Consider the following 57,671-nt stretch of genomic DNA (forward strand, 5'->3'; position numbering starts at 1 on the left):
AAAGGTGCAAGTTCGAGGATAAAAGGTGCAAGTTCGAGGATAAAAGGTGCAAGTTCAAGGATAAAAGGTGCAAGTTCGAGGATAAAAGGTGCAAGTTCAAGGATAAAAGGTGCAAGTTCGAGGATAAAAGGTGCAAGTTCGAGGATAAAAGGTGCAAGTTCGAGGATAAAAGGTGCAAGTTCAAGGATAAAAGGTGCAAGTTCGAGGATAAAAGGTGCAAGCTTCGAGTTCAAAGGTGGAACGATGTCTACAACAAGGTACGCCTACGCCCTTTTTGCTCGACAGTTGCTGTTCAAAGGTGGAATGGTGAGGTTTTGAGGTCGAGTCTAGAGGCGTAGGAACCTGCGATGTTTACGACGAGCTACGCTAACGCATATTGCTACAATGCAATCCTTCATACAGGCTACATTATTAATTAGCTCAATTTCTCTGCTGTGTGTCCAAGCAGCAACTCCTCGTCAGACATCACCTCTATAAAACCCAAAATGACTAACGAAGAACTGCTGCAAATTATTGAACAAGCTGCCAGAGACAAGGTGACAAAATTAGACCTTTCTGGCAAAGGCTTAACAACCCTGCCACTGGAAATTGTCAAACTCACCAACCTGCAAACCCTCAACCTCTACAACAATCAACTGAGCAGTCTGCCAGCGGAAATTGGCCAACTCACTAACCTGCAAACCCTCAACCTCGTCGGTAATCAACTGAGCAGTCTGCCACCGGAATTTGGCCAACTCACCAACCTGCAAACCCTCTACCTCAACAGTAATCAGCTGAGCAGTCTGCCACCGGAATTTGGCCAACTCACCAACCTGCAATTCCTCTACTTGGGCAGTAATCAACTGAGCAGTCTGCCACTGGAATTTGGCCAACTCACCAAGCTGCAAACCCTCTACCTCTACAACAATCAACTGAGCAGTCTGCCACCGGAATTTGGCCAACTCATCAAGCTGCAAATCCTCAATCTCAGCAGTAATCCTTTAGAATCGCCTCCACCAGAAATTATCACGAAAGGGTTTAAAGCAATTCTTGACTTTTGCAGGCAACAACTAGAACAAGAAACTGATCGCCTTTATGAAGCTAAATTAATCATTGTGGGAGAAGGAGGTGCAGGTAAAACTACGCTAGCTAAAAAAATTCAAGACAATCAATATACGTTACAACAAGATGAAAATACCACCGAAGGCATTGATGTTATTCAATGGAAGTTCTTGCTTGACAATAACAGAGAATTTCAGGTCAATATTTGGGACTTTGGTGGTCAAGAAATTTACCATGCTACCCACCAATTTTTCCTTACAAAACGCTCTCTTTATGCCTTGGTTGCTGATACTCGCAAAGAAGACACAGATTTCTACTACTGGTTAAATGTGGTTGAATTATTGAGTGGAAATAGTCCTTTATTAATTGTCAAAAATGAAAAACAGGAGCGCAAACGAGAAATAAACGAGCCGGAGTTACGGCGTGAATTCATTAATTTTAAGGAAACACTTACTACAAACCTGGCGACTGATCGCGGTTTGCCAGAAATCTTAAATAAAATTAAGCATTATATTACTAACCTACCTCATGTAGGAATAGAACTTCCTAAAACCTGGGTCAAAGTGCGAGAAGCTTTAGAAGGTAACTCTCGTGAATATATTAGCTTGGAAGAATATCTAAACATCTGTGAGCAACATGGTTTTATTAAACAGGAGGACAAACTCCAATTCAGTGGCTATCTGCATGATTTAGGTGTATGCCTTCACTTCCAAGATGATGACTTTTTAATAAAAACCGTGATTCTCAAGCCCACTTGGGGTACAGATGCCGTTTACAAAGTGTTAGATAATCCCCAAGTAATTCAAAACTTGGGTAAATTTGATCGCAATGATTTAAAAAATATTTGGCACGAAAACAAATATGCCAATATGCGACCAGAACTGTTGCGGCTAATGATGAAATTTAAACTGTGTTACGAAATACCTAGTTGTCCTGGCACTTATATTGCACCTCAATTACTCTCTGTCAACCAACCTGATTTCAATTGGGATGAATCCAATAACCTAATCCTACGTTATAAATATGACTTCATGCCGAAAGGTATTCTCACCCGCTTTATAGTCGAAATGCACTCCGATATTGAACAACAAACCCTAGTTTGGAAAACAGGCGTTGTTCTTGCTAAAGACCAAACCCGTGCTGAAGTGATTGAACACTACAATCAACGAGAAATAAAAGTCCGTGTCGCAGGAAAAAACAAGAAAGAACGGCTAGCAGTTATCATCCATGAACTAGAAAAAATTCATAACTCTTACGAACGTCTGCAATATCAAACACTTGTTCCCTGCAACTGTGAAAGCTGTAAGGATAGTCAAACGCCTCATTTTTACCGCCGCGACGTGTTGTACAAATTCCGAGAAAATAATTGCAACCAAATCCAGTGCCAAGATAGCGGTGATATGGTAGATGTCCGTAGACTAATTGACGATGTTTTATCACCGTCACCAAATCTGCAAATACCTATGTCTGAACCCATAATCAGAAATCAAGTTTTCATTAGCTACAGTCATCAAGATCAGGAGTGGCTTACCAAACTCCAGAAACACCTCAAGCCAATGATTCGTAACCAAAATATGGTAGTGTGGGACGATACCAAAATTCAACCCGGTGCTGAGTGGCGCAAAGAAATTGAAAATGCTTTAGCAGCAGCAAAAATGGCAGTATTGTTGGTTAGCCCCGATTTTTTAGCATCAGACTTTATTGCCGAGAATGAGTTACCGCCATTGTTGGATGCGGCTGAAGCCGAAGGACTTACGATTATTTGGATACCGTTGAGTTTTAGCAGCTACGAGGAAACAGAAATTGAAAAGTATCAGTCAGCGCACCCTCCGAATCAACCTTTAGACAGCCTGAACTCAGCACAAGAGAATAAAGCTTGGGTGGATATTTGTAAGAAGATTAAAATAGCATTTCTTCGGTAAAAGAACCTCTCCCTGCCTTGAACTAAAGTTTAAGTTTCTCTAGGAGTCAGAGAGGGACGGTTTTGCGTAGTAAAAGCAGGGAGAGGTTTCTTTTGTAAAAGCGATCGCTGCGCCAACGTCTTCTCTACGAGACGATGCGCGAACGATGATCGCAGGTAAACTCTTAGCTATCAGTTAAAACTTCATCCAAGTCGAAGATAACCTGACTAATTTCCGAGCGTGTATTCTGCCAAGGTGGGAATTTTGACTTCTTTTTCGGCTTGTAAATCGAAGTCATACCACTCGTTACGCCATTGCAGACGAAATTTCAAACGCGTCCAGTTAGGTGGTAGATTGGGACAGGCAATGGGGCCAAATTGAGTCATGCGAATGCCGGCAAACCCGAAAACTACTGCTTGCCATACTCCTCCAGCACTGGCAGCGTGAATTCCTTCGGCTGCGTTCAGTCTGACATCATCTAAGTCTACCAAGGCCGATCGCAGAAAGTGTGTATATGCTTCGGTTGGTTGATTGAGGTCGCAAGCTAAAATGGCATGAATGGCTGGGCCTAGTGAAGAACCATAACTGTGGTCGGTGCGTTGGTTGTAATAGTTCCAGTTGCTGACGAGGGTGTTATAGTCGTAGCGATCGCGCAATAAATACAAGAGCATCAATACATCTGGCTGCTTGAGAATCTGCTTTTGGCTGGTAGCTTCAATTCCCAACAAACCTTGCAGAGATTTGCTACGCGGTTCGTAATCAGCGAGGTTAACGTCTTCTAGCTGGAAAAAGCCTTCAAATTGCTCAATTAAACCCGTTTGAGCATCTTCATTGACAAATAGACGCTCTTGGATTTTTGCCCAATGGTGCAGACGCTCTGTGGTTAAGTTGAGTTTTTGCTCTAGTTGAGCTGAAGTTTCAGGATAAGCTCGTTTGAGCCAATCCCACAGTCGCAAAGCTGACTGTAAATGCCACTGTACCATGAGATTGGTGAAGGCATTATTATCGACGCGATCGTGATTTTCATCCGGGCCAATTACATCTAGGATGTCATAGCTGTGGCGCTCTTGGTTCCACTGCACCCGACTTTCCCAGAAAACAGCCGTATCAAGGATAATTTCTGCGCCATAATCACGCATCCAGTCATCATCATTAGTAGTCTGCCAGTAGTGCAAAATTGCATAAGCGATATCTGCGGTGATATGCACTTCAATGTCACCGCACCAGATACGGATTAATTCACCATTGGGAGCCGGAACCCAGCGCGGAGTGACTTCATCGCCAGTAGTGGCACTTTCCCAAGCAAACATCGCTCCTTGATAACCTGCTTCTTGAGCTTTGCGTCTCGCTCCTGGTAGGGTGTGGTAGCGGTAAGTGAGCAAGTTACGCGCTAGGGCTGGTTGAGTTAAGGTGAGGAAGGGCAGGATGAATATTTCTGTATCCCAAAAGATATGTCCACTATAGGCAAAACCAGAGAGGGTTTTGGGAGGAATGCTCACCCGACTATCGTGACGCGGTGTCACCGCTAGTAATTGGAAGAGATTGTAACGGACGCTCAATTGAGCCAAGCGATCGCCTTCTATAATAATGTCACTGTCTTGCCACACTTGCTCCCATGCAGTAATGTGAGCTGCCAACAGAGTAGTATATCTGGGTTCATCAGCGAGTCTTTGTAAGGCGGCAGCAATGGGGATTTCTGTCTCTCGTGAAGTAAACAGGGTGACAATCTTTTCTACAGTTACTGTTTTTCCAGGATATAACTCTAAGGTGGTTGTTAAAGTGGGAGAACTAGAAGTATTTTTGACGCTCACAAGTGTAGTCTCGTCACCATCTACCACTAACTTAGCTGCCATCCCAAGTTGAATATCTGAGTGGAGAGTTTGACTGTTTAACCAGATAATTTGCTCTATGCCACCTTGGTTTAAGGTTCGCCAATGTTTAATGCCTCGAGTATCTGGTTCGCTGTCAAATCCAGCTTCAACGGTAATTTCACCCTCAAAGTCTACCGATGTGATTTGAGCGCGAATTGCCAAAACGTGTTGGTCTGCTAAACTGGTGAAACGCTCAAAGTGAAAATCTAGGGTATAACCATTAGGACTACGCCACCGCACATCACGGCTAACTAAGCCTAAACGTAAATCGAGCCGACGTTCGTAGTTGAGAATTTCACCACTGTCCATAGTAAAGCGAACGCCTGCAACTTTTACCACCAATGGCAGCCAGTTGGGACAGTTTACCAATTCGGTATGAGCAATTGTCACATCATCATAAACACCGTGGATGAGTGTGGCTGGACAATCTTGGGAATATCCTTCCTCAAACGTACCCCGCACTCCTAACAACCCATTACCAAGAGTGAAGACAGTTTCTTTGTGATGTAACTGCGTCGGATTAAACTCCGTTTCAATAACGTTCCAGTCAGTATTGTCAATTAATTGCTGATTTTGTTGAGAAGTGTGAGTGGATACGTTGAGCATGAGTGATAAAACCTCTTGGGGATGGCTGTGAGTAGGATGCAGTAAAATTAGGAGCAATCTTTAAGCGATTAACTCCTTTTCTTTAGCGCCTAGATTAAAAGATAGTCTGAACGCTAACAAATACGCTTCTGATAAGAGTAGCGTTTCAAATTTCATCTGTCTATAGTTAGATTTATTGAAAAATGCCAGTTATAATTCATAAATCTCGACTAACTACGAATTGATTCAGCTTTTCATCAATTTGTTTCGTATTTATAATTAAGGCAAGAGGCGATGAATCGCCGTCTCTACAATAATCCGCCCTTTGTAGAGACGGCGATTTATTGCGTCTTTGTCTTTGTGATGGACGATTTTTGACTGGTAAAATTTACAGGTGCAGTTAAGTAACGTTTTGTTCTTTTACCAGAAGTGGTATATTGGCACTTGACCCGACCGAGTATAAACTATGCATAAGCCCACAGGACAGCAAACTCGAGGTGTTGTACTCAATACTACAGAATAGGAAGGGAAAGTGGGCAGATGAATAAAAATACCAGGCAAGGTAGTGTTTTTTCCCTGTTTAAAGGCGTACCTTTAAGTTGCATCTTGGTAGCGTTGTTTCTGCTGCAAATCTTGCTAGCTGTGGGAGTGACTGCATACTTATCAATTGGAAACGGGCAAAAAGCAGTTAATCAGGTAGCTAACGAATTACGTCATGAAGTTGCCAATCGAGTCGAGCAGAATTTACAAACTTATTTGGCAACTCCACGTCAGGTACTAGGCAGTAATCAAAATCTGATTAACATGGGGTTGCTGAAGATAGAGAATCTGGCAACCTGGGAGTCATACTTAATAGAGCAGTTAAAGATTTTTCCAGATGCGTTGGCAATAACTGCAAGCAATGAGCAAGAATATTTAGCGGTGGAGAAGTTCAACGATCGCCAATTTCTACTCAGAAAAGCCGATAAGTCAACTGGGTACAATCTCTACAACTACATCATTGACTCTCAAGGTCAACGTACTCAACTACCAGAAGTAATCAAAAATTATGATGCGCGATCGCATCCTGATTATCAAACAGCAGTTACCGTCAAAAAATTCAGCTTTAGTCAGATTTTTACACCCCGCACTGAACCAACGCTCCTAATTAGTGCATCTCAACCCATTTATAACTCCCAAGGCAAATTCCTCGGAGTCAACAGCACTCTCACTCATCTATCACAAATTGGGGATTTGCTGCAAAATATCAAAGTGGGCAAGTCTGGGCAAATTTTTATTATCGAGCGATCGGGGCTATTAGTGGCAAGTTCCACTGCCGAAGAACCATTCCGTTTTCAAAATGGTAAACCTATTAGGTTAGCAGCTTCCCAAAGTGGGAATTCTTTAACTCAAGCAACTGCTAAATATTTAACAACTAAGTTTAGTAACTTTGACCAAATTCAACGCTTACAGCAACTAGATTTTTCCTTAGACGGCAAACGGCAATTTTTAGAAGTTAGACCCTTCGAGGGCGAAGCAAATGTCAATTGGTTGATTATCATGGCTGTCCCAGAAGCAGACTTTATGGGACAAATCAATCGCAACATTCAAACTACAATTTTTCTCTGTTTAGGAGCGTTGGCACTAGCTATTATATTGGGTATTGTCACCGCCTGGTGGGTTACTGTGCCAATTTTGCACTTTTGCAGGGCGACAAAAGATTTAACTGATTTTACCAACAGCGATGATTCAGTAGTGAAAGTACAAGGCATTCAAGAACTAGAGGTGCTGGGTGAATCTTTTAATGAGATGGCGCAAGATTTACGCAAAACTTTTACTGCACTGATTAACAAAAATGAGGATTTAGAACTGCAAATTAAGCAGCAAACTCAAGAATTACAGCAAGAAATTCAAGAACGCATTAACAGCGAGCGAAAACTGGAAAAGCATTATCAGGTACTAGCAGAATTGGCAAATCACAAAGCAGTTTTTGAAGGAAATTTAGAAACAGCATTCAAAGCGATCGCAAAAAAAGCAGCCAATGCCTTAGAAGTAGAGCGAGTGAGTGTGTGGTTATTCAATAGCGAGCGCACCAAACTACAATGTATAAGTCTTTACGAACGCAGCAATCAGAGACATTCAGCAGGTTTAGAACGCAACCTTGCAGATTATTTAATCTACTTTAAAGCTCTGGTGGTTTCTCGTACCATTGCCGTTTCTGACACTCGCACCGATCCACGAGTACAAGAATTATGGGATATGCTCGAACCAAATAATATTGTATCTCTATTTGATACCAGCCTTTGGGTTGGAGGGCAAATGGTGGGAACAGTATTATTTGAACAGGTTGATATTCCTCGCAAATGGGAACTGAGCGAGCAAAACTTCATTAGCTCAATCGCAGAAATTATCGCCCTAACTTTAGAAGTATGCGATCGCAAACGTGCAGAATCCTCTCTGCATGAGGCTAAAGAAGCTGCCAAAGTGGCAAATCGTGCCAAAAGCACCTTTTTAGGAAACATCAATCACGATCTGAGGACTCCTTTAAATTCAATTCTGGGAATCACAGAGGCACTCAAAGAGCAAGTGTACGGCCCTATGAGTGAAGAACAGCGCCAGTCTCTAAATATACTCGAATCCAGTGGTAAAAACTTACTAGAATTAATTAACCAAATACTTGACTTTACCGACACCGAATCCAGCAAGATAGAGCTGCAACTAACTGCTACTTCGGTTCAGGGATTATGTGATTCTAGCCTAAGCTTTGTCAAACATCTGGCGTTCCAGAAAAATATTCGGCTGAGGGCACAAATACCTGAAGAACTCGAACCCATCCAAGTTGATGAACCCCGCATCCGCCAAGTATTTATCAACTTATTGACTAACGCAATCAAGTTTACTAGAGAAGGAGGCGAAGTTTGGATTGAAGCCCAGCCAAGTTCTACCAATGAATATATCTTTATCAGCGTGGTAGATACAGGCATTGGGATGCTTTCCGATGACCTTTTTAAATTATTTCAACCTTTTGTGCAAGTTGAAAATGCCTCTACTCCTCGTTCTCCAGGCACGGGTTTAGGACTAGTAATAGTGCAAAAAATTGTCGAGTTGCACGGTGGGACTGTCCACGCTGAAAGTCAGTTAGGCAAAGGTAGTCGATTTACAGTCAAGCTTCCTTGGAAAAAGGCGGGAGAATGGAGAGTTAGGGACTTCTAAATCAAAAATAATTAATCGCAAAGTGAGCTGTTGTTAAGCTGTTCTTGAGCATGGTAAGAAAATATCTGAATAGTCGTCTTGGATAGAGGAATTGAGTAATTTAATTTTTGAAGTTACCTTAGAGGTTGTTTTAAAAGTAGTTGGCTGTAATTTTAATCACATTATTACTCCCCTTAATCCCCTCGATGTATTGGAATGAAACAAGAAAAATCCGGTTCCCTCACGCCACTTGCTTCAAGTCGGGCATTGCCCGCCCAATGCAGTGGCTCCCCTTTATAAGGGGAGGGTTAGGGTGGGGTAAAAAATATTTGATACATCAATCATGACTTTTCAAACAACCTTTTATAATTCATATTAATTTAAATGTACTTAGAATCCAATACAGTTCAGTTAAGGCTAAAACTCTTTGTCAAAGTCAATTTTTTTAACGTAGACGCTGCATCGGCTTGCCGTAGGCTACCGCAGAGAGAAGTTTGAGCGGCGGCTTCCGCCGATCAAAACTTCGGTGGCCGCAGAGGAAACATAGAGAAGAAAAAAATGCTTAACCTAAGCGTATTGACTTTGAATCGACTTTTCGAGTAACACCAATTTGAAAAAAGAATGCGACAGATATATACTCCCAAACCTTTGTTTTGTTTCACTTTTTGAATTTTGAATTTTGAATTTTGAATTTTGAATTGGTATTACTGTAGGTAGATTTCAAGTAAATCAAAGAACATTCAAAATAGTATTACAAATACTAATAATTTCCGATTGTAAATGAATATCTTGTGTCGCTGTTCCTGGAGATGGAAAAATGGTTTTTATGGAAAGTAAGCGCTTACTCCTCGTTGCTGACTTTCCATCTGTACAACTTGATAAAAACTCTTCTCAAACTTTAGTCCAAGTACCGCCTTCACCGCATTGTGAAGTTTGTGTAATTGTTCCAGTTTGCAATGAAGCTCAGACATTGGTAGCAACCCTTACTGCCTTAATACATCAAGTTGATCTAGAAGGACAGCTTTTAGATCCCAAACGCTACGAAATAATTTTGTTGGCAAATAATTGTAGCGATGATTCAGCAGCTATAGCCCGGAGTTTCGCGGGACAACATCCAGATATAGCACTGCATGTAGTTGAAAAAACTCTGCCACCTGCACAAGCCTATATTGGTCGAGTAAGGCAGATTTTGATGGATGAAGCATATCGCCGTTTGTCTAGTTTAGGACGTACAAGGGGGGTAATTGCTTCAACTGATGGAGACTCGCAAGTAAGCCCAACTTGGATTGCTGCCAACCTGTACGAAATTAACTGTGGTGCTGATGCTGTCGGTGGGCGAATTATCACTGAGGGTGCTGGTCGTGCGGCTTTAGACCCTTACGCTAGAGCTTGCTTTCTGCGTGAAGTCGGCTACCGCTATTTAATTACCGAATTAGAAAATTATCTCGATCCTGATCCCTATGACAGCTTTCCCCGCCACTATCAACATTATGGAGCGAGTTTAGTAGTAACAGCAGAAATGTATGCACTGGCAGGAGGCTTACCGCCAGTGCGGACTCCTGAAGATGTGGCTTTTTACCGTGCTTTGCTACGGGTAAATGCCCGTTTCCGCCACAGTTTGCTAGTGCGGGTAGTAACTTCGGCAAGACAAATCGGACGTACTGATGTTGGTTTAGCAAATCAACTGAGTAAATGGATAGAAATGGGACGGCAACAGCAAGCATTTGTAGTCGAACCAGCAGCGGCTATCGAAACTCGTTTTGTTGCACGTCGCCAATTACGACTGATGTGGTGGTGCGCTCTCAATGGCTATCAGCCATGTTATCCCAGTGTCATGTCCTTAGCAGAGATGCTGGGAGTTTCAGCCCAATGGCTTGTCCAGAAATTAACGCAACCTTATTCCTTTGGTGAGTTGTTTGAACAAGTTGAAGAACGCCAGCAGTCAGAAGAAATTTGGGCTTCGCGCTGGAAATGCGTGGATATTAAACAAGCAATTGGGGATTTGCGCTTGCGTCTTGAGAGTTTGCGTCAGTAATTGCTAAGAGGAAGCGTTGCCCTAAAGTAAGGCAACGCTTCCAAATAAAAAATATCCCATTGCTTTTTAGGCAGCAGAGAGCAGAGAGAGGAAAAGTCCTTTTGATATCATGTCCGGCTAATTATAGCAAAGTGCTGTTAGCGTCAGCGGGGCGTTTAGCCCGTGCTGAGTATAAACCCACTGAAATCAAGGCTTTGAGCAATCAACATTGTCTTAACCTATGTGGCTACGGCTATAGTTATAATTTCCTTTATCTATGCAGAAAGCCCAAAAACCCGTCCCCTCTGAACCTGGAGCTGTCTTAATGGTAAGTCTTTAACCGGACATGATACGATTCGATAAATTGGATAATTTATTTTTTGGAGTTCGCCTACAGTAATACTTAGGGAGATCCGAAGCCGTTTCTTCCAAAAGGTAAAACTAAACACCAAAAAATAAGACTCATTTTATTTCTCAGACTCGCTCGAATAAATCAAGTCGATATTCTTCCTCACGTTGACCTTTTAAATGCCGCAATTTATTCGGGGTCAACTCAAAAAACGAGTCATGAACTTCATCTCCACTCAACGGATAATCACGAGCATAGAGTGTCCAATGAACTAAAAGTAGATGTCCTCCAGGTTCTAGGTGTTTTAAAATGTACTGTTGGGATTTTTTCAGGTCTTCCCAGCTCCAGTAATAGCCAACTTCCGAGACTAGAGTTAAATCAAACATTTCATCAGGATATTGCTCTGGGACACGCATAATTTGGAACTTGACATTGGAGAGATGTTGACAGCGCTCTTTTGCTCTATTCTGAGCTATTTTTGATACATCAATCGAGAGGAGTGAGTCACAATGCTCTTGGAGTTTCTCAGTTAAAACGCCAATGGAACCGCCGATTTCAAAGGCAGACCGATAGCGCTCTTTAGGTAAAGCTGCGATTGTGGCAGCATATTTGTTAGCTTCGTATTCGCTTGTTTCAAATCTCCACGGGTCGAGGTTTTCGCTGTAGAGTTTATCAAAGTAGCTGGGTGGTAAAGAGTCGGATTGTAACGGGTTCATAGGTTTTCCTCTATATAAACTTCCCAAGGATGAGTGAAGTTCGCTAACATTTCGGGAGTCAGACGAAAGCCTTCTGGATCATCGTCAATTAAGTCTGTAATTTGGGAACGATAAGCAGCGATCGCTTGTTGTTTCAACTCCACTACTGCGCTAATATTTAACCGCCAGGTTGTCACTTCAACAGATGCTGGCAAACTCCCCCGTTGCTTCCAGTCCCAATCCCAAATAGGATATTCAATCAATCGCGGGGATAAGCGCAAATCATCCAGCGCTGCTTTAATTAACTTCCACGTTGCTCGATGGTCTGCGTGCGGGTCATATCGCCACGGTAAAAAGATAATTTCTGGGGCGACTTCTGTGATATAAGCACGACAATTAGCTACTGCACTTTGATACTGTGTTGTAATTGACCCATCTTGCATTCTCCAGAAGGTGATAGCATTTCCCTCTACACCTAGCAATCTCATCGCTAATAGCGTTTCTGCTTCCCGCAATTCCCGAAGTTTATCTGCGGGATATTTCTGAGAACTAGGGTGTGAAAGTGTACCATCACTGATGACTAAAACTTGCAGATGACAATTTAAAGAGCGTAACAGCGCGATCGCACCCCCACAACCTAACGTCTCATCATCAGGATGGGGTGCAACAATTAGTGCGGAACTACAAGCGATCTCTTTAACTGAACGCCAAGGCAAAATACCAGGATTGCTTAGTGGTAATCCAATCAAGCCAGATTTATTCATCATTCCAAAGCAAATCAACAGGATTACTTTCACCTAAGACATACTGCCCGACATTTGCCAAGGATGCATCAAAAGCAGGTTGACGCAGATACAGAGTCAAATCTCGGATAATGCGTTCTATCGGATTTGGTGGCATTAAGCCACGAGTTCCAACAGAACGTTCGCACAGCTGCATTACATCAATGCAAATCTGTTCAATTGCTGTCCTCACCATGTTTGCATAAGCAACGAGTTGGTCTGCTTGCGGGTGGGGAACTGTGGGATAGCCACCAAATATAGGTGCATAGGCTGCTACCTTATCCGCAGCCCCCCGCAGCCAGAGATTACCACTTTCAATGGCGATCGCCATCCTCCCAAGCCGTTCTTTTTGATATGGATCGTTCGTATATTGCAAGTCCTGGAGATACTGGCGAGTCAGGTTAAACAGTGCTTCTGCCCCGCCTAGTTGCACAGCCGCAAACCGAATCACTCCAACAGATAACCAAGGCTGTCGATAGTAATCTCCTGGCTGTCCAATTAAAGCGCTTTGAGCCAACTCTACACCGCTAAAATCTACTTTATAACTAGCAGTAGCTCGCATCCCAGAAGGTTGCCACCAAGCTGGATCGCTAACTGTTGTCACTTCGTCCATCGGCACTATGCATATTTGCCAACCGCCGTCTGGCAATACTCCATTCACAAAAGGACGTTCCACATAGCCTGCGCCAGTACAAAAGGTTTTAGAACCTTCCAACCGATAACGCCCATTTTCACAAGGAATTACCTTCACACCATCTGAGGCTTCGGCATTCCAAACGCCAAATATTTTATGATGCTCACGAGCATCACAAGCATATCTTGTGATTTGTTCTCCAGTACCAAAGGTCTGAATCAGTTGCAGGGCGTTGATATGTCCTTCATAAATTCGCCCAATTGCTAGATTGCCATGCCCTATCTGTTTTAATAGTATTAGAAGCTCGTAGGTAACATTAGCATCTATTCCTGCACCCCATCCGCCTAATTCTTTCGCCAATGGTGCAGCCAACAACCCAGCCTTAGCAATTAACTCAAACTCCTGCTTGGGAAAAGCACCATTGTAATCTATTACACTGGCATTCTTGGCAGAATAATCAGCAATTTCTGTGGCACGTTTGAGATCCAGAGTAATGTTGGAATCATGCCATTTTGGAATGACGACATTCTGTGGTAGTTGGATGCTAATAACCGACTCCTTTATATAATCTTTCTTTATGCATTGTTGATAATAATGAAATTAAGTCAGTTAATACCTCTATCTTTTGTGTGATTATATACTCAATAAAAAGGAGGAAAATTTCAATAAGGAACTTTTTACTTGTTCACAACTGATACAATCCCTCAACTGCGTGCTGACGTTAGTTTAACGTGGGTATATTTATCAACTAAATATAATAAAAGGTAACAAACTTATCAACATTGGCCATTCTTATACCAATTAAATTAATGATTGCAACACATCCTTGGGTAAAGACGCGATTCATCGCGTCTCTACAAATGGTCTATTTGTCGCATTCTTTTTTCAAATTGGTATTACTTGCTATTCTCAATCCTACCAAAGAAAGAGACTGATGGTAAAGCAGATTGGACAGTTCCCTTGTAAGGTCAGGTTCAAAGGCAACGAACTAAGTACAACTCGTCATTAAAAAGGGACGCAAATCAAGCCGCAGTTATCAGGTTATATTTAGTCAATAATTTTAAGTACATTTGTTTAAAAACTGTTTGGCAACAATTGGACTCCAAAGCACAAGCAACACAACTCCAAAACCTAAAATCAACAACTGAATGTTGTTTGTAAGTCTTTGTTTGCTGTAGACGGAATTATTAACCTGCGTCCAGGGTACTAAAGTTTTGCCCCAAACCAAAAAATCATCAATTACTACCAATAACCCCAAAGCATAGGACTTTTCCTCACCCCATACTAGCGGTAATCCCAAAATTTCAGTGATAGCGAGCGTACTTTCAAACAACTGAGTATCTTGATAAGCATGTGCTGGAGCAATGCTGACAATTGTACTGGTTGGGCCAATGCCAAAGATAATTGGCCCAGAGTCAACATCTGCGTGGCTATCAGCGTTAACGGGATACTCCCTCACGGGGAAAAAGCATAAGACTGAGGGAACAAACTGTTTGCGAAACTGAGCATACTGCTGTTTTGCAAACTTGGAATCTAATTCTAGTAGAAACGGCAAAAGATAGACTTGACTGGTACCTCGTGTACCAATCTTAATTTCACCAGTCACAGCGTCAATTTTGTGAGGAATTAAATTTGTTTGTGGGTCAAGATGCTGGCGAGTATAGCTAACCCAACGCTGAATTACTGGTTGATAATTACTATCAAACAATTCATCGTGCAAAGCTAAAGATGCTAAAGCTACGGTTTGGTCACAAGGCCAAGCTTGTCCGGGATAAGCATCAATAGTTACAGTGGGACTTTTTGTAAACGCCTGGGCTAACTCTTGAGATTGGGCACGAAATTGAGTAATATCTTGGAGCGATCGCTCTTTTGGTGACTGAATTTTTAATAGTCCACCCAACAACCGATTACTCCAACCTAAATAAAATACACCATTGGCAACTTGGGTATCTGCTGTAAAAGGTGCGCGTCCTTCGGGTGTATCTACTTGAGATAAAACCCAACGCACCTCTTTAATTGCTTGTTGGCGAAGAGGTTCGGACTTTGAAGACAAAGCAACATTCACCCAACTGTAACCATAGATTATATGGCTAAAAAACCATCCTTCTGGGAAAAACGCCTGCATCGTTTTTCCTTCACCTGCATTTAACCGTCGTTTGATGTTCTTTAATTGCATTAGTGCATCAGGACTAAGTTGTTCAGGTGCATAATCTTTGGCTGACACTGTTAACAGGCAAAAATTAACTCGGAGTACAAGTAAACTTATAGCAATAGTTAAAAAGACATAAGTACAATAACCAAATTTCTGCAATCTACTCATGTTAGTTATCTTTAACAGATTTATTCTCTGTGTTTTCCTACAAAGAATTATCTTCTCCTATTTTTGACCCTTTTTTATGACGAACTGTACTAAGCTATGTGACAATAAGTATTAAATGGTAATCCAGTGCACTGCTTCACATCAATCAAGGATTTATACTCACCTCGTTGTTTCCTTTCGGCTACAATTTGTTCTGCGATCGCTCCATCCAATCCACAGGTAATCAATTCTTAGGTTGAATATGTATTTAATCGTTTCCAAGAAAAATCGGCTTCTTTTTTGTAGTTGTAGCTAAAAGTAATTAGTGGTGTAATTCGAGCTACCTGCTTTTCGGGAATTCCGGCTATTTCGATTAACTCTTCTACATGAGTAAAAACATATCTCTCATTCAGCAGAGATTCGATGTTATTTGCATAAACTATAGGTAGCCCTAAATAGTTAACTAGTTCGTGTTTGAAGCATTCATTAATATCTACTTTGTCGCGAGTACTGGCAACTAACTTTGCTAGCTCTTGTTCTTATGGAATTGGTAAGTTTTTTGGATAAGTTTTGATTAAATAATATTTTTTCAGGTAAAAAGCAACGCTAATTTGAGCCAGCCAGATCACAAATACTAAATTATTTGCGGATAAAGCAAAAGCTAAAGTAGAGGTGCTAATCCCGATTACAATCCAAGTTTTAGTCTTGGATTTATAACCTACATAGGCAATAGCAAATCCTCCCAATGTCGGAATTAATGATAACCACACCCAAACAGGAGTTTGTTGAAACCAAGATTTAGATTGTGACACGGGAAATCAACTGATGATTTAAATTTACTTTTGATAAGATTACTGAACCCACAAGAGTGCAACAAAGGGCAATCGATTTACTGAGTATTAGCCTAATTTGTGCTTAGTAAAACTGAAATCAAAATCCCTGAAAGCCCTTCTATGCACACACTACACTTTTTTGTCAAAGGGGAACTTCAGTTTAATTAGATCGGCTGCTTTTTCGCCAATCATAATGATGGGCGCGTTTGTGTTGCCCCTGACCAGAGTTGGCATGATCGATGCATCCGCAACCCGCAATCCCTTAACCCCATGTACTCGCAGTTTGGGATCTACCACTGCCATTGGGTCAGTGCCCATTTTGCAAGTGCCAGCCGGATGATGTCCCGTACTGCAAGCTTCCCTAATGTAGGCAACGAGTGCTGCATCGCTGGTCACATCAGCACCCGGAGCAATTTCCTTACCGCCAAACTCATCAAAAGCACGGGACTGAAACAATTGCCGCATTAATCGAATCCCGGCAACGAGCTTTTGCACATCAGCTTCACTTTGCAGATAGTTCATCCGTATGACTGGAGCGTCTTTGGGGTTAGATGAACGTAAACTGACACTGCCAATGTTTTGGAAATGAGTCAAAGAGACTACACCCGTAAATCCCCAATCGGGGCGGACATAGCCAGGCGGTAAATATATATCGGGACCGAAGAAAAACTGGACATCAGGTGCAGCCTTTAGGTTGCCCTCGCTATGGAAGAACAGTCCGGCTTCAGACACATTGCTGGTAATGGCAGGGTGTACCTCTTGAGTCGTCTGTTGGGCTACCGGAACGATAAGGTGGTCTTGCAGGTTTTGACCAACCCCTGGCAAATCAGCCACGACAGAAATTCCTAGCCCTTGTAGATATTCTGCATCGCCAATGCCGCTTTGCAGTAGCAACTTGGGTGACTCGAACGCGCCCGCACATAAAATTACTTCCTGGTTGACCCTGACCTGATGCAGCATTCCCTCGTGCAGATATTCCACTCCAACAGCGCGAGTTTCCTCAAACAACAAGCGAGTCACCAACGCTCCTGTCGTTATGGTCAAATTAGGACGCTTTTGAATTGGCAAAAGGAAGGCAGCGGCGGCACTGTGTCGAAAACCATCTTTGATTGTCGCCTGGTAGAGTCCGGCCCCTGACTGCTGCACACCGTTGAAATCAGGATTGTAGTCGTATCCCATTGCTACACAGGCATCGATAAAGCGTTGGGATACTACAGCAGGGGAAATCGGATCGGTGACGCTCAACTCACCATCAACCCCGTGGTAAGCATCGGCACCGCGTTGCTGGTTCTCAGATTTCTTAAAATAGGGCAAGACATCCTGGTACGACCAGCCGGGATTCCCTAGCGACTGCCAGTGGTCATAATCGTGAGAATTACCCCGGATATAAATCATCAGATTAATTGAACTGCTGCCACCCAAAACTTTGCCACGGGGACAAAACATTTTGCGATCATTCAAGTACGGTTCTGGTTGGGACAAATAGCCCCAGTCCACCTCGGAGCCTTGTAGATTAAGACATTGGGCTGGAATATGAATCTCCGGTTTCGTATCCTCTTTGCCTGCTTCCAGGAGTAACACGGTTATATCACTGTTTTGTGACATTCGGTTGGCAACAACGCAGCCTGCCGAACCCGCACCAATAACAATGTAGTCATACTTAGAATCGAACTTTATCATAGTCGAAAAATAACTGTCTGAATTTGTTTGACCAATTCTAAAAATAAGATATAATATATTTCCTTAGTTTTAGTTATCTTTTCAAAAATTACTGATTATTGACATTAATTACTCAAAAACAGTGGCTTTTTCAATAATCGTTATTAACTCCAGCTATTTTTGCCCAGCAGAAATATTGTAAACAGTTAGTTTTCTACCCCATCTTGAGCTTGAAGTAACGTTGTTCTAACTCTTCGATACTTAGATGTGTGACTACACTAATTCGCTTCGGTATTACAACTTCATATCAAAAGTCCTAAAAATTAGATACCCTGACAGTAAAACTTACAGACATGAAGATAATGAGCGTTATGAGTATCAAAAAAATTGTAGAACAAGCTCTCCAAGATGGTTATTTGACACCAGCAATGGAAGCAGAAGTCGGTAGAATCTGTGACAACGCCTCGGAACTCTCAATTGAAGAGTATATGGCGCTGGATCGGCTAATGGGTGCGCTATTGACTGGTGAGATATTGGGGGATGATAATACTGGTGGTTCATCCCTAATTCCCAGCCCACGGCGACCAGGCCCAACTCCAGGAAGTTTTGATTCAGCAGAATTACCGATTGTGGCGGCGGTAGTGAGGAGCGCTATTCCTTGACACTAGGATGCAACAGCCAAAGGAGAGGGTGAAGATAGGCAGCGGCGATTGTAGAGGGGGAGGGCGATCGCTTTGTTTAAGAAATTTGGAAAGGATAGGAGGGATCGTGGGAGACGCAGCACGCCTGAGTCGTAGGGCAACGCAGTAGCCACTCAAGTCCACCACGCCAACAATGACAATAACCGCGTTGACGATTTGGTGCGATCGCGGATATTGTGAAAATTTGAGAAGCTAAAAAATGTTTGGTTATGGTGGTCAGCGATTGCCTCCGGCAGGTGATTACGCCATCGCCAAACTCCATTAGCGCGTTTATAAAAGTTATACTCTAAAATTTTCAATAGGCATAACTTTTGTAACTGCCATGACTAGCCAAAAAACTGGATTTTCCCATTTTGGGAAAAATTGACAACTTTTTCAACCAGAGAAATGTAAGGAAGTCATCGCCGCTCTGTGCGATCGCCTATTGGACAGCTGACTGACTTTTCCCGTTAAGTCTCTTTTGCAAGCTGCCAACCCTTACAGAGGTCGTGCAATTTTAACTGACCTCGCCACAGTACCTGGATACCAATAGGGGTTTTATGTCGATGTTTTAAGTAACCCTCTAAACGAGCGATGCCTACGGCGGGCTTCTCTACGAGACGCTACGCGTAGCTTGCTTCTCCGTAGGAGTACGCCAACGCTTGCACAGTCAAACTAACTATTGTAATACCCGCCCTACTATAATATCTGACTATCTAAGCGACATAATTTTAGTTTATTCATAATCTTTGCACCTATTCTTTCATAAAAATTGATTCCACGCTCGTTAGACACAGCTACAGTCCAATCGATTCTGCCACAACCTTTTTCTTTGCCAATTTGGCGCAAGCGTAGCATGAGTGCTTGACCAACTCGGTGGCTTCGATATTCAGCTTTGACATATAAATCATCCAGCCAAATTCCAGGTTTTGCTAAAAAAGTTGAATAGATAAAGTGATAAGTTGCCAACCCAATACTATCCCCATCAACCTCAGCTAAAATAACAAAAGCAAGGGGCTTTTCTCCAAATAAATCAATTTCTAGCTTTTGAGGATTTGCTTCTAAAGATTCAGAATAACCATCAAATTCGGCTTTCAAATAAATCAATTCCATAATTGCAGGAATATCTTTTTTATTTGCATCTCGAATTAAAATATTTCTACCCTTCATATTCTCACTATTTGCTATTTAACTAAAATTCATATTGGGAAATAATTTCTGTCTCATTTTTTGCTGCATTTATCCACTCTTGCATTGCTGAAAGTGCCAAAACTGATTCCACATAACTTCTATAAACAGTATCTAACTGCACATCATAAGTGAAAAACCGCAGGACAACCGGAGCAAAAAACGCATCAGCAATCGTGAAATTACCAAATAAAAAATTGCCACCAGCCCCAAACTTTTGACGCGATTCTTGCCAGATACTGGTAATGCGGTCAATGTCTTGTTGTACAACTGATGCTAAACCTTTACCAGGATATTTAGCACGGCAGTTCATCGGCATATTCTGACGCAAGTTTTGAAATCCTGAGTGCATTTCCGCACTGATAGAACGGGCTAATGCTCTTGCAGCCTTATCCTCTGGCCACCATTGCAGGGTTGGAAATGTTTCTGCTAGATATTCACAAATAGCGAGAGAATCCCACACCGTTTGCGTATCGTGCAATAACACAGGTACTTTTCCTGATGACGAATATTGCCGAATTTTCAATGAATAATCTGGATTGTTATAGAGAGGAATCCGAATCTCATTGAATTCCAAACCGAATTGTTTCATCGCTAACCAAGGACGAAGCGACCAAGATGAATAATTTTTGTTGCCGATTACCAAAGTAAGTTGTGTCATATTTTTAATACCGATAAAGTTGTTCAATCCACATAGACATATCAGTTTCGGAACCTGAAGAGAAAGATTTTCCGGTTACAGGGTCGTAAGCTTGCCAATAGATATTACCGTGGCGGTCAACCTTTCGCCAAACTTGTAATTCATGAGGTGCTAGAAGTTTTTTGACAAAATTTGCCCAAATCATATACAGAAATTTCCAAAAGTTTGAGTGGATTTTTTTCTGGAATGATGGATTACAATTTATTTCTATATCTTCTGTTGATAGACACCTAATGTTATTGTTCATAAAATTATTTTTGAAAGTTGCTAAGTAAATAAAACAGTAACAATATCTCAGTTAGGAATCAAATCATGGCTTGCATAGGTTCTATAAATGGGATTTATAGATATGAAAAATCATTAATACAACCTTTTGCCACAATAAAGTCAGATATGTATGCCCTTGTTCTCATCAATTGCCTATGAAACTTTCCCAACTTCGAGCCATAGTTGCAGTAGCAGATTGTGGTAACTTTAGTGAGGCAGCCTTAAAATTGCAGCTTTCCCAACCTGCAATTAGTCATGCCATTGCCACCCTAGAAGAAGAATTGGGTGTGCTATTATTTGCTAGAGGTCGTCACGGTGCTGTGCTGACACCTGCTGGAGAGCGCATTTTGTATCACGCGCGTCAAGCAATGCAGCATCTAAAGATGATGCAACACGAAGCAAACCTGCATAAAGGTTTACACGGCGGTCATGTGCGAATTGCGGCTTTTCGGAGCGTCGCTACTCATCTATTACCAAAAGCGATGCCTACGGCGGGCTACGCCTACGCCCAATTTCACAATCAATTCCCAGAAATTGCTGTCACAATTATAGAGTGTGCTGCTTTCACAGATGTAGAGCAGTGTTTGCATGATGGACGTGCCGATATTGGTATTACCTGTCTGCCAACTGGTGAAGAATTTGAAACCTGGGAAATTTTTCGAGATGAGTATGTAGCTTTATTACCACCAGATACCAAAATTAGCAGTCCAAAAATTACTTGGGAAGATATCGCGGCCTATCCGCCGGTTTTGCTTCCTTGTACTCCTTGTGGACGCATTCTTCACAACCACCTGAAGACTTTTGCAATTCCAATCAATACTGCTAGTGACATTCAAGAAGATTCCACAGTCGTTAGTATGGTGAATCAAGGACTGAGAGCAGCTATTATGCCTCGTTTAGCAGCTGTACCCATTCCCCCAAAGGTGAAGGTATACAGTTTACCTGCACCGCTCGAAAGAGTAATTGCAACTGCAATTTTATCTAATGCTCTACAAGTGCCTGCGGTATTCACCTTTTTGGAGATGTTGAGTAAATTTGATTTTTACAGTTTAGCTAAATTCATTTATTGAACACATACAAATTAGTAATTAGTTAAACCGATGCCTGTTTTAGCGAATTCTTCAACAGTTTTTTGTGAGAATTCATGAGTTGCGATCGCCTGCAACATTGCCAGTGGTAAAGTTAAATGATCTGCTCCGGCTTGCAACGATGCGGCTGCTTCTTCAGGAGATTTGATACTAGCTGCCAAGATTTCCGTATCACTACCTTTGAGTACGCTAGCCATATCCCGCACTAAGGCAATACCATCACCTAACAATCGGGTAGCTCGATTTACATAAGCTATGGCAATTTTAGCTCCTGCTTCTCGTGCTACTGCTGCCTGGGCTGCACTATAAATCGCTGTCACTGAACAGGTAATTTCTGGTGATAGACTCGCTACCACTTCAAACCCTAACGGTGTTGCGGGAATCTTCAAAATTGTTTGCGAACCAATAATCTCGAAAGCTTTTCTACCTTCAGCTAGCATCCCAGCTTTATCGGATGCCATAATTTGATAGTATAACGGGCCATTTGTCAAGGCGATCAACTTTTTGAGCGTGGTTTCTGGTGGAGTATCGCTTTGAGATAACAAAGTGGGATTTGTTGTAATACCTTTTACCCATCCCCAAAGCTTAACAATTTCAGCTTCCGATGCGATCGCTGAGTCTAGATATAGTGCCATACTTAATTCCTCACTTTTCCTACCTGCATTTCTCCTGCTACACAGCATACATCCATCGTCCAGAAGCTTTGCACTGATATTTCTGCTTACCCCTGCTTACCCCGATTGGATAAGTATTTTACACTAAATTACCAACCACGAGCGCCAATAGCGTGACAGTAGTAAGTCATTGCTTGGCTTACGGGACTGTCTGTTCTAGGCTGAACTTGTTGGCGTACTTTATCTTCAGTCAACTTAACTCCGTCTTGACTGTAGGTTCTAAAACCGACAACCGACAAACTTTCATCACCGCAAGAAGTTCGAACCAGGAATTCAGACATCAAGTTATTTTTCATTTGATAAATCTTGAGAACGCTGCCAAATCCGGGTTCCCTCTTCTGCATACTAGTCCTGTCCAGCAAATATGCATCGCCGTCGCTGTCATAGCCAACGTTGACAAATTTTTCCGCGCGTTGAGCAAAAGCGACGTTACTAAAACTTAAAGCTGAAATAGTTACGGCAGACAATACAACTGTTAATCGCTTGGCGTAATTCATGCTGGTTATTAAGTGGTTAATATCCCTACTTTTTAACCTTTCCTCAGTAACTTATGTTGCAGTAAGCACACTTAAAAATATTTAAAGTTTCCATAAACAAAACTTTTCAGGAACAATTGTTCCTCAGACTTCAATAACCAATGAACAAAATTAACCTACCTAAAACCTGGACACTACCCAAATACCACTTTGGACAGCGAGTAAAACAAGGTGAAATCACTGGCATAGAGTACCATCCCCCTGGTACACGCAGGGCTTACGAATTGGGTAAAGGCTGGACTTACCTGTTTATCTATACTTTTTTAAATACCTACCCTTGAAAACCACCATTCATTCCCCTTTCCTTAAGAAATGCATCAAATGTAAACCTATTCGGTAGAGAAGTTTGTGCGCCTGGTTTTGTCGCTGTCAAAGCACCTGCTGCTGCACCCCAAACAACTGCTTGATGTAAGGAAAGTCCTTCAAAAAGTGCCGCTGCTAAACCACCATTGAAAGCATCGCCTGCGGCTACTGTGTCAACTGCATGAACTGAAAACGCAGGTACAAAAAACTTTTCTTCAGCAGTGGCACAAAAAACACCCTTAGCACCTAGTTTGACGATCGCACATTTCACACCTCGTTGCAATAAAACCGCAGCTGCTTTAGCTGCTTGTTCCTCTCCATCCACAGGAAAGCCAACCAACTGCGCTGCTTCAACTTCATTTGGTGTAATAATGTCTACTAATGAATACAGTTCATCTGGTAAATTAGATTGTGCGGGTGCGGGGTCAAAAATCACTTTTATGTTTCTACGTCGTGCCAGTTGAGCAGCAGCAACCACGGCAGTAATAGGAATTTCTAGTTGTAAAAGTAGTGCTGTAGCTGCTGGTAAAAAGTGGGATAATCGCTCTACATCTTCTTGATTGACGCGCCCATTTGCACCAGGAATGACGACAATTTGATTTTCACCAGCTTGACTCACAGTGACAATAGCGACTCCAGAACTAACAGTTTCATCCACAAAAATATTATTAGTCTGTACACCAGATGCTTGCAAATTGTTAACAAGTTCCTTACCAAAATCGTCTGCACCTACACGCCCCACAATCTGGGTAGGAATGCCCAATTTTGCTAATGCTACGGCTTGATTGGCTCCTTTACCTCCCGAAACTTTAAAAAATGCTTCTCCTAGTAACGTTTCTCCTGCGACTGGCAACCGTGGTGTTGTTGCTACCAAGTCTATATTGATACTGCCGAAGACGATAATACTCATGATGCCGATCGATCTTAAAGTTATTCAGATTGATATTACAGGATGCGATCACAGTGGTTCATACTACGCTAATACAGTACTCAGGTATGTACTAAGACATAGAAACATTGAACACAACCAAAAAAAATATACTTAGTTATACTGTAAGTAAATTTATCCCTTTGAGAACATTTAATCAAGAGGAGGCTATAAGGTGGTAAAGCTTCAATTAACACATATTAAAAATAAATTAAACGAAACACTGACTGGATTAATTGACATATCAGATCATTTGAACAAACCTGAGTCAGAAAAGCAGAAAGTGTTACTCTCAAGAAGTTATGCCGCCTATAGCTTAATGAGCCTTGCATCATTGGAACCTGAAATTGCTGCTCAGGCAATTGTCGATGGCTATGGAGATAATGGAATTGATGCTATCTACTATGATGAAAGTGAAAAAATATTTTGGATAGTTCAATCAAAATGGATTGAATCTGGCAACGGAGAACCTGATGCAGGTGAGATACATAAGTTTATACAAGGTATCAAAGATATAATTGATTTTAAATTTGAAAAGTTTAATCCAAAAGCCAAGAATAAACAGATTTTAATAGAGAAAGCATTGGCTGATTATAGCGTAAAAGTTAAAATTATTCTTGCTTATTCAGGTACAAAATTGGGTGAGAATAATCGCCAAATAATATCAAACTTATTAGAAGAAAATAATGAAGCTAGCGAATTATTTTTTTGGGAAACATTTTCTCTATATGAAGCTCATAAAGCATTATCAGCAAGCTTGGAAGGTCAACCTGTTAACGCAGATTTAAATTTAACAAGCTGGGGACAAATAGAGGAACCTTACCAAGCAATATATGGACAAATCGATGCTCAAACTTTGGCGGAAATTTGGTTAGTAAATGGAGAGAGTTTATTTTCAAAAAATATCCGAAGTTTTGTTGGTTTGAGTGATGTAAATGATGGTATTCAAGATACTTTATTAAGCGCGCCACATAACTTTTTATATTTAAATAATGGAGTGACAGTTTTATGTCATAAAATACACAAAAAACCTATGGGTGGGTCAGATAAGTCAATTGGATACTTTCACTGCGAAGGAATCTCCATTGTAAATGGGGCACAAACAGTTGGAACTATAGGTAATACTTATAAAAAAGATGCTGAAAAAGTTAATCAGGCTAAAGTATTTATAAAACTAATCTCTTTAGAGAATTGCCCTCCAGATTTTTCTCTTAGAGTGACCAAAGCTACTAATACTCAAAATAAAGTCGAAAATCGTGATTTTATTTCACTAGATTCTCTGCAAGAAAAATTAAAGATAGACTTTGCTTTAGCTGGCATTAATTATTCTTACAAAAGAAATGATAAAAAATCACCAGTAGATAGTAAAAATTGTAGCTTTGAAGAAGCAATTGTAGCGCTATCGTGTAGTTTATATGAAATACGCTATACACTTATGGCGAAAGATAAAATAGGTAAGCTATGGGAAGATGTTAACAAACCTCCTTATACGGAGCTTTTTCATGAAAACATTACGGCAATAACGATTTGGCGCAAGATTCAAATAATGCGCGTGTTAGATACTAAACTAACTCAAAAACAAAATAGTAATGTTGACAAAGAGAAAGGAACTTGTATATACGGTAATAGGTTTATTCTTCACATGATATTTACTTATGTAGGAAAAAATAAATTATTTGTTTCTGATTCAGATTTTGAGAAATATCTTGAAAATGAACTTCCTCAGTTAATAGATAATGTAATTACCAAAACATTGGAGGGTTTAAATAGTAAATATCCTCAGAAATTAGTATATCAATTTTTCAGGAATTTAGAAAATTACAAATCTCTAAAAAATTTAATTTTAGAATATCTTCCAGTTCAGTAAACAACATAATTTTGATTGCAGCCTTCTAACCAGATGTAAAAGCTGCTTCTAAAATAGCCCAATTTACAGAGCAAATAACCAAAACCGCCAATATGGTTGAAACTCCCTGTCTAGCAAGTTCAATACTTCGAGTTTGTCTGCGGGCGATATAGAAAATATCAGTGAGTGTTGTTGCAGTCATGCATCTAACCACTTGTCTAGAATCGATCAAATTAAACAGAGCTTGGGCATTTTGCAAAAATGGCTCTCAATCTAGCAAATAATCTAGAACGATGTTGGTATCAATCAAAACTCTCACTAAAGATATTTCTCCACCCGACGCTCTTCTAGCATGAACTCCACTTGTTCATCAGTCGGCGCTGGCTGGTCGGTCTTCAATAAACCTTTCATCTGCTTGATGATGCGCGATCGCTCAGGTGATTGGGTTGGAACATCTTGCAAGGATTCAATAATCGCACGGACGAGTTCAAGGCGATCGCTCGCTGGCAGTTGACGGGCTTGCTCTTTAAGCTTTTGCAGGGACATAGAAAACACTCCGACAAATGCTATATCTCAATTTTAGTATGAGCGATCAACGCTTAACTAGAGATAAATCAGGTGTTAGCCTTTGCAAAACTTGCTTCAACACCATTACCGTCCAATCTATATCAGCTTCCGTCGTATCACGTCCCAATGTGATGCGAATTCCCCCCAAGGCAGCTTTTTCGGAATAACCCATTGCTAACAATATTGGGCTATGGCTAAGTTTACCACTATGACAAGCAGCACCAGCATTGATACCAATACCAGCAAGGTTTAATTGCCGTACCAAGGTTTTACCGCTGAGTTTTTCTCCATCGGCGTTTTCTAAACACATATTTATATGGTGAGGTAAACGATCGCAAACATCCCCTGTAGGAATTAAACCAGGAATTTCAGCTAATTGGGCAAAGGCGCGATACTCCTCACTTTTAACTCCTAACTTTTATTCCACTAAACCATGCTTCATCGCAAAACGGACTAATTCCGCGCGGTTGCTGGTTGAGGTTTTTCTCAATAAACTGCTAACGTATTTTTCTACGGTTCGAGGACTCAGGTGTAGTTGATGACCCATGTCGGCATTAGAAAGACCATGAGTCAATAACTCTAAGACTTCCTGTTCTCTATCAGTCAGGGCTGAGTGCAGACGGGATTTCTGAGTTTGAGTAGACAGAGAATTATGGGCATCCTCCGCTTTTGTCAAGCCGGAAATGCCCAAACTGTCTTTATGAGAAAAACGATATTCTGATTGGATAATTTGCGATCGCTCCAAAAGATTGCGGATTGCTGCTGCTAACTCTTCCAGTTCAAAAGGCTTGGGTAAATATAAATCGCACCCTGACTGGTAACCCAGAATTCTTTCTTGAGTCTTAATGCGTGCCGTTAATAAAATTACAGGCAATAAACGAAACACTGGTTGTTGACGCACTCGGCGCACCAGTTCATAGCCATTCATCTGTGGCATAACAATATCCGTGACAATCAAATCAGGATGATACTCATCCACCATAAACAAAGCCTCTTGACCGTCATTAGCCGTGATCACTGAGTAGCCAGACAGTTCAAGATAGTCGCTAACAGACAGACGAGTGCCCAAATCATCATCCACTACAAGGATCGTCAAGGGCATGGATAATACACCCCTAGCATTTTTTATACTCAGAAATTTATTTTTATGTACTCCGTTAATAAACACAGATAATAATAGTGTTCTTATGTTTCATACTATGACAGGATTACCAACTAATGACTGCTCTGAGGGCTTATTTATAAGGAAAATCTTAAATCATTAGGAAGGTTAACGAAGTGTAACCACCTTAGACTCCCTGTGCTTAGGAGGCATAGAGAGCTTTGTAATTTGTAACAACTGATCGTCATTAGCGTCATACCAATTCTTTGTCAGGACTGATGCAAAAAGGAAGTGAAAATCTTGATTTTCTGTAGAGACAATTCATGTAAACGCAAACAAGCAAATTACGCGGAGTTTTTCGTAGAGAAGCGGCTTCCCACAGGGTATTACCCCTACTTGATGCGTAAGTCCTATTTGTGAAACTGCACAAAATCAGGCTTGATTAGACAAGTTGCTTGAGTAACTTGTTCTGTGAAATCTTAGAGGTAATCTGTATCAGCTAACTTAAAAGTTGCCAGAAAACCTTAATTGTGAACTTAGAAAAGCTAAATTAGTGATATATAGTTCACCACTTATAGCGGTTCTAAGATATACCGTATAATTCACAAGCCAATCCAAATAATTTTTTAGGTACATTTAAAGCACACAAAATTATCAATGAGCGACAAGAACGAAGGTTACAAAGTTATTTGCGACAACCGTCAAGCCCGTTATTTGTATGAAATTCTAGAAACTTACGAAGCTGGAATTGAGTTGACAGGAACAGAGGTGAAATCGATTCGTGCGGGGAAAGTCAATCTCCAAGATGGCTATGCTTTGCTTCGCAATGGCGAAGCATGGTTGATCAATGTGCATATCTCGCCTTACAACGCTAGTGGACAATATTTCAATCATGAACCACGGCGTACACGCAAGCTACTATTGCATCGCCAAGAACTCCGTAAGCTAATTGGCAAAGTAGAACAGCAAGGTTTAACTTTAATCCCTTTGAAAATGTATCTTAAACGAGGCTGGCTAAAAGTGAGTATAGCCCTTGGCAAAGGTAAAAAGCTCCACGATAAACGAGAAGACCTGAAACGACGCCAAGACCAGCGTGACATTCAACGGGCGATGAAAAGCTATTGAGGATCGGTTTGCTAAACTACCACAGTAAGAATGAGAAACTGATTGCTATGAAAATTGGTTTTGAATGGGTAGTTTATTTACGCCGTACTGCACTAGACAATTTAATATTTATTTATGCAAAATTCAAAAGTTGTCAGTTGTTCGCTAAGAAAACAACTGACAACTTATTTATATTAGTTTGTTGCTGGTTCTAAGTTAGTTGAATTCGTCTGGTTTTGAGCTAAAGGTGTCCAATAGCTGGCAATTAAGGCAACGATCAGCCACCAGAGGGTATTGACTTCAGGACGATACCAGACAGTATCTACGGTACCGTGAGCTAGCATACCCAACAAAATAGCGATCGCTCCTATTAACCAAAATCCCTCTAAACTTCTGATTTGTCGCAATCGTCGCACTTGCAAAAGTGCTGTATTAAATGTGACAATTAGTAGCCAGAGAAAGCAGGCTAAACCAACAAAGCCAATTTCTACAGTCACTTCAAACAATATCGAATAGGCGCTCAAAGCAGTGTAACGAGGACGTTGGTAGAGGGGATAAACTTTATTAAAAGAGTTGTGACCAGGTCCAATGCCGAAAATCGGGCGATCGCGAATCATCTCAAAAACAGCATCCCATACATTTCGGCGAAAATTATTGCTGCTATCTCTACGGTCGGCAAAAATACTGAATACTCGCAGCCGCACTGGCTCTACAAATATCACTGCTAGCAACAATACGCCGATCAAACCTCCCAAGACAATCGGTAGTGACCAAGTACGCCAAAAACGAGGCATTTCCACGCTTTTCCAATAAACTAGCAATGCCATCACAGCTAAAACTGACACCACTAATCCAATCCAACCGCCACGACTAAAAGTTAGAATTAGGCAAGAACTATTGACAATTAGCATTGTTAATGCAAGAGCTTTCTTAGGCCAGCTTTGCCATGCAAAAATTGCCACTAAGCTAAAAATTACTGCTGGTAAGAGGTATCCAGCCAATAAGTTAGGATTGCCTAAATAACTGTAGACTCTTGTAGTCTTAGACATCGGAGATTCTGGATCAACCCAAGTTGCCAGTGCTGTGGCTCCAAAAAACCATTGCCGCAACCCATATACACTAACAATTAACGATACGTGCAGATAAAGGATGATAATCCAGGAACGGAGACGAGGCGACCTTAATACCCTGGCACAAAGGGTAAATAGTAGCAAATACAAGGTCAACGTTCCCAAGTCGTTGAGTGCCGCTTTTTTCACTGGTGATAATGCTGTTGCGACTGCGGCAACTCCCCAGTAGAGCAATACCAGCAGGTGAATCGGAGTGACTGATGAGACATTTGTTGATGTTACTTGATCAGATAAAGTCAACAACAGCCAAAATCCGACACAAGCCACCAGCAAAAAACCCACCAACGTACTTGAAGCAAAAGGAGCAAGAGCATATATTAAGCTGAGTAAAGCAGCTGCGATCGCATCTCCCCACTGGAGCAAGACGCTAGTTTGCCGCCAAGAACTTAGTAGTCCCACCAGAGAGCGGTGTACATAACTAGTAGCAAGATATTCTTTGAGCGGTAAAGTTGATAGAGTAAATCGTTGCCAGACTAAATTCATAAAAAACATTGCGATCAATTAGCCTGCCGACGCAGAACTTGGAATCGATCATAATGCCTATAGCTATAAAAAGGTAATAACAGAGATTGCAGATCGCGTGATGGCGCTCTTATTTTTAGCCATCAGCCAATAGGAAGTTAAGATAGTTCTTCATATACTTAGTACAGCTTGACGTAAAATGGTGGTGAATTGAGGGTTGAAATTTAAAGGCATAGGTAAGCGCAGAAGCACACAGAGAATTCGCTACGAATTAATGATGAAATTATAGATAGAAAATACGTCTTTCCCAATCTCCATTACCCCTTATCCCCAGAAGGGGCCCCACCTTTCCCAATCCCCACGATCAGACATCGCTAATTGCTGGTGAGGAAGTCGCCAGTTGTAGCGGCAAAGAAAGCACATAACGATATCCTGACTCTGGTGAACCTTGAATCAAAATATGTCCGCCATGCAATTCTGCCAGTTGACAACTTAGTAATAAACCCAAGCTTTCACGAGAAAAACTTCCATGTGATTTAGCTAATTTTATACCTGAATTAGTAGCAAAGAAATTTGAGTGGGAATCACTCAGGTTTTTGGAATTCTCCACTGCTAGTGATGAAGTATCTAGTTGCTCTTGTCTTTCTGTATAAGTATTGTAAGTTGCAACCTCACCTGTAAGCTCCAGCAGTGACAAAGAATTGAGACGGAAGTAAGGATCTACCTCAGTTATGCCATCCCCTAACCAGGGATGGGAAACCCAAATAGTAATGTTGAGCGTATCTTCTTTATAAGAAACATGAATGCGAACAATGCTACCTGTAGCCGAAAGTTGAATCACACTGAAAATCAGGTGATAGAGGATTTGCCGCACCTTGTCTTTATCTAAAGGGCAAATGCGACTGCGTCCCGGTTCTATAGACAGGCGAATATCTTGCTCGCGGCGATTAGCTACTTCTTCGAGGGTATTGATAGCTTGTTGGCATAGCATTTCAATATCCACGGGAGCTAGATTTAGCACAGTTGAGTTTTCATCCATAGCTCCAAGTTCGGTAATTTCGTTTACTAGGGAAAGTAAGTACCGACCACTATGTTGGATAATTTCCAAATATTCTCTCTGCTTAGTCGTCAAAGGCCCATAAATCTCACGTCCTAAAACACTAGCCATACCGAGTACAGATGTTAAAGGTGTGCGTAACTCCTGAGTTAGCTGACTCAAAAGTTCTAACTTCAGTTGCTTCGTAGAAACAGAATCGCTATCTTGAGTGGATGCAGTGATTTTAATCTCAGTGTTACGTTCCTCATTTAGTGAAAATATCGGAATGTTCCTGGGAGCGCTTGATTCGAGTTTCCCTTGCAGGAGTAGGTTACGTTCAAATTCACTCATGCTCCAACGAGCGATGATTTGTAAAAACTCAATGTCTCGGGGTGTAAAATTGCGCGGCACTAAATCCATCACCGCCAATGCACCTAAACAATGTCCCTCAGCATCAATTAATGGTGCTCCTAAATAAGCACGAATACCATAATCTTGCACTAACTTGCTGCTAGCAAGTACTGCATCTGTAAGTTTATGCGTATCATTAATTACAAATACTTGAAAACTATCTACTACCTGAGTACAAAATGACTCCCGGCGTAGTAGTTGGCGGCTTTGTGCCAAATGATTCATTAATCCCAGCCTAGATAAGCCTACCGCCGACTTGAACCAATGGCGTTCTTGATCCACAAATCCCAATATGGAAATTGGTGCTTCCAAAAAGCGGGCGGCAGTCTGTGTGGCTTCTTCAAAAACCGGAATCGTTTCTGACTGCCGCAAACCTAAATCCGACAAAGCTTTGAGGCGTTGCTGTTCTCTTGATTCATGAGAATCCCAACCATCCTTTAGGGCAAATAATTTGTTTTCATGCTCTATCATTGCCACTGCTACCTTAATAATTTCTTGATTTTGTAATTGATCCAAGTTCTATTTCTAGGTTATCAATTGCTATTTTTAAGCATTCCCTAATTTTGCCTCTGACAAACAAATTTAGGGCAAAAATTTTTTCTCCCTTTCATTAAGCCAAGATATAGTGTCTGCTAGTTACTAGTTACTGGTGCTGAATGTTCTTTATTTAGCACTGGTGTAGTCTTTATTGCTTGAGATTTTGCAATCAGACTGCGTTAGATTTGGATTCAGCTAGGGTAAGCTAATGCTAAGGATACAATACAAAGGGGCTGTCATTCTTTATGTATATAAATAATGAAAAATTTTTCCTGGAATACTCAAAGTAAATTTACTTAAAAAATAGATGTTAGTGTAATTAAATATAGATATTTTACTGATAACAGCTAGCACCCAGAGATGATAATCCTAGTGCAGAATGACCTAAATAGGTCAACCATATCCCTACGGATTAGCAAGCTACCAAATTATTGAAAAGCCCAGTTTCTAAACTTTTTGAATTTTAAGAGAAGTTGGAGTGGCGGCTTCAGAGAAGTCTGATGGCAACTTCGGGCGCTCAACTTAAGAGGGCGTGATTTTGAATTAACTATAACCGACTAAATAGTTGATCTAAGCCTTTATCCAATAGATTAAATCTATTACAATTTCATGCCGAAAATTGTACAAGGTTTTCTATTTTTTCTATGCGAGGAAACATTTTTTGAGGACGACTGGTAATGAATAAAATGACTATTAGAGTTCCTTTTGTAGACCTGAAGTTACAACACGAACCAATTCAAACGCAATTGCAAGATGCAATCCAATCTGTATTGGAACGGGGAGATTTTATTTTAGGGCAAGCACTCTCAGATTTTGAAGCAGCATTTGCGGCAGTATCTGGGGCAGCTTATGGAGTTGGTGTGGCATCAGGAACAGATGCGATCGCTCTGGGATTGCAAGCGTGTAATATTGGTGCTGGCGATGAAGTGATTTTACCTGCAAATACTTTTATCGCCACCTTAATTGGGGTGCTACGTGCTGGCGCCAAGCCAATTTTGGTAGATTGCGATCGTCAAACTGCTTTAATTGACTTAGAAACCGCTGCAAAGGCAATTACGCCTCAAACCAAAGCAATTATCCCTGTGCACCTCTATGGTCAGATGGTATCACCACGCGATCTAATAAACTTTGCCGATACCTACAAACTCCTAATTTTTGAAGATGCTGCTCAAGCACATCTTGCCCAAAGAGACGGATATTACGCTGGTTCAATAGGAATAGCAGCAGCTTTTAGTTTCTATCCCAGCAAAAATTTGGGAGCATTTGGAGATGGGGGAATGCTGCTGACACGAGATTCAGATGTAGCCCAGAAAATGGTGCGCTTGCGAAATTATGGTGCATCGCAAAAGTATTTTCATACTGAACTAGGTACGAATAGCCGCTTGGATACTTTGCAAGCAGCAATTTTGCACAAAAAACTTCCATATTTACCCCAGTGGAATCGCGATCGCCTGACTATTGCCCAGCAGTATGATAGTGAACTAGCACCTTTGGCAACTGCTGGGATTATCCCTATAGAAAACCAAAGTGATACAGGACACGTTTATCATCTTTATGTGATTAAAGTAGATGATTCTTGCCCAATAAAACGCCAGCAACTCCAGGAAAAACTCGCAGCGGCAGGAATTCAAACTGGCATTCACTACCCAATTCCTTGTCATCTCCAGCCAGCATTCACTAACTTAGGCTATCAACCGGGAGATTTTCCCCAAGCAGAAAAGTTGTCAAAGCAAATATTATCATTACCGATGTATCCTGGTTTGAGTAGTAGCCAAGTTAAAGAAGTTGTAGCAGCGATCGCCAATGCAGTCTCAACAAGTTATCAGGTAGATAATCTATCTCCTGCTGACCTTGGCAGCGTGGTAGCCTGAAGTTAATTCATACTTAATGTGCATCTAACAATTAGACATTTGTCATTTGTCCTTTGCAAATGACCAATGACTAATGACTAATAACCAAAGTTTTTGAATTACTTAAAATCATGGCACTCCAGCAACAGGTTAAAAACATAAACGCATCAGGCTTGTTAAATATAGCTATTTTAGGCGTTTTGCTGCTGCTTTATGCTCCGATATTGCTACACTGGTTAGATGGTTGGCTACACAAAAATATCAGTACAGAACACGAATATTTCAGCCACGGGATTATTGGTCTACCATTTGCGGCTTATCTGGGCTGGATGAACCGGAAAAAGTGGAGACGTTTGCCAGATACCATCAATCCTTTAGGCGCTGTTTTATTGTTATTAGGGGCAGTTTTTTATCTTAGCGGTGTTACAGAGTGGGTTAACCTTTCCTTGCCCGTGATATTAGTCGGATTATGCTTGTGGTTTAAGGGAATAGCAGGTTTGCAATTACAAGGATTCCCCCTACTACTAGTATTTTTAGCCACCCCAACAGCATTACCCTATCTCATTGCTCCCTATACAATGCCTCTGCAAAGCTTCATCGCTGGCACAGCAGGCTTCATACTGAATCAATTTGGTATGGAAGTAACCGTAGATGAGATCAATCTTTACGTGGGAGGACGGATTGTAGAAGTTGCTCCCTATTGTGCAGGGCTGAAAATGTTATTTACGACTTTCTACGTTGGTTTGATGCTGCTTTATTGGACAGATGCTTTGTCTTCACGGCGGACAACTATATCGTTTTTATCTCTTGCTGCGATCGTTAGTATTAGTGCCAATATTATTCGTAATACTTTACTGACTTTCTTTCACGGCACGGGTCAAGAAGCGGCTTTTAAATGGCTGCATGAGGGTTGGGGTGGCGATCTCTACTCTGCTTGTATGCTGGTGTCACTAGTGCCCTTACTGAATTGGATTAATAGCTATTTTTCCGCATCTCTAGAAACTGAGCAAGAAGCAGAAAGTTAGAGGCATTGGGTATTGGGCATTGAGAAGAGACAAGGTAGACAAGGAAGAGGGGGGAGACAAGGAGAGAAGTCTGAGCGCCGGCTTCCGGCGCTCAGAACTTCGGGGAGAAACTTGTTCAATAATTTCCCCTTGTCCCCCTTGTCCTCTTGTCCCCTTGTCCTCTCTCCCTGTGCCCTCCTGCTCCCTCATCTCCTCTACTCCCCACTCTCAACTTCCTTAATCTTTCATCACTTATACGTAAGTCCTAAATATTACTGAACTCACAATGTGATTTTATAAAGTAAAATTTTGCCTAAGTATTGCAAATTTTACTGATGATTTCCTTCTCTAAATTTTTTAAGGAAAACCAATTGACTCAGGTAGCAGCACTTTTGTTATTGCTAGTGCTGCTAGCAATGGCAGGGGTTCCCGGATATCTGACAGGACACTGGCAATGGAAACAGCCGCCTGCTGTTCCTACCCTCCACGAATTAAAACAGATCCGCAAGACTGGGTTAACCCTTTCTGGTTGGCAAACCATTGAACAATCTGAACAGCAAATTGGTGAACATAATTGGTCTTTACAGGTAATTAAAAAAGAAAGTTCCGAATCCCAAGCAATCCTGCTTTTGTTGCCACAAAATGGGCCTATGGATCAACCAGAGGTAGAGTGGACAGACGTTAATGGTTGGGGAAGGTCACGTTGGGGAAAGTGGGATGTAGCTCAATCTCGTTCTGCGGAATTTACTGTCAAACCATCTGCAAAGTTGGCTTCTAATATCGAAACTAAAGTAGAAGCTAGGTTTTTTCGCGCCTCCACACCACAGCAAACCTTCGCTGTTTTGCAATGGTATGCTATGCCAGACGGCGGAAATCCATCACCTTTTCACTGGTTCTTGGCGGATCAACTGGCACAGTGGCGCAAGCAACGTATTCCTTGGGTTGGTGTGAGCATTCTGATTCCAATGGAACCTTTGGGGCAGGTAGAAACATCTTGGTCTTTAGCTCAGTCTATTGGAGAAACAGTGCAAGCTGCATTAATGGCAGGCCCTTTGTAGAGTCTGTTATAGATGTCTTTATGCAGAGATTCATCAAAAGTATCTCTATAAATTGTGTTCAGGCTGAAACTCACTTAAAAGATGTTGACAATATGAAGTTAGAAATTAAATTTAGCAAAGTTATTCTGTTTCTCTTGGTAAATACTTGTAGATAAGAGAGACATCTAAGACATGTTTAGAGTAAAATAACCACTCGGCGCTACTAATTTCTATATAAATATTTTCTGCACCGATGTTCATAGATCCCAGTTATTATATGCGTGGATTCAGCGCCTTATGTTTTGTCAGTCTTCAAGTAGGAGTTTTTTTAACAACACCTATCCAACTTGTTGTTGCCCAGCCTTTTCCATCTCAAGGACAATCACCAGGGTTATTTCCTTCGCCTTTGCCAGGTACTGAGGTTGTACCTCCAGGTACGAATGAAGAAATTTCTCCACAACTCAGTCGCTATCTCTTGGGACCAGGAGATGCAATTGGTGTTGTGCTTCAGCGTCCTCCAGGTCCATACCGCTTAGGTATAGGAGATGGAATTAGCGTTTCGGTTCAGCGCTTTCCAGATTTGAGCTTTCAAGCTTTAATCAACCCAGAAGGTAATATTGCGGTGCCGTTATTGGGAACAGTTTCTTTACAAGGTTTAACTTTGGAAGAAGCTCAAGAAAAAATTCGCTTGGGTTTAAATCGTTATGTAGTTGATCCAATAATAGTTTTAGCCTTAGCAACGCAGCGTCAAGACCTCAGTTTTCAAGCTGTAATTAGTCCAGAAGGCAACATCATCGTGCCGCAAGTGGGAACGGTGTCATTAAAAGGTTTAACCTTGGAAGAAGCTCAAGAAAAAATTCGCTTGGGCTTAAGTCGCTTTTTCCCAGATCCAATCGTGGTAGTATCCTTGGCAGGAACACGACCAGTTCAAATTACTATTAGCGGGGAAATATTTCGACCAGGAATTTATCCAATTAATTCACCAACACCCCGCGTTGCTGATGCTTTATTAATATCTGGTGGTTCAACGTTGAATGCAGACCTACGACAGGTGCAAGTACGCCGAAAGTTAATCGATGGTTCTGTGATTTCACAAACTATTGATTTATATGCAGCACTGCAAAATGGTGGTTCAATCCCGAATTTACGCTTACAAGACGGAGATGCGATACTTGTGCCCCGTCGCGAAGTCGGTAATGAGGACGGTTATGATCGCAATTTAGTAGCACGTTCATCCTTAGCCACACCACAAATTAGAGTCCGAGTTTTAAACTATGCTGCGGGTGGTCTTTCCATTCAAGCACTGCCTAATGGCAGTACATTTGTTGATGCTTTGGGAGGAGTAAATCTAGACACTGCTAATTTGAGAGATATCGCTCTGGTTCGTTTTGATTCGGAACGAGGCAGAGCTGTTACCCAAAAACTTGATGCTAAAAAAGCTCTAGGCGGTGATGCGTCTCAAAATGTGGCACTTCAAGATAATGATGTTATTGTTGTTGGTCGGAATCTCATTGGTAGAATTACTAATTTCCTGACCACTATTACCCAACCTTTTTTCAATGTTCAATCCTTTCTCCGGTTTTTTGACAACGTCGGTGGTAGACGAAATTATTAACATTAAAAGAAGGATGCAAGCTAAAAATAGTTTGGAGCGTAGGAAGCCACATTTTTAACCAATCTTTGAATTTATTAATGGAAAAATTTTAAAGATATCAACCGATATATACAGTAGGAAGTTGATAGCGTCCTTGTATCAAAGCCACTATCTTTGTTTGGTGCTTCCTAAATTTTGAATTTTGTATTTTAAATTTTGAATTGGAGCGAAGCGACCATGACCCCACCAATTGTTAAACGCTATCTTATTGCTTTTGATAAATATAAATGGATTGGACTAGCTAGTTTTGCTTTAGTTGTCGCCGGGTCAACTATAGTAGCTATGCAACCAGATCCACCTACTAGTTATATAGCATCTGGGGCACTTAGTTATAGTGGCCCGCCAGTTTCTTTCTCTGCCACTGGTAATGAAATCCAACAGCAAGGAAAGGAACTGAATGAAGATGTTTTACTATCAAACCAGATAATTGCAGGCGTGGCAGAGAAAGTCGGTGTCAAACCGAAACAACTCGGCGCAAGTCTTGCTCTTACTTTACCTAAAAAAAGTGCTAAAAGTGGAGAATTAGAATCTCCTTTCTTTGAACTGAAATATGTAGATACTGACGCCAGACGAGCTATCCAGGTCTTGACAGAATTGATGCAAGCAATGATCAAGGTGAGTAGTGACATCAATACTGGGCGATTACAAGCAATTATTCAAAAGATTAACGATCGCACCCCACAAGCTAAACGGGAATTGCAAATTGCTGAAAAGAAGCTGGAACAGTACGATCGCATAGAGCGAACCGCAATATTAGCAGCAGAGAATGGCAGCTTGTTAAGCGCCATTACTGCCAGTCAAAATCTACAACGGCAAATTCAATTAACTATTTCTGGAGTTGATGGTCAAGTTCGCAGTTTACAAAATAAGTTAGGCTTATCAGTCGGACAAGCTTATGTTTCTTCTGCTTTGAGTGCCGATCCAATTATTGGTAACTTACGATCGCAAATTTATCAAACTGAATCGCAAATCGCCGTACTCAGAAAAGATTTGCGGCCGGAACATCCAACGATGGTGCAGTTAATGCGTCAGAAACAAGCTACTGAGGAATTACTACAACAACGCGCTGCTGAAGTTTTAGGTGGTGGTGGGACGGCGGCTCCGCTTCAGGGTAGCGTTGCAGGTATTCGTACTCAAAGCAGCTTAGATCCAACACGCCAGCAATTGGCAAACCAAATGGTGGCTTTACAAACCCAACGGGAGACACTGCAACAACAACTAGCTCAAGAAATCCAACAAGAAGCACTGCTACGACGAGAGTATTCTTTGATACCAAATAAGCAATTAGAGCGATCGCGTTTAGAACAAGAGGTTGGACTCAAAAAAGGCATCTATGACCAAATGCAGGCGAAGCTAACCGATGCGAAAACTGCAGAGGCAGAAACTACTAGCAGCCTCAACATTGCCAGACGCCCCGCAGTCACTGTCGATCCCAAACCTCCGAAGAGTGTGCCTATTACCCTTGCTGTGGGTGGTTTCTTAGGTGTGTTGGTTGGTGGTGGGGTGATATTTTTGTTGGGAGCGCTGGAAGGGACTTTCAAAACCAAGGAGGATATCCGCGAGAGCCTCAAGCAACGAGAAGTGGCACTGTTGGGAGAATTGCCTTTAATGCCAGTTGATGATTTGGAGCCAGATGCTGTGCCGGTGGTATTTTCCCAAGATTCTCCTTATTTAGAATTTTATGAGAAATTCCGTAGTAATATGCGCCGGATTGGTGGTAAAAACTTAAAGGTAGTATTGGTTACTAGCACCGGTAGTCTAGAGGGTAAAACGGCAAGTGCTTATAATTTGGGTGTCGCTTCCGCCCGTGCTGGTAAAAGAACCTTGATTATCGAAACAGATTTGCGATCGCCTTCCCGTTGTACATCGTTAAAAGTAATTCCTGACTCTGAGGCCACTATTGAACCCCTGCGTTATTACGCTAATTTGAGTGAGTGTATTCGTTTAGTTCCTGATATTGCAAATTTATACATTCTTCCCAGTCCTGGCCCAGTACGGCAATCTGCTGCTATTCTTGAATCCAGCGAAATGCGGCGGCTCTTAGAAGATGTCCGTGAACGGTTTGATTTAGTTATCTTAGATACTAGTCCCCTCAGTACATCAAATGATCCTTTGTTAATTCAACCCTACAGTGATGGAATCGTACTAGTGGCGCGACCAAACTATACGCAAGAGAATATGCTAGCTGAAGCTATCGATCAATTGGTTGAATCTGAACTGGGGTTATTGGGAGCAATTATTAATGGTGCTGATATCATCGTTTCTGTACCTGAAGAAGTTGCAAGATCATCAACATTTTCATCTGAAGAAGTTTCAGCAAGTGCTAACAAAAACTAATAGTTTTCAAATGTGAAAATTCTAATCCAGAGGATACGCAGACAATTAAAAGGTAGCTATTTTTTTGCTACGAGCTTCAAGAAATACTGTATTTAGTCGCGCCGAAACAAGCCAAATAGGGGGGCGAGAATTACGCCAAAAACAAAACCACCGATATGTGCCCAGTAGGCGACTCCACCAGTTTCTACAGTCATGTTAGCGGCTGTTTGTAGGGTAGCAAGACCGGATATCACATTTTGCACAATGAAAAGTCCAATTATTATTAGTGCTGGAACTCTGATTGTAGTGATGAAAATCCCCAAAAATATTAAAGTCATGACTTGAGCGTGGGGAAAGCGGATAATGTACGCACCCAAAACCCCAGAAATTGCACCACTTGCTCCCAAGGAAGGAATCTCAGAATTCATCCCCAAAAACCATTGGCATAAGGCAGCTAAAGCACCACATACCAAATAAAAAATCAGATATTTGGCATGACCCAATCGATCTTCAATATTGTTGCCAAAAACCCAGAGAAATACCATATTCGAGATTAAGTGCCACCAACCGCCGTGTAAGAATTGTGACGTAAATAATGTTATCCACTCTCCACTTAAATTGGTGGTTAACTGTTGAGGCACTACCGCATACTCACCTAAAAACTGACTCAATTGTGCATGTGACAGACTCACCTCGTGAATAAAAACTAAAATATTCATGCCAATTAACCCGTAGGTGAAATACGGGGTGATTCGCGTTGGATTTTCATCGTAGAGGGGAAACACAGGTGTTTTTCCTAAATTATTGACTAACTGCAATATAGCTTGTAAGGTTAGCAGTTGCGAAGGTTAAACAATTTCACCTATGAAATTAATCAGCATAATTGAGGGTAACAACGATATTATGAAAAATTACTTGTACCAAAATTCTTCCTGGGATTTATCGCTAAATAAACCCAACAGTGGGCCAAGAATTGCCCCAAAGATAAACCCGCCGGCATGGGCCCAGTAGGCAATACCGCCGTTTTCCATACCGATGTTGGTAGGTGTTTCGAGGCTAGCAAGTCCGTAAAAGGCTTGTTCGAGAAACCAGAATCCTAAAAAGAAATATGCAGGGACACGGAAAGTTGGGAAGAAAAACCCTAAAGGTACAACGCCGAGAACTTCAGCATTGGGAAAGCGGAGAATATATGCACCCAGAATACCTGCGATCGCACCACTTGCACCCAAAGAAGGAATGCTAGAATCTTGAGCGAAGAACCACTGGGTCAAGGATGCCAAAACACCGCAAGATAAATAAAACAGTAAATATTTGGCATGACCTAACTTATCTTCAACGTTGTTACCAAAAATCCAGAGAAACAACATATTACCTGCTAAATGCAAGAAACCACCGTGCAAAAATTGAGAAGTAATCAAAGTTGCCCACTCTGGTACTGGTTGATGTACAGAGATACCCGCAAAACTTAAGGTGAGTTCTCGTGGAACTACAGCTGCAAGGTGTAAAAACCCATTTAATGCTTGTGGAGGAAGATTTGCTTCATAAAGAAAAGCGAGGACATTGACAGCAATCAGTCCATAAGTTACATAAGGCGTGATTTTTGTCGGATTATTATCTCTAATGGGAACCACAAGCGTTTTTTCCTGATTTTAAGACAGCAGTTCTACAATACGGAATTTTATAAGTAGTTTCTTCTACCTCGTGGATGGATTTCAATTTGATATTTGAGATTTATTGTAGGATTTACCCGAAAGCAATAATTGTCATGCCATAATTTTCCAGTTAGAGAAGAAAACAGCTTGACTACAGTGCTGATTTTGTTCATCTAAGATGTTCCATAGGATAGTATATTCTAGGCTTGGCTACTCATGTTTTTTTCAAATTCTCTGGAAAATCAACTCCAACAGTGGAACGAAACCATTCACAATCAGCCGAAAAATCCTAATGCTTACATTCGCCGAGGCATGGTTAACTTTCAACTAGCCAAGATTGATGAATCTATTCAAGATTTTGACATAGCAGAGCAGTTGGATGCCCGTATCAAACCCTACCTCTGGCAACGGGGATTATCGTACTATTATGCACAAAGATTTACTGAGGGTGCCGAACAATTTGAAATAGATTTGACAGTAAATGCTCAAGATGTAGAAGAAACAGTATGGCGATATCTCTGCATAGCTCGCTCATTAGGTGTTGAAGAGGCGCGTAATTCTTTATTAACTGTAAAAAATGACCCTCGACGTGTTATGCAGCGCGTATATGATTTCTATGCTGGAGATTGTACACAAGATGATGTTTTAACTGTTGGTCAGTCAGAAGGGATAAAGGGAAATTTTTACAGTCATCTTTACTTGGGATTATATTACGAAGTTGAGAATAATGTTGATTTGGCTCAGGATTATATAGTTAAAGCTGCTGAACAATACAAAATTGATGATTATATGTGGTATTTAGCGCAGGTACATAAAAAATTACGAGACTGGATAAGTCAACTATTAATGTCCAAGAGAATGCCTTCTTGAGCTTGGAGTATTATGGAAACTTGATGATTTTTAGTAATGATGGGTATGTCACTATAAGGGATAATGGAATCATATATAAAAACAAATGTACTAGTCTTTCAGGGACGCTAGTTAATATTGCCCTTCGATGTGATGAGTCCTACTACTGTCTAGCTTCTGAAGTTCCTCAACTCAGGAAGCAAATATTCTAGAGAGCGGGAGATGGAGAAATGGTATACAAAATTTACGATATTGTTGGAGAATACGCCATTACTGCTGATGGTGGACAGAAACTATATGACCAGATTCATCCACTTTTGCTAGCTGGCGAACCTGTAGAATTGGATTTTACAGGCGTGAAAGTTTTTACGTCTCCATTCGTGAACTTCGGCTTTGGTCAATTGTTGAAGGACATTTCAGCAGAGAAACTCAACCAGTTAGTTGAATTCACTTCTCTCAACGCTGATGGGTATGATGTTCTGGAACATGTAATGGCTAATGCCAAACGATATTACTCTGATGAAAAATATCGTACTGCTGTGGATATAGCGATCGCAAATATAGCTGTAACTCCTTGAGGTATGGCGATTAACCTCAACATCCAAGCTGATGTCATCAACATCAAAACTGATACTTCACAGCAAGGTGATATTTTCTTCGTAGATACAAACGTCTGGTTTTGGTACGCTTATGCAAATGCTGCGTTTAGCGCTAAATTTTACCAACTCAACAATTATCCCTACTATCTCAACCAAGCACTTTCAAACGGAGCTACTCTAACCTACTCTGGGCTTACTTTAGCAGAGCTTGCTCATATCATTGAAAAAACTGAATATGAGATTTATATCCAATCTCATGGGTGGCTACCAATCAAAGAATATCGGCATAATGACCCAATAGAACGGGCAAAAATTGTTGCTGAAGTTCAGTTTACTTGGCGTCGGGTTAAAGCGATCACTGTTCCTATTGATCTTACAGTAGATGATGCAACTACTGATGCGGCCATCAACCGATTCAAAACTCAAGCTGTTGACGGCTATGATCTACTGCTCCTAGAAGCGATTAGTAGAGCAGGAGCAGGATAAATTCAAATCATTACAGATGACATTGATTATAGTGTTGTTCCGGGTATTCAGGTTTTTATAAGCAACAACTATGTCATTCAGAAAGCTGCTTTACAAAATAAGTTAGTGGTGCGCTAATTAGGTTTAGCGTCCTAGCATTTTATTTCGCAAGTGTTTAATGCGATCGCAATGAACGAATAGTTAACCACATTACGGGATGAAGATTCGCCTTGCATCTCTATAACTATCAATATCAAGCACAATTTCAATCAGACTTTCAACACACTGACCTCGATATTCAGAGTCGTTTAGCAGTTGATCGGCATTGCCAATCGTAATTACGGGTAACGATGCTAAGGTATTTTCTTCACGTATGACTTGTTCGAGCGAATCTTTCCCTTTCATGCTGCGATTAGCTGTAAGCAAAATTATCTGATTTTCCTGAGCTAATCGCCAAACAACCCTGTCATCACTGTTGATCGATAAATCCATTTCTGCAATTGTGATAAGCTGACTTTTACCCTGAACATCAATTAGGAAAGTTAGGAAAAAACAAAAATGGCAACTATCTACGGCACCACAGGTTCTGACACAAGAAATGGAACTTCGGGAAATGACACATTATATGGATGGGCTAGGGGTGGCAATGCTAATAGCCCGTCTGGTAATGACACCCTGAATGGCAGCTTTGGTGACGATATCTTAAATGGTGCTACTGGTAATGACAGCCTTTTGGGTGGCGCTGGCAATGATAGCCTGATTGGCAATAATGGCAACGACGTGCTGACTGGCGGCACCCGTAATGACACCTTAGAAGGTGGGGCAGGTGCTGACAACCTTTTCGGTGGCGCTGGCAATGATAGCCTGATTGGCAATGATGGCAATGACGTGTTACAAGGTAATGTCAGTGATGACGCCCTAGTTGGAGGCTTGGGCAGGGACATACTTACAGGCGGAGACGGTGCCGATAGATTTTACTTTAATTCCCCAGATGAAGGAATTGATACCATCACTGACTTCGATTTCTTCACTGATGATCAGATTTGGATTTCCGCCGAAGGTTTCGGAATAGATATAGACTCTCTCGATGCGGTTACGTTCAACAGCAGTACAGGCGCACTGTTCGTTGAAGACACTCAGATTGCGACAGTTTCCGGTCTTTTCGTCGTTGCCAGTAATACTATCACCATTTTCTAGAAACCGTGTGTTAAGTCAACCACAACCGAGAGATTGAACATGTTGAGGCAAACTTCGTCGGATTGCCCCAAAATACTGTGATGTACGCCTTCTATGAGCATAAGATTCACGTTAACGTCTCAGCATTTTATCCCGCAGATGTTTAATGCGATCACCGTAATCGACTAACTAGAAACGAATATGGCGTACCTGTACAATCATCCGTTTCAGAGGACGTAAGATGGAATGCAAAGTTAAAGGTTTGAGATCAAGACCTGCATAATTAGCAATTTCCTCTGCAACAGCCTCTATTGATTTACCCTCCGTGTTGAGATGAACCGAAAACCTCTCATCAGATAAGGACTTTATGCAACGATCGAGTTGAGCCGCGCCCCAAGAGCTACTTCCATCACCACGCCGACGCAACCGACGCAAAACCGTGTTGCGAGAAGCAAGTAAGGTAAAATGATGCACCTGAAATCCCTCTTTACGTAACATTCCTACGGTTTGCTCGTAGTAGAGCGGATTAACTACGGTCATTGGAACAATAATTTTTCCTGCAAAGGTTTCAGCAACATACCGTAAACTTTGGTAAGTAAACTCACGCCACATTGGATAATCCTGGAAGTCTCTATGCATTGATGGTGGTACAACTTTACGAAGCGCAAAACCAATTTGTTCAGGATCGAACACAAAACTACCAGGGACTCGACTGTATAGCTCGAAGGCAGTTTGGGTTTTGCCAACCCCAAAGGCTCCATTCAACCAAATGATCATGTGTGACAGTGGCTCTCACATCGACTACAACTTAGCATTGATTTGATATTGCTGATCGCCTCCTAGACTTTTCGCAATAATTCCCGAATTGCGATCGCACATTCAGGGAAGGCTAAAGGTGAAATTGTCACATCCTCTGCAAGTATGCTCTCGCTGTGATAGCCGTCTGGACTGGGAAGACGATACATATACAACTTACGTCCATTGACATCTAAAATCCAGTACTCAATAATGCCTAACTTAGCATAAGCGATCGCTTTTACTTCTCGATCGTATTTGAGACTGGAATCAGCTATTTCAATCAGTAAAAACACTTCTGAAGCATTGGGATGGTGATCCTCATAATCTAATGGATTCAGCTTCACCAATGAAATATCTGGCTCTGGTTCTGAATAATCATCAAGTTGCACTGGTGACTGGATTCTTAATAAAACTTTGTCACCTAAACGTTGACGTAATAATCTTTCTGTGCGGGTAATTGCTGATTCGTGAGCAGTTCCTTTTGCTGACATTCTGATGATTTGTCCCGCAATTAATTCTAAGCGTTCTTCAGGATGAAAAATCCCCATTTCCGCCATTTGGTGATATTCTTGAACACTAATTAGGCGAATATTGGTCAGCATAAGATTCACGTTAACGTCCTAGCATTTTATCCCGCAGATGCTTAATGCGATCGCGCAATTTTGCCGCTTCTTCAAATTCCAGTTTCTTCGCCGCTTCTTTCATCTGCGTTTCTAACAGAGTAATCAATTGGGGAATCTGTTCTAATGGCAGTTCATCTAGATGTTCATCTACTACTTTCAAATCAGTTGCATTCAACCGCCGAGATACATCTAAAAAAGACAAAATCGCGTTACTCGATTTTTTCACAATCGGTTGCGGTGTAATCCCATGCAGTCGATTATATGCCGTTTGAATCCCACGCCGCCTGTCTGTCTCATCAATGGCTTTAATCATGCTGTCTGTTAAATTATCAGCATACATAATCGCTTGTCCCTGGATGTGACGCGCCGCTCTACCAATAGTTTGAATTAAGGAACGTTCGGCTCGTAAGAACCCTTCTTTATCAGCATCCATGATTGCTACTAAGGAAACTTCGGGTAAATCTAAACCTTCCCGCAGCAAGTTCACTCCAACCAATACATCAAATGTACCTTCACGCAAGTTCTGCAAAATCTCAATGCGCTCAATTGAATTAATCTCCGAATGTAAATATCGCACCCGAATACTGTGGTCTTGCAGATACTCGGTTAAATCTTCCGCCATCCGCTTGGTTAATGTAGTAATTAACACTCGCTCATGGAGGTCAACTCTATCTTTAATTTCTCCTAACAAATCATCAATTTGTCCTTCTGTGGGACGTACAGAAATTTCTGGATCGATCACCCCAGTTGGACGAATTACTTGTTCAACTACATGGTCTTCAGAAACTTCTAATTCCCAATTTCCCGGAGTTGCTGAAACAAAAATACACTGATTTACTTTTTGCCAAAATTCCTCAGCTTTCAAAGGACGGTTATCAGCAGCGCTAGGAAGCCGAAATCCATGTTCAATTAAAACTTTTTTTCTCGCTTGATCGCCGTTATACATGCCGCGAATTTGGGGGACGGTAACGTGAGATTCATCGATAATTAATAGCCAATCTTTAGGAAAATAATCAATTAAACATTCTGGTGGTTCTCCAGCTTGTCTTCCTGCTAAGTGACGCGAATAGTTCTCGACGCCATTACAGTAACCTACTTCGCGGAGCATTTCCAAGTCATAGCGTGTACGTTGATCTATGCGTTGCGCTTCTAATAGTTTGCCAGCTTGTTCTAAGTCTAGTTTTTGCTGTTTTAATTCTGCGGTGATGTCATCACAAGCTATTTCTAATCGTTCTTCTGGGGTGACAAAGTGACGCGCAGGGTAGACATTCACCGCTTCTAAACTTTTGAGAATTTCACCTGTTACTGGATCGATGTAGCGAATTGCGTCAATTTCATCACCAAAGAATTCGACACGGATAATCCGGTCTTCATAAGCTGGACCAATTTCTAAGACATCACCACGGACACGAAATTTTCCTCGGCCCATTTCTATGTCGTTGCGGCTATATTGAACATTTGCCAAATCCCGTAAAATTTGGCGTTGATTTACTTCCATACCTATCTGAAGAGGGATGGCAGCTTTCAGATATTCTGATGGCATTCCTAAACCGTAGATGCAACTGATGGAAGCAACGACAATGACATCACGACGTTCAAAAAGCGATCGCGTTGCTGAATGCCGCAACATATCTATTTCATCATTAATTGCCGCTGTTTTTTCAATATAAGTATCGGTAACGGGAATATACGCTTCTGGCTGATAATAATCGTAGTAGCTGACAAAATACTCGACAGCGTTGTTAGGAAAGAAATCCCGCAACTCGTTACAAAGCTGTGCAGCCAGGGTTTTGTTATGCGCCAATACTAAAGTAGGCTTGCCAATTTTTTCAATAACTGCTGCTACCGAAAATGTCTTACCAGTTCCAGTGGCTCCTAGTAAAGTTTGGTAACGATTTCCTGATTGGATGCTAGCAGTCAGTTGGGCGATCGCTTGTGGTTGATCGCCTGTAGGACTAAAGGGAGCTTGAAGACAAAATTCTGTCATACAGTTTTACTGTAAATACCCTATCTCATAGTGACGATTCCGCCCTGTATCCATTGTAGCTGGCTTCTTATACCAAATAAATAGTAATAATTATTTACAAAAATTATTACTTTAAATTTACTTATGTATTAGTTTTAAAGATTCTTATATCTATATGAGGTTTTTTAAGGTTAAACTCTAAGGTATATGGGAAAAAATTTCATCTTTCCTTAATTATTGTAAAATTCAATTAACAAACTAGAGGTGTTCGTTTATGACTATTAGCAACACTGGCAAAGCAACCAGTTCTCGGCAAAAGTATGCCAAGTCTCCAGGGGAAGCTATAGCAGCAGTTGAAAATCAACAAGACCAGAGCTTGAATGCAGATAAAGTCGAGGAAGTCAATGAACTGCCGGTGGGAGCTTCTGGAACACTCGCCATTTCTGGAATTCGTCCCATAGGCGCTAGCGACTTAGAAATTGCTGAAAAACTCTCAATTGCTGGGGTACGTCCCGTTAGCACCAGTAGTTTGGAAGTCGTTGAAACCTATAATGCAATGGGTATTCGTCCAATTGGTGCTAATACACTCCAAGTGGTTGAAAGTATTAATCTCTCTGGGATTCGTCCAATTGCCTCAAGTTCATTGGTAATTGATGAAAGCTATTCAACATTCGGGAACCGTCCGATAGCATCAAATGAGATTGACAATTCTGAAAGCCTGATGGGTTTTCTAGATTAAACAAAAAACATCCCCATAACTTTATTAACCCAGTTTCGTATGGAAAATGGGTTTTTTTATTTAAAAAGTAAAGATTACCATCTGTGACATTTGTTCTATGTCTTTTAGCATAGGTAACTAAACTCTGCTTACTTGAATTTATATTCAGTCAACACCCAGAATGCTTACTACAATTACCTTTCTTCATTTTTCATTTTTCATTTTTCATTTTTCATTTTTCATTGTTTAATATGTCTTGTGGTGGAAGGCTTTAGCAAAAACTTTAAGCTATTGTGTAAAAGTAATAACAAAAGATTTCAAAGTTAGTTTACAGCTTTGAAATTAACTTATCATAAAATAAGGAGTACCAAAATGAGCATAGAAGATCGCGCTAAAGCTGCTGCTAAAAATGTTGAAGGTAAAGCCCAAGAAGCATTAGGAAATGTCACTGGAGATCCAGAAGATAAAGCAGAAGGCAAAGCAAAGCAAGCTGAAAGCGAAGTACGTCATGGTATAGAAGATGTAAAAGATAATGTAAAGAAAAATATTGACTAATAATTCATACTTTATTTTGCATAAAATTGAGGAATATAAATAGGGTATATCCTAATTTGTGCAAAAAAATATGAGTTGTTCGAGAGCCAAGCTAAACTTTTTTCAGATTCCCTGAGCTAGGAATAGAAAATAGAATATTGCTTGATTGTTAGAATTTTTGTAGAGACGTAATTAATCACGTCTCTACAATTTTCAATAAAAAAATTAGAGAATCAAACTCTATTAAAAATTGAGGAATGTTAAATTTTTGGATAGTACTACAGCCGATTCAACATCCGCAAGTCGCAAGTAACTTCTAAATATTGAGTTGGCAAAATAAGTAATAAATAAGGTGGGTAATACCCACCTTTATTTTTTAGCTATCACAATAGAGATTAGGACTTATGCATCATACATATGTTCTATACAGAATTTGGGCTTTTGAGCCATACAGCAGTTCCCGCCATTTATTGTGAGGTACGTTCTCAGTCCTGAAAGGGTACAGGAGATAGCAAAGAGGGGAGAAACTGTACTTCATAACAGCAGGAAGCGCTGTATCTAACAACCAACACAGTAAATATGCGACCAAATCAGGGTTGTGTGTGATCAGCGCCGGAAACTTGAGCCGGAAACAAAAGCAGTAACAAAAAGCTACTAGCAAAGTCTAGGCTAACAAACTCAACCAATACATAATTCCATTTAGGTAAATAGAGTGGGCTATTGTACAAGGAGATGTGTGTCTTTGAAAAGATTGGTGAGGTGGATCGTTTGTTTGAGAAAATTATTAATTATACTAATTTGAAAAAAAAATGCGACAGATACATACTCCTAAACCTTTGTTATGTCTGGCTTTCTTAATGCATGAATTTTGAATTGGTATTACTTTTTCAATCATGTACATAGAGAAGCTTAGAATATGGATAAAAATTACTTAGTACAGCAATACGATAACCATAAAACACTTTTTCTCAAGGGCAGTCAAGAATACGATGCTAAGAGTAAAACAATATTTCATGAATACATCAATAAATTTGATATCCAAGGTAAAAGAGTTTTAGATATGGGATGTGCTGATGGTTTAGACTTGCTGATTCTCCAAAAACAAGGGGCTGATGTATTTGGAATTGATTCATCAACAGAAATGATACAGGAAGCTCAGAAATTATTTTCTCCTAATAAATTTTATACCTGTGATTTTACGCAAACACCCTTCCCCGATCATTATTTTGATATTGTTGTAAGCAAATGGGCATTTCAAACAGCAATTGATATTCAGAGTATTTATAAAGAAATTATCAGGATAACCAATGATAATGCTAGATTCATTTTTTTGGTAACTCATCCAATTCGTCAGTTTATTGAAAAAAGAGTTAGTCCTAAAGACTACTATCAACAAGAAATAGTGAAATCAGTTTTGTTTGATGGCGCTTTAGTTGTAGAGGAACCATCGCATACTTTTCAAGAATATTTTTCACCTATTTTTTTTAGTCAATTCCAAGTTTTGGAATATGCAGAAATTAATGATACAGGAACAGAGAGAATAAATGGTGATGTTTATCCTTCATTTTTCATTATTCATAGCGCAAAAAAATAGTAGATTAACGTGAGTTCAACGGGTCGAAAAAGGTACAAAAAAGGTTGAGACTGTATTTAGACAAAAATACTTATGATGTCTCAGCGGTTCATCAACGTAGTTACTTGGGCAACTTTGCTCAATCTGAAAATCATTTCAAATCTCAGGAATTGTAGTAATATACCACAGGCATTAACTATCTTCAGCAACATCTGATTGTTAGCGCTCTTAAATTCACAATCTATGAGAATATACCGTGAACCTAACTCTTTATTTCCTCCGTCACGGACAGACAGAATGCAGCCGTAACAATTCCTTTTGCGGTTCTATAAACTCAGAACTCACTCCAGAAGGCTTGGAGATGGCAAAAGCTTTTGCACAGACATATAGTTCTATGGATTGGACAGCAATATTTTGTAGTCCCACGCAGCGAACTGTATTGACAGCAAAACCTTTGTGTGAAGCAATAAAGATAGAACCACAACTTAGAGATGGTTTAAAGGAAATCAATTATGGCTTGTGGGAAGGAAAAACCCCAGAAGTAATTAGCCGTGAATATCACGATGATTATATTCGCTGGTCAGCAGATCCTGCTTGGAATGCGCCAAATGGTGGAGAAATGGCGGTTACAATTGCTTATCGCGCCTTGCAGGTAATTGAAGAAATCAAGCAAAATTATACTAGTGGCAATGTTTTATTGGTTTCCCACAAGGCAACTATCAGAATTATTCTGTGTAGTTTACTAGGGATTGATGTGGGACGCTTCCGTTTTCGTTTGGGATGCCCTGTTGGTTCGGTCAGTATTGTAGAATTTACCTCACATGGGCCCTTGTTAAAAGTTTTGGCAGACCGTAGGCATTTGGATGAGCGGTTGCTAAATTTACCGGGGACATGATGGAGTTAGGAGTTATTATTTTTCCCCTGCTTTCATTTATTCTCTGGCTCAGTATATTTGCATAAAACGTTTATCCCAATTTTCAAAATATATAACACGACAATTGTGGCGATCGCAGCATCAATTGGTATTCCATGTACTGCTGCAACCGCAACCAGTGAGCCAATGATACTATTGAGCAAAGAAGCACTACCGGGGTTATTAGTGTATTCTTTGAGTTTGCCCCGTAAACCATCATCACCACAGATTTCCGCGCGAATTTCATCGAGGGTGAGTTGCAACAGAGATTTTTTTCCCCTACTATAATTTGTTGTGCCGACTTTCTCTTGCCAGAGTGCATCAAAACTCGCTTCTAGATTGCCGTTGTGGTGCTGTAGGGTAGTAAGCGCTTTTTGCGCTGGGGTGTCGTTTGGGAGAAGTTGCTGAAATTCTTGGATTTCAACAGAGGTTAATTGGGGATTCATGCTATATCCTTAGTACGGGATAATTGGGATGCTCAGGATTGGGTACAAGTCGCTGATTCTTACAATCTACTAATAAATCGAGCGTTTCCAGTACTGTTTGCCCAATCAGCACAGTATTTCCTGTCACTAATGTAGCTTCAGTAGTTTCTCGCCCTTCTAATTCTATAATTACAGGTTCCATCACACCGATAGATTCTTCCATGCCGTTAGCATATTGAGCAATCTGCTGACCCCGAATCCTCAAACCTAACTGCTCTACAATTAATATTGGTAAAACTGTACGTACAGCTCCAGTATCTATAAGTGCTTCTGTTTCACAGACTCGCAGCATATTGGGGTTAAGCATTCCTCGACTCACAAGTGCTTCGTCTATGGCATTTGTCAGTTTAACTTTGATGCGAACTGCACCCATAGAATCATTGCTGGTATCATTAGAACGATTGAGGTTTACCATAATTTCTATCTCCTCAAAAATTATTTATGGAGAATTTGTTAATTCCTGAATCAACTGTTGAGGTGTAAGAATTCTGGGAGTAACAACTGAAAAATCTCTAGGGTTGCGAGTAATAATAGCATCTAAATGATTGAGTACCGCACTGCTGTATTGAATAGCGTCTTCAAAATCTCTAAAGTTAAGGTTTAGTGCCATGTTGATTGTAGTACTGTCTACGGTGGCCACTTGGCAGAAAGTAACTATTTCCCTCAAAAATTCAAGAGCTAAATTTCTATCTTTATCTTTACTGATGATGTAGTAAATGTCGCTAAAGGAAGATGCACAGATGTAGCCTTCTATCTGCCCCGCTTCAACAAATGATAGAACTGTCTCACTATTGCCAAAAAAAGGTTGTCGCTCAAGAGCAACATCGAGAATAACATTGCTGTCTAGGAGGACTTTCACAGATTATGTTTCTCCTTTAAAGCCTCCCATCTGGCTTGGTCTGGGTCAAAATCAGAAGGCGTAGGTTGTGTTTTTTCAAACCAGCCTTGCAAAGCTTTGATTTTTGTTTGTCTCTTCGGCTTTTCTGGCTGTGACTCAGTGGTAGTTTCTGTAGTAGTTTTCAAGGATGCAACTGGCTGCAAAATAATCACTTCCACTTTTCCAGGAGCAATATTTAGAGGTTCGTCAATAATTAAATGACCTGATTCATCAATTGTGGCGTTGAGCTTGTAGGCTTGCATACTTTTGCTCCTTTTTGTTTCTAGGATAGAACACTGCATAAATATTGCGTAAGCGTAACCCGCCGTAGATATCGCACTTCTGAATAACTACCTTGTTGTAATTAATACCAATTCTAGAAAAAATAAAACAGATGCGTAGGTTGGGGAGCCACTCATGTGGGCGGGTTTTCCGACTTGAGTGAAGTAGTGTTTGAACGGAGTGAAACCCAACAATTACAAGACTTTGAGGTGTTGGGTTTCGTCTTTTAACCCAACCTATATTCTATTTACCAAAATCGATATCTCCTAGAAAATTATCTAGAGAGAATTTATTAGTTCTTAAATCAACGATCGCAGTTATAAGTGAATGTCTTGTCGTCACCAACATTACAAGATTAAGCCTTAAGGTTACGACATTAAGGCTTAACGCTATAAGGTTAAGGCTTAACCTTACGACATTAAGCCTTAACATTACAACATTAATCACCAGCATCATAAGATTAAGGCTTAACATTACAACTTTTTGACAAAAGCTTATGCGATCGCTCTTTAGGGTAGTGCGCTTTGGGCGATCGCTAGCAATGCTTAAATAAAACTGATGAATGAGCAACACACCCTAGAAAACAATATTTTTTGTGCAAACTTAACGTAATAACTCTTTTAAAACCTTCTAAGTAGGCAGAAAATTCGACAAAATACTGACTAAATTTCCTAAAATTAAGCTACTAAAGTAAAAACCAACCCAAATAGAAAATGTTAACAAACTATATTCAAGCAGCTTTGCACCGAGCTACTTATGAACTTTTAGACGATGGCACTTTTTATGCAGAAATACCTGGGCTACAAGGATTATACGCCAATGCTCCGACACTTGAAGCTTGCCGAGATGAGTTAAAAGATTCTTTGGAAGAGTGGATTGTATTAGGGTTACAGTTAGGGCATAGTTTACCTGTACTAGATGGAATTTCCCTTTCTTTTAATAAGGATGTGGCTTAATGCCTGCTTTTGGAGCAATTAATCGACGGGATTTGATTTCTTGCCTGAAACAACTTGGTTTTGAGAGGCCATACTCAGGTAAAAAGCATCAATTTATGATTAAGGATGAACTGAGATTAATCATTCCTAATCAGCATGAAGGAGACATTAGCAAAGGTTGAGTAGCAAAAATATTAAAACAGGCACAAATCAGTAGAGATGAATGGGAAGCACTCTAAAAAATATTCTGCTTTTTACCATCTACGTCGATTTTCTCTTTGAGCTTGTAAGCTTATATAGTGTTATCTTCTACGACTCTGTTTCTAGCTCATCCCGCGCTGCCCAAATTGCCTCGCGCACATCTCCAGCACACTCTTCACCCGTCGCCTCGCGCCAAATGGCTTGAAATTGGCTTTCTCCCAAGAATTTAAGTATTCGTGCTAAATCATTAATATCCGAGCTAATCCAATCTTCCCTATACTCAAAATAAATTTTTAAAATACAAATAAAGATTTGCCAAGCTTGTACCTTATCTTCTTGGGCTTCTAAAACATTACTCCATTTAAATAATGCCATAGAAGCTTTGCGCCAATCATTGAGTTGTTGATAAATTTTAAATGCTTTTTGGTAATAATTAACAGCATCATTAAATTGCTTTTGTTTTTGGGCAACCATGCCTAATTGATGATAATCACTAGCAGCGTTGTATGAATCACCTAAATTTTCATAAATCTTTAAAGCTTTCAAATAATAGGCGTTTGCCTCATAAAACTGTGTTTGTTCCTGAGCAAGCATACCCAATTGATGATAGTCAGTAGCAGCGCTATGCCAATCTTCCATATCTTCATCAATCTTCATGGCACTAAGGTAATAAATACGTGCCTGATTAAATTGCCCATAATGCTGTGCTATTCTGCCTAATTGGTGATATTGATGAGCGGTGTTTTGCCAATCTCCTATATTTTGATAAATTTTTAAAGCTTTAAAGTAATAATCACGTGCCTGATCGAGTTGCTGTTGCGTTTGCGCTAACCTGCCCAGTTGATGATAAGCACCAGCAGCTTTATACAAATCCCCCACATTTTGATAAATTTTTAAGGCTTTAACATAATAATCAAGCGCCTGATCAAATTTATCCTGATTCTGTGCTAGTACACCTAAATTGTGATAAATACTAGCAGCCTTGTACAAATCTCCTGAATCTTCTCTAATCTTGAGAGCTTTTAGGTAAAAAGACTCTGCCTGATCAAACTGCTTTTGTTTCTCTGCTACATTGCCTAGATTGTTTAGTAAGATAGCAATTTTGTCATTGATTGAGTAATCATCTAAAGCTGCCAGTTCATCCAAAAGTTCTTGATAAATTTTTCTCGCAATTTCTAACTCGCTCTTTTGAACAGCTTCTTCTGCATTCGTATTACGCAGATATATCCAAAAATCAAAAGCATCTTGACCTTTTGCTTTTACATCTGCCAAAGTGATGCCAATCTGTTTTAACTCTCGATTTCGTAAACAATAAAATTCCGGGTTGCGCCCTGACCGCTTATATACCTCTCTCAACGCTTGCAAAATATATTGAGCACAAGCCCATTCTTTTTGTTGTTCAGCAAGGCGCAGGCTTTGTAAAAGATTTAGTTCTTCCACCTCAAGGATCAAGGTTGCTAAATTTGCATTATTCACAAGTTTTTCACGGAAATTGTTAGCAAAGAAAGCGTAGAAAATCAGCCACTTTTTTTCAAGTTTATTAATTACCTCTTGGGTAGCCATTGTGTTTAATTGCTGGCGCAGATACCAAGGTAGTGCTGGATGAATTTTGTAGATTGTTTGTCCCAAATCTTCTAAAATACCTGTGACACTAGCTTCGTTAAGAATTCTAATCCAATCTACTTTTTGCAAATTTTCACCAAAGACAACACAATATAACTGTCGAAAGTCATCTTCAAAATTTTCTGTCAAAGTTTGGAGCGTCGGTACAGCAACTCGCTCAGAAAACAGCGCCAAAAATGGTAAATGTCGTCGTGTACGTTCTGATAACTTCGCAAAGGAATAATCTAACGACACAGTGAGAGATTTTTCTCTTCCTTCTTCCTCTTGTCCCCTAAAAGTATCTAACCCCCGCCGCAACGCCTCAATTAACTGCACAGGTGTCTGCATCTTTAAATGCGGCAACACCACCCGCAAAGACAACGGATGTCCCCCCAACAATTTCAACAATTCCAAATACTCTGCTGGTAGGTTCTTTCTCTCCACACCCACCGTTTGCAAAATCTTCGCGGCTAACTCTTGGGCATCTGCTTGAGACAAGCCCCGCAAGTTGATTAAACTATACCCGCAATCTAACCAAGGTTCTTCGCGGCGACTAGTAATTAATATCCAAGATTTACCACCCCGTAGTTCCTTAAGAAACCGCTTCAGCTTATTTCTCTCTTCCCCACTTAATAATGGTTCATTCCCCGTAGGGAAACCGTTGACAGGTTCAAAGTTATCCCAAATCAACAAACAAGGATTAGTTTGCAGATATTGCCGCACCACCGCATCTTGCTGTTCTGGCATCATTTGGGAAAATCTCTCACCTCCTAACGCCCTACCAATTTGGTTAATTACCTGACTCAACCCCGCACCCTGTTCAAAGGAGGTGAAGAACATACCGCCTGTACGTCCTTGAGTGTCATCCAACCACCTGGCGAAACCTGCGGCTAACTCAGTTTTACCAACACCGCCCATTCCCTGCACTAGCACCAGATGATTTTGCCGAAATGCTCTCTCTAAACGCAAAATCTCATAATCTCGCCCAATAAAACCATAAGCACTTTCATCAGGTAAACCTATAGCTTTGCTACTTTCTGGGGTGTTGTCCGCTTGCGCCATTAAATCAGCAAAACTGGGTACTGTCTTTTGAGGAACAAAAGGCGTATAGGGTTCCTGCTGATACAACACCGGCACTAACCAATCTTGTAAAGGTAAATTTCCTTTGG

General features: G+C 40.8%; 54 protein-coding genes and 2 pseudogenes (1 of these 56 running past the window's edge). 22 read left to right on the plus strand and 34 right to left on the minus strand.

What is annotated here, in order from left to right; genetic code table 11:
* The coding region (locus tag V7K56_RS07945) for a hypothetical protein (protein ID WP_334909244.1) at positions 1-233 on the minus strand (233 nt) is incomplete at its 3' end.
* 252 nt (positions 234-485) lie between these two features.
* Here V7K56_RS07945 and V7K56_RS07950 point away from each other — a divergent pair.
* Entirely contained in the window at positions 486-2,963 is a 2,478-nt protein-coding gene (locus tag V7K56_RS07950) for a COR domain-containing protein (protein WP_334909246.1), read from the plus strand.
* Positions 2,964-3,169: 206 nt separating this feature from the next.
* On the opposite strand, the gene V7K56_RS07955 is transcribed toward V7K56_RS07950, so the two are convergent.
* Positions 3,170-5,419 carry a glycoside hydrolase family 65 protein gene (locus V7K56_RS07955; protein WP_334909344.1) on the minus strand — a complete coding sequence of 750 codons (2,250 nt, stop codon included), beginning with the start codon at positions 5,417-5,419 and terminating at the stop codon, positions 3,170-3,172.
* A 519-nt stretch (positions 5,420-5,938) separates the two neighbouring features.
* On the opposite strand from V7K56_RS07955, the gene V7K56_RS07960 reads away from it, so the two are divergent.
* Both V7K56_RS07960 and V7K56_RS07965 read left to right on the plus strand, forming a co-directional pair.
* Positions 5,939-8,590: an ATP-binding protein gene (locus V7K56_RS07960; protein ID WP_334909248.1), complete on the plus strand. Its 2,652-nt coding sequence runs from the start codon at positions 5,939-5,941 to the stop codon at positions 8,588-8,590.
* A gap of 805 nt (positions 8,591-9,395) precedes the next feature.
* Positions 9,396-10,604, plus strand: a complete 1,209-nt coding sequence (locus V7K56_RS07965) for a glycosyltransferase family A protein (RefSeq protein ID WP_334909250.1) — start codon at positions 9,396-9,398, stop codon at positions 10,602-10,604.
* A 453-nt stretch (positions 10,605-11,057) separates the two neighbouring features.
* On the opposite strand, the gene V7K56_RS07970 is transcribed toward V7K56_RS07965, so the two are convergent.
* The 7 genes from V7K56_RS07970 to V7K56_RS07995 all read right to left on the minus strand — a co-directional run bounded on the left by V7K56_RS07970 (position 11,058) and on the right by V7K56_RS07995 (position 17,855).
* Positions 11,058-11,648 carry a class I SAM-dependent DNA methyltransferase gene (locus V7K56_RS07970; RefSeq protein WP_334909252.1) on the minus strand — a complete coding sequence of 197 codons (591 nt, stop codon included), beginning with the start codon at positions 11,646-11,648 and terminating at the stop codon, positions 11,058-11,060.
* Positions 11,645-12,394 (minus strand): PIG-L deacetylase family protein, encoded by a 750-nt coding sequence (locus tag V7K56_RS07975; protein ID WP_334909254.1) that lies wholly within the window; start codon positions 12,392-12,394, stop codon positions 11,645-11,647. The genes V7K56_RS07970 and V7K56_RS07975 overlap by 4 nt, the downstream gene beginning before the upstream one ends.
* Positions 12,384-13,622, minus strand: a complete 1,239-nt coding sequence (locus tag V7K56_RS07980) for an acyl-CoA dehydrogenase family protein (protein ID WP_334909346.1) — start codon at positions 13,620-13,622, stop codon at positions 12,384-12,386. The genes V7K56_RS07975 and V7K56_RS07980 overlap by 11 nt, the downstream gene beginning before the upstream one ends.
* A 481-nt stretch (positions 13,623-14,103) precedes the next feature.
* Positions 14,104-15,363 carry a hypothetical protein gene (locus V7K56_RS07985; RefSeq protein WP_334909256.1) on the minus strand — a complete coding sequence of 420 codons (1,260 nt, stop codon included), beginning with the start codon at positions 15,361-15,363 and terminating at the stop codon, positions 14,104-14,106.
* A gap of 230 nt (positions 15,364-15,593) precedes the next feature.
* Complete coding sequence (locus V7K56_RS37000; protein WP_442939951.1) at positions 15,594-15,833, minus strand: hypothetical protein; 240 nt, start codon at positions 15,831-15,833, stop codon at positions 15,594-15,596.
* Between the two features lie 48 nt (positions 15,834-15,881).
* Positions 15,882-16,154, minus strand: a complete 273-nt coding sequence (locus tag V7K56_RS07990; protein ID WP_334909258.1) for a hypothetical protein — start codon at positions 16,152-16,154, stop codon at positions 15,882-15,884.
* Positions 16,155-16,304: 150 nt separating this feature from the next.
* Positions 16,305-17,855 (minus strand): GMC family oxidoreductase, encoded by a 1,551-nt coding sequence (locus V7K56_RS07995; RefSeq protein WP_334909259.1) that lies wholly within the window; start codon positions 17,853-17,855, stop codon positions 16,305-16,307.
* Between the two features lie 341 nt (positions 17,856-18,196).
* On the opposite strand from V7K56_RS07995, the pseudogene V7K56_RS08000 reads away from it, so the two are divergent.
* A pseudogene (locus V7K56_RS08000) lies at positions 18,197-18,370 on the plus strand (late competence development ComFB family protein); the annotation flags it as partial.
* Between the two features lie 278 nt (positions 18,371-18,648).
* Here V7K56_RS08000 and V7K56_RS08005 read toward each other — a convergent pair.
* The 4 genes from V7K56_RS08005 to V7K56_RS08020 all read right to left on the minus strand — a co-directional run bounded on the left by V7K56_RS08005 (position 18,649) and on the right by V7K56_RS08020 (position 20,547).
* Complete coding sequence (locus V7K56_RS08005; protein ID WP_334909261.1) at positions 18,649-18,834, minus strand: hypothetical protein; 186 nt, start codon at positions 18,832-18,834, stop codon at positions 18,649-18,651.
* Between the two features lie 379 nt (positions 18,835-19,213).
* A complete protein-coding gene (locus V7K56_RS08010; RefSeq protein ID WP_334909263.1) occupies positions 19,214-19,684 on the minus strand; it encodes a GNAT family N-acetyltransferase in 471 nt (156 codons plus the stop codon).
* A gap of 22 nt (positions 19,685-19,706) precedes the next feature.
* Positions 19,707-20,363, minus strand: a complete 657-nt coding sequence (locus tag V7K56_RS08015) for a glutathione S-transferase family protein (RefSeq protein WP_334909265.1) — start codon at positions 20,361-20,363, stop codon at positions 19,707-19,709.
* 4 nt (positions 20,364-20,367) lie between these two features.
* Positions 20,368-20,547 carry a hypothetical protein gene (locus V7K56_RS08020; RefSeq protein ID WP_334909267.1) on the minus strand — a complete coding sequence of 60 codons (180 nt, stop codon included), beginning with the start codon at positions 20,545-20,547 and terminating at the stop codon, positions 20,368-20,370.
* Between the two features lie 277 nt (positions 20,548-20,824).
* On the opposite strand from V7K56_RS08020, the gene V7K56_RS08025 reads away from it, so the two are divergent.
* Positions 20,825-21,739, plus strand: a complete 915-nt coding sequence (locus tag V7K56_RS08025; RefSeq protein WP_334909269.1) for a LysR family transcriptional regulator — start codon at positions 20,825-20,827, stop codon at positions 21,737-21,739.
* 11 nt (positions 21,740-21,750) lie between these two features.
* Here V7K56_RS08025 and V7K56_RS08030 read toward each other — a convergent pair whose 3' ends face one another.
* Positions 21,751-22,392, minus strand: coding sequence for a transaldolase family protein (locus V7K56_RS08030; RefSeq protein ID WP_334909271.1), 642 nt, complete (start codon positions 22,390-22,392; stop codon positions 21,751-21,753).
* Between the two features lie 128 nt (positions 22,393-22,520).
* Positions 22,521-22,898 (minus strand): hypothetical protein, encoded by a 378-nt coding sequence (locus tag V7K56_RS08035; RefSeq protein WP_334909273.1) that lies wholly within the window; start codon positions 22,896-22,898, stop codon positions 22,521-22,523.
* Between the two features lie 170 nt (positions 22,899-23,068).
* Between V7K56_RS08035 and V7K56_RS08040 the strand changes: the two genes are divergently transcribed.
* On the plus strand, positions 23,069-23,248 hold the full coding sequence (locus V7K56_RS08040; protein ID WP_334909275.1) for a hypothetical protein: 180 nt from the start codon (positions 23,069-23,071) through the stop codon (positions 23,246-23,248).
* On the opposite strand, the gene rbsK is transcribed toward V7K56_RS08040, so the two are convergent.
* Entirely contained in the window at positions 23,239-24,180 is a 942-nt protein-coding gene (gene rbsK / locus V7K56_RS08045) for a ribokinase (RefSeq protein ID WP_334909277.1), read from the minus strand. The genes V7K56_RS08040 and rbsK overlap by 10 nt on opposite strands.
* 193 nt (positions 24,181-24,373) lie before the next feature.
* On the opposite strand from rbsK, the gene V7K56_RS08050 reads away from it, so the two are divergent.
* Positions 24,374-26,065 (plus strand): AIPR family protein, encoded by a 1,692-nt coding sequence (locus tag V7K56_RS08050; RefSeq protein ID WP_334909279.1) that lies wholly within the window; start codon positions 24,374-24,376, stop codon positions 26,063-26,065.
* Positions 26,066-26,090: 25 nt separating this feature from the next.
* On the opposite strand, the gene V7K56_RS08055 is transcribed toward V7K56_RS08050, so the two are convergent.
* The 4 genes and pseudogenes from V7K56_RS08055 to V7K56_RS08070 all read right to left on the minus strand — a co-directional run bounded on the left by V7K56_RS08055 (position 26,091) and on the right by V7K56_RS08070 (position 27,713).
* Positions 26,091-26,246 carry a hypothetical protein gene (locus V7K56_RS08055; RefSeq protein ID WP_334909281.1) on the minus strand — a complete coding sequence of 52 codons (156 nt, stop codon included), beginning with the start codon at positions 26,244-26,246 and terminating at the stop codon, positions 26,091-26,093.
* Positions 26,247-26,362: 116 nt separating this feature from the next.
* Positions 26,363-26,590: a hypothetical protein gene (locus V7K56_RS08060; RefSeq protein WP_334909283.1), complete on the minus strand. Its 228-nt coding sequence runs from the start codon at positions 26,588-26,590 to the stop codon at positions 26,363-26,365.
* Positions 26,591-26,636: 46 nt separating this feature from the next.
* Positions 26,637-27,002 (minus strand): annotated as a pseudogene (locus tag V7K56_RS08065) (cysteine desulfurase); the annotation flags it as partial.
* A gap of 27 nt (positions 27,003-27,029) precedes the next feature.
* Positions 27,030-27,713, minus strand: a complete 684-nt coding sequence (locus tag V7K56_RS08070; protein WP_334909285.1) for a response regulator transcription factor — start codon at positions 27,711-27,713, stop codon at positions 27,030-27,032.
* A gap of 657 nt (positions 27,714-28,370) precedes the next feature.
* Between V7K56_RS08070 and smpB the strand changes: the two genes are divergently transcribed.
* On the plus strand, positions 28,371-28,838 hold the full coding sequence (smpB, locus tag V7K56_RS08075) for an SsrA-binding protein SmpB (protein WP_094349892.1): 468 nt from the start codon (positions 28,371-28,373) through the stop codon (positions 28,836-28,838).
* Between the two features lie 173 nt (positions 28,839-29,011).
* On the opposite strand, the gene V7K56_RS08080 is transcribed toward smpB, so the two are convergent.
* Together V7K56_RS08080 and V7K56_RS08085 are read right to left on the minus strand one after the other, a co-directional pair.
* Entirely contained in the window at positions 29,012-30,430 is a 1,419-nt protein-coding gene (locus V7K56_RS08080; RefSeq protein WP_334909287.1) for an IctB family putative bicarbonate transporter, read from the minus strand.
* 343 nt (positions 30,431-30,773) lie between these two features.
* Complete coding sequence (locus V7K56_RS08085) at positions 30,774-32,327, minus strand: GAF domain-containing sensor histidine kinase (RefSeq protein WP_334909348.1); 1,554 nt, start codon at positions 32,325-32,327, stop codon at positions 30,774-30,776.
* A gap of 743 nt (positions 32,328-33,070) precedes the next feature.
* Between V7K56_RS08085 and V7K56_RS08090 the strand changes: the two genes are divergently transcribed.
* The 5 genes from V7K56_RS08090 (at position 33,071) to V7K56_RS08110 (ending at position 40,275) form a co-directional block, all read left to right on the plus strand.
* The gene (locus V7K56_RS08090; RefSeq protein ID WP_334909289.1) at positions 33,071-34,264 is read left to right on the plus strand and encodes a DegT/DnrJ/EryC1/StrS family aminotransferase; all 1,194 of its coding nucleotides are present in this window, start codon (positions 33,071-33,073) and stop codon (positions 34,262-34,264) included.
* A 110-nt stretch (positions 34,265-34,374) separates the two neighbouring features.
* A complete protein-coding gene (crtB, locus tag V7K56_RS08095; protein WP_334909291.1) occupies positions 34,375-35,268 on the plus strand; it encodes a cyanoexosortase B in 894 nt (297 codons plus the stop codon).
* A gap of 314 nt (positions 35,269-35,582) precedes the next feature.
* Positions 35,583-36,305 (plus strand): cyanoexosortase B system-associated protein, encoded by a 723-nt coding sequence (locus V7K56_RS08100; protein WP_334909293.1) that lies wholly within the window; start codon positions 35,583-35,585, stop codon positions 36,303-36,305.
* Positions 36,306-36,537: 232 nt separating this feature from the next.
* Positions 36,538-37,899 (plus strand): polysaccharide biosynthesis/export family protein, encoded by a 1,362-nt coding sequence (locus V7K56_RS08105; RefSeq protein ID WP_334909295.1) that lies wholly within the window; start codon positions 36,538-36,540, stop codon positions 37,897-37,899.
* Between the two features lie 216 nt (positions 37,900-38,115).
* Complete coding sequence (locus tag V7K56_RS08110) at positions 38,116-40,275, plus strand: GumC family protein (RefSeq protein ID WP_334909297.1); 2,160 nt, start codon at positions 38,116-38,118, stop codon at positions 40,273-40,275.
* Between the two features lie 92 nt (positions 40,276-40,367).
* Here the strand turns inward: V7K56_RS08110 and V7K56_RS08115 are convergent, their stop codons facing one another.
* From V7K56_RS08115 to V7K56_RS37005, 3 genes are all read right to left on the minus strand, one after another.
* Complete coding sequence (locus V7K56_RS08115) at positions 40,368-41,039, minus strand: rhomboid family intramembrane serine protease (protein ID WP_334909299.1); 672 nt, start codon at positions 41,037-41,039, stop codon at positions 40,368-40,370.
* A 126-nt stretch (positions 41,040-41,165) separates the two neighbouring features.
* The gene (locus tag V7K56_RS08120; protein ID WP_334909301.1) at positions 41,166-41,885 is read right to left on the minus strand and encodes a rhomboid family intramembrane serine protease; all 720 of its coding nucleotides are present in this window, start codon (positions 41,883-41,885) and stop codon (positions 41,166-41,168) included.
* Positions 41,886-42,017: 132 nt separating this feature from the next.
* On the minus strand, positions 42,018-42,098 hold the full coding sequence (locus V7K56_RS37005; protein WP_442939952.1) for an MEKHLA domain-containing protein: 81 nt from the start codon (positions 42,096-42,098) through the stop codon (positions 42,018-42,020).
* Positions 42,099-42,122: 24 nt separating this feature from the next.
* Between V7K56_RS37005 and V7K56_RS08125 the strand changes: the two genes are divergently transcribed.
* The 3 genes from V7K56_RS08125 to V7K56_RS08135 all read left to right on the plus strand — a co-directional run bounded on the left by V7K56_RS08125 (position 42,123) and on the right by V7K56_RS08135 (position 43,840).
* A complete protein-coding gene (locus tag V7K56_RS08125) occupies positions 42,123-42,776 on the plus strand; it encodes a tetratricopeptide repeat protein (protein WP_334909303.1) in 654 nt (217 codons plus the stop codon).
* Between the two features lie 209 nt (positions 42,777-42,985).
* On the plus strand, positions 42,986-43,333 hold the full coding sequence (locus V7K56_RS08130; protein WP_334909305.1) for an STAS-like domain-containing protein: 348 nt from the start codon (positions 42,986-42,988) through the stop codon (positions 43,331-43,333).
* A 3-nt stretch (positions 43,334-43,336) separates the two neighbouring features.
* Positions 43,337-43,840: a hypothetical protein gene (locus V7K56_RS08135; protein ID WP_334909307.1), complete on the plus strand. Its 504-nt coding sequence runs from the start codon at positions 43,337-43,339 to the stop codon at positions 43,838-43,840.
* Between the two features lie 189 nt (positions 43,841-44,029).
* Here the strand turns inward: V7K56_RS08135 and V7K56_RS08140 are convergent, their stop codons facing one another.
* Complete coding sequence (locus tag V7K56_RS08140; RefSeq protein ID WP_334909309.1) at positions 44,030-44,311, minus strand: ACP S-malonyltransferase; 282 nt, start codon at positions 44,309-44,311, stop codon at positions 44,030-44,032.
* A gap of 66 nt (positions 44,312-44,377) precedes the next feature.
* On the opposite strand from V7K56_RS08140, the gene V7K56_RS08145 reads away from it, so the two are divergent.
* On the plus strand, positions 44,378-45,016 hold the full coding sequence (locus V7K56_RS08145; RefSeq protein WP_334909311.1) for a calcium-binding protein: 639 nt from the start codon (positions 44,378-44,380) through the stop codon (positions 45,014-45,016).
* Positions 45,017-45,184: 168 nt separating this feature from the next.
* Here V7K56_RS08145 and V7K56_RS08150 read toward each other — a convergent pair whose 3' ends face one another.
* The 3 genes from V7K56_RS08150 to uvrB all read right to left on the minus strand — a co-directional run bounded on the left by V7K56_RS08150 (position 45,185) and on the right by uvrB (position 48,403).
* Complete coding sequence (locus V7K56_RS08150) at positions 45,185-45,772, minus strand: AAA family ATPase (protein ID WP_334909313.1); 588 nt, start codon at positions 45,770-45,772, stop codon at positions 45,185-45,187.
* Positions 45,773-45,834: 62 nt separating this feature from the next.
* Positions 45,835-46,395, minus strand: coding sequence for a Uma2 family endonuclease (locus V7K56_RS08155; protein WP_334909315.1), 561 nt, complete (start codon positions 46,393-46,395; stop codon positions 45,835-45,837).
* A gap of 10 nt (positions 46,396-46,405) precedes the next feature.
* Positions 46,406-48,403, minus strand: a complete 1,998-nt coding sequence (uvrB, locus tag V7K56_RS08160) for an excinuclease ABC subunit UvrB (RefSeq protein WP_334909317.1) — start codon at positions 48,401-48,403, stop codon at positions 46,406-46,408.
* Between the two features lie 253 nt (positions 48,404-48,656).
* Here uvrB and V7K56_RS08165 point away from each other — a divergent pair, with 253 nt between their 5' ends.
* The 4 genes from V7K56_RS08165 to V7K56_RS08180 all read left to right on the plus strand — a co-directional run bounded on the left by V7K56_RS08165 (position 48,657) and on the right by V7K56_RS08180 (position 52,102).
* Complete coding sequence (locus V7K56_RS08165) at positions 48,657-49,121, plus strand: hypothetical protein (RefSeq protein WP_334909319.1); 465 nt, start codon at positions 48,657-48,659, stop codon at positions 49,119-49,121.
* A gap of 351 nt (positions 49,122-49,472) precedes the next feature.
* Positions 49,473-49,655, plus strand: a complete 183-nt coding sequence (locus tag V7K56_RS08170) for a CsbD family protein (protein ID WP_100900626.1) — start codon at positions 49,473-49,475, stop codon at positions 49,653-49,655.
* 895 nt (positions 49,656-50,550) lie between these two features.
* Positions 50,551-51,228 carry a class I SAM-dependent methyltransferase gene (locus V7K56_RS08175; RefSeq protein ID WP_334909321.1) on the plus strand — a complete coding sequence of 226 codons (678 nt, stop codon included), beginning with the start codon at positions 50,551-50,553 and terminating at the stop codon, positions 51,226-51,228.
* A 235-nt stretch (positions 51,229-51,463) separates the two neighbouring features.
* Positions 51,464-52,102 carry a histidine phosphatase family protein gene (locus V7K56_RS08180; protein ID WP_334909323.1) on the plus strand — a complete coding sequence of 213 codons (639 nt, stop codon included), beginning with the start codon at positions 51,464-51,466 and terminating at the stop codon, positions 52,100-52,102.
* A 32-nt stretch (positions 52,103-52,134) separates the two neighbouring features.
* Here V7K56_RS08180 and V7K56_RS08185 read toward each other — a convergent pair whose 3' ends face one another.
* From V7K56_RS08185 to V7K56_RS08200, 4 genes are read right to left on the minus strand one after another with little or no spacing between them, the layout of a single operon-like run.
* Entirely contained in the window at positions 52,135-52,566 is a 432-nt protein-coding gene (locus V7K56_RS08185) for a hypothetical protein (RefSeq protein ID WP_334909325.1), read from the minus strand.
* A 1-nt stretch (position 52,567) separates the two neighbouring features.
* Positions 52,568-53,020 carry a clan AA aspartic protease gene (locus V7K56_RS08190; RefSeq protein WP_334909327.1) on the minus strand — a complete coding sequence of 151 codons (453 nt, stop codon included), beginning with the start codon at positions 53,018-53,020 and terminating at the stop codon, positions 52,568-52,570.
* Between the two features lie 24 nt (positions 53,021-53,044).
* On the minus strand, positions 53,045-53,464 hold the full coding sequence (locus tag V7K56_RS08195) for a type II toxin-antitoxin system VapC family toxin (protein ID WP_334909329.1): 420 nt from the start codon (positions 53,462-53,464) through the stop codon (positions 53,045-53,047).
* Positions 53,461-53,745 carry a hypothetical protein gene (locus tag V7K56_RS08200; protein WP_334909331.1) on the minus strand — a complete coding sequence of 95 codons (285 nt, stop codon included), beginning with the start codon at positions 53,743-53,745 and terminating at the stop codon, positions 53,461-53,463. The genes V7K56_RS08195 and V7K56_RS08200 overlap by 4 nt, the downstream gene beginning before the upstream one ends.
* 732 nt (positions 53,746-54,477) lie before the next feature.
* Here V7K56_RS08200 and V7K56_RS08205 point away from each other — a divergent pair.
* Positions 54,478-54,720, plus strand: a complete 243-nt coding sequence (locus tag V7K56_RS08205; RefSeq protein ID WP_334909333.1) for a type II toxin-antitoxin system HicB family antitoxin — start codon at positions 54,478-54,480, stop codon at positions 54,718-54,720.
* A gap of 288 nt (positions 54,721-55,008) precedes the next feature.
* Here V7K56_RS08205 and V7K56_RS08210 read toward each other — a convergent pair whose 3' ends face one another.
* Positions 55,009-57,671: the 3' portion of a tetratricopeptide repeat protein gene (locus tag V7K56_RS08210; protein WP_334909335.1), read on the minus strand. It continues 1,036 nt past the right edge of the window; only the last 2,663 of its 3,699 coding nucleotides appear in the window; its start codon lies beyond the right edge, outside the window; it ends in the stop codon at positions 55,009-55,011.

Origin of the sequence: Nostoc sp., assembly GCF_036917535.1 — a bacterium.
In the GTDB taxonomy this organism is placed as follows: Bacteria; Cyanobacteriota; Cyanobacteriia; order Cyanobacteriales; family Nostocaceae; genus Nostoc.

Coding starts and splice junctions, on each gene's coding strand:
- V7K56_RS07950 (WP_334909246.1), top strand. CDS start 486: ATGACTAACGAAGAACTGCTGCAAATTATTGAACAAGCTGCCAGAGAC.
- V7K56_RS07955 (WP_334909344.1), bottom strand. CDS start 5,419: ATGCTCAACGTATCCACTCACACTTCTCAACAAAATCAGCAATTAATT.
- V7K56_RS07960 (WP_334909248.1), top strand. CDS start 5,939: ATGAATAAAAATACCAGGCAAGGTAGTGTTTTTTCCCTGTTTAAAGGC.
- V7K56_RS07965 (WP_334909250.1), top strand. CDS start 9,396: ATGGAAAGTAAGCGCTTACTCCTCGTTGCTGACTTTCCATCTGTACAA.
- V7K56_RS07970 (WP_334909252.1), bottom strand. CDS start 11,648: ATGAACCCGTTACAATCCGACTCTTTACCACCCAGCTACTTTGATAAA.
- V7K56_RS07975 (WP_334909254.1), bottom strand. CDS start 12,394: ATGATGAATAAATCTGGCTTGATTGGATTACCACTAAGCAATCCTGGT.
- V7K56_RS07985 (WP_334909256.1), bottom strand. CDS start 15,363: ATGAGTAGATTGCAGAAATTTGGTTATTGTACTTATGTCTTTTTAACT.
- V7K56_RS07995 (WP_334909259.1), bottom strand. CDS start 17,855: ATGATAAAGTTCGATTCTAAGTATGACTACATTGTTATTGGTGCGGGT.
- V7K56_RS08010 (WP_334909263.1), bottom strand. CDS start 19,684: ATGAAGGGTAGAAATATTTTAATTCGAGATGCAAATAAAAAAGATATT.
- V7K56_RS08015 (WP_334909265.1), bottom strand. CDS start 20,363: ATGACACAACTTACTTTGGTAATCGGCAACAAAAATTATTCATCTTGG.
- V7K56_RS08020 (WP_334909267.1), bottom strand. CDS start 20,547: ATGATTTGGGCAAATTTTGTCAAAAAACTTCTAGCACCTCATGAATTA.
- V7K56_RS08025 (WP_334909269.1), top strand. CDS start 20,825: ATGAAACTTTCCCAACTTCGAGCCATAGTTGCAGTAGCAGATTGTGGT.
- V7K56_RS08030 (WP_334909271.1), bottom strand. CDS start 22,392: ATGGCACTATATCTAGACTCAGCGATCGCATCGGAAGCTGAAATTGTT.
- V7K56_RS08040 (WP_334909275.1), top strand. CDS start 23,069: ATGAACAAAATTAACCTACCTAAAACCTGGACACTACCCAAATACCAC.
- rbsK (WP_334909277.1), bottom strand. CDS start 24,180: ATGAGTATTATCGTCTTCGGCAGTATCAATATAGACTTGGTAGCAACA.
- V7K56_RS08055 (WP_334909281.1), bottom strand. CDS start 26,246: ATGACTGCAACAACACTCACTGATATTTTCTATATCGCCCGCAGACAA.
- V7K56_RS08060 (WP_334909283.1), bottom strand. CDS start 26,590: ATGTCCCTGCAAAAGCTTAAAGAGCAAGCCCGTCAACTGCCAGCGAGC.
- V7K56_RS08070 (WP_334909285.1), bottom strand. CDS start 27,713: ATGCCCTTGACGATCCTTGTAGTGGATGATGATTTGGGCACTCGTCTG.
- smpB (WP_094349892.1), top strand. CDS start 28,371: ATGAGCGACAAGAACGAAGGTTACAAAGTTATTTGCGACAACCGTCAA.
- V7K56_RS08080 (WP_334909287.1), bottom strand. CDS start 30,430: ATGAATTTAGTCTGGCAACGATTTACTCTATCAACTTTACCGCTCAAA.
- V7K56_RS08085 (WP_334909348.1), bottom strand. CDS start 32,327: ATGATAGAGCATGAAAACAAATTATTTGCCCTAAAGGATGGTTGGGAT.
- V7K56_RS08090 (WP_334909289.1), top strand. CDS start 33,071: ATGAATAAAATGACTATTAGAGTTCCTTTTGTAGACCTGAAGTTACAA.
- crtB (WP_334909291.1), top strand. CDS start 34,375: ATGGCACTCCAGCAACAGGTTAAAAACATAAACGCATCAGGCTTGTTA.
- V7K56_RS08100 (WP_334909293.1), top strand. CDS start 35,583: ATGATTTCCTTCTCTAAATTTTTTAAGGAAAACCAATTGACTCAGGTA.
- V7K56_RS08105 (WP_334909295.1), top strand. CDS start 36,538: ATGTTCATAGATCCCAGTTATTATATGCGTGGATTCAGCGCCTTATGT.
- V7K56_RS08110 (WP_334909297.1), top strand. CDS start 38,116: ATGACCCCACCAATTGTTAAACGCTATCTTATTGCTTTTGATAAATAT.
- V7K56_RS08125 (WP_334909303.1), top strand. CDS start 42,123: ATGTTTTTTTCAAATTCTCTGGAAAATCAACTCCAACAGTGGAACGAA.
- V7K56_RS08130 (WP_334909305.1), top strand. CDS start 42,986: ATGGTATACAAAATTTACGATATTGTTGGAGAATACGCCATTACTGCT.
- V7K56_RS08135 (WP_334909307.1), top strand. CDS start 43,337: ATGGCGATTAACCTCAACATCCAAGCTGATGTCATCAACATCAAAACT.
- V7K56_RS08140 (WP_334909309.1), bottom strand. CDS start 44,311: ATGGATTTATCGATCAACAGTGATGACAGGGTTGTTTGGCGATTAGCT.
- V7K56_RS08145 (WP_334909311.1), top strand. CDS start 44,378: ATGGCAACTATCTACGGCACCACAGGTTCTGACACAAGAAATGGAACT.
- V7K56_RS08150 (WP_334909313.1), bottom strand. CDS start 45,772: ATGATCATTTGGTTGAATGGAGCCTTTGGGGTTGGCAAAACCCAAACT.
- V7K56_RS08155 (WP_334909315.1), bottom strand. CDS start 46,395: ATGCTGACCAATATTCGCCTAATTAGTGTTCAAGAATATCACCAAATG.
- uvrB (WP_334909317.1), bottom strand. CDS start 48,403: ATGACAGAATTTTGTCTTCAAGCTCCCTTTAGTCCTACAGGCGATCAA.
- V7K56_RS08165 (WP_334909319.1), top strand. CDS start 48,657: ATGACTATTAGCAACACTGGCAAAGCAACCAGTTCTCGGCAAAAGTAT.
- V7K56_RS08170 (WP_100900626.1), top strand. CDS start 49,473: ATGAGCATAGAAGATCGCGCTAAAGCTGCTGCTAAAAATGTTGAAGGT.
- V7K56_RS08175 (WP_334909321.1), top strand. CDS start 50,551: ATGGATAAAAATTACTTAGTACAGCAATACGATAACCATAAAACACTT.
- V7K56_RS08185 (WP_334909325.1), bottom strand. CDS start 52,566: ATGAATCCCCAATTAACCTCTGTTGAAATCCAAGAATTTCAGCAACTT.
- V7K56_RS08190 (WP_334909327.1), bottom strand. CDS start 53,020: ATGGTAAACCTCAATCGTTCTAATGATACCAGCAATGATTCTATGGGT.
- V7K56_RS08200 (WP_334909331.1), bottom strand. CDS start 53,745: ATGCAAGCCTACAAGCTCAACGCCACAATTGATGAATCAGGTCATTTA.
- V7K56_RS08205 (WP_334909333.1), top strand. CDS start 54,478: ATGTTAACAAACTATATTCAAGCAGCTTTGCACCGAGCTACTTATGAA.